Origin of the sequence: Mumia sp. Pv4-285 (genome assembly GCF_041320275.1) — a bacterium.
Classification (GTDB): Bacteria; Actinomycetota; Actinomycetes; order Propionibacteriales; family Nocardioidaceae; genus Mumia; species Mumia qirimensis.
This window is the reverse complement of sequence record NZ_CP162023.1, coordinates 1,577,882-1,633,207: the sequence shown is the minus strand read 5'-3', so window position 1 is coordinate 1,633,207 and position 55,326 is coordinate 1,577,882. Positions and strand designations below refer to the sequence as shown.

Genomic DNA, 55,326 nt, shown 5'->3' with positions numbered 1-55,326 from the left:
CGGTGCGTTGTCGAAGTACGGCCGGAACTCGTTGACCGCGTCCTGGCTGTTCTTGCGCATGAAGACCTGGCCGCCGAGGCCGACGATGGCCTGGTCGGCGCTGCCGTGGCCGTAGTGCTCGAAGCGCTGGCGGTAGAAGGCGATCATCCGCTCGGTGTGGCTGGCCGGCCAGAAGATGTGGTTCGAGAAGAACCCGTCACCGTAGTAGGCGGCCTGCTCGGCGATCTCGGGGCTGCGGATCGATCCGTGCCAGACGAACGGCGCGACGCCGTCCAGGGGCCGCGGGGTGGAGGTGAAGCCCTGGAGGGGCGTACGGAACTTGCCCTCCCAGTCGACGACGTCCTCGGTCCACAGGCGCCGCAGGAGGTGGTAGTTCTCGATCGCGAGCTCGATGCCGTCCCGGATGTCACGACCGAACCACGGGTAGACCGGGCCGGTGTTGCCGCGCCCCATCATGAGGTCGTTGCGACCGTCCGACAGGTGCTGCAGCGTGGCGTAGTCCTCCGCGATCCGGACCGGGTCGGTCGTCGTGATCAGCGTCGTCGACGTCGAGAGGATGATCCGCTCGGTCTGGGCGGCGATGTAGGCGAGCGTGGTGGTGGGGGCGGACGGGATGAAGGGCGGGTTGTGGTGCTGGCCGGTCGCGAAGACGTCCAGACCCACCTCTTCGGCCTTCTTGGCGATCTCGACGGTCGCCTTGATCCGCTCGTGCTCCGTCGGCGTACGACCCGTGGTGGGGTCGGTCGTGACGTCACCGACGGTGAAGATCCCGAACTGCATCTCTGCCTTCTCTCCGACCGCGTCTGCGATCACTGGATCAAACTAGTACACCCTTCAACTATCTGCACGGGAGGGCTATTCCCAGCGGCACCGAGCCCCGCGATGTCGGTCGCCACCCTTAACGTGGCAGCCATGAGTGTCGAACCCACCCTCGAGGCCCTCCGTTCCCTGCTGCTCGACCACGTCGACCGGATCGACGAGCTGGTCGACACCCTCACGGACGACCTGCCGACTCCGATCGGCACCTATCGGCCGGACCCGCAGTCCAACACCGTGTGCTGGTTGCTGTGGCACCAGGCTCGGGTGCTCGACGACCACGGCTCGGACCTGACCGGCGCACCGCAGGCCTGGACGGCAGGCGGGTGGTTCGACCGGCTCGGTCTTCCCTTCCCGGTCTCGGCCACCGGCTACGGCCAGTCCGCCGACGAGGCCGGCGAGGTGGTCGTCAGCGGCTCGCACCTCGCCGGCTATCACCACGACGTGACCGACCGCCTCCGCGACTACGTCCGCGGGCTCGACGTCGACGAGCTCGCCCGCGTCGTCGACACGCGCTGGGACCCGCCCGTCACGGCGTCCGTCCGGATCGTCAGCATGCTCGACGACAGCATCCAGCATCTCGGGCAGGCCTCGTACGTCCGAGGCCTCGCCGAGCGCGCTGGGCTCGGATAGTCAGGCGGTCTCGATCAGCACGATCGGGTCCGACGTCGGCTCCTCCGACCCTCCGGCCGGCTCGATGCTGATCGCTACCGCCGTGACTCCGGAGACGTCGTCCATGACGTGCGCCGCGCGGGACTCCTGCTCGTCGCGTGGCAGCACGCCTGCACTGTGCATGGTCCCGTCGCTCTGGGTCCACATCTGGTAGTCCTCGTCCTCGTCCAGCCGGGGAAGGTCCGAGACGACCATCACGGCCTTGGCGAGATCGGCAGACTGCACGACGCGGACCGTCCCGCCGCCCTCGACCGGCGACGACACCATCGCCGCGTCGGGAGCGGCCAGGACGGCGGCGATCGCCTCCTGCTGCGCTACGGACTCATCCGCCCGGTCGCGCTGCGTCACGCCGAACACCGCAGACCCCACGATGAGCGCGAGGGCCGCAGCCACCAGCAGCGCTCGCGTCATCCGACGAGCACGCGGGTGCCCGGCGAGGTCGACGACGACCGGACGCTCCTGCGGGGTGCGGGCGACGGCGTCGAGAACCGCGCGACGCAGGTGCTCGGGCACCAGCACCTCCTCGGCGGCGCCGAGACGGGCCGCCGTCGCACGGAAGCCATGGACCTCCTCGGCGCAGTCGGAGCACTCGGCGAGGTGAGCCTCGTACGCGTCACGCTCCGTCGGGTCGAGGGCGTCGAGCGCGTACGCGCCCGAGAGGTTGTGCGGATCGCTGGTCATGCCGTCACCCCCAGGCAGTCGCGGAGACGGATGAGACCGTCCCGAAGTCGTGTCTTGACCGTTGCCGGGTTCGCGCCGAGGATCGACGCCGTCTCGGCGTAGGTGTGTCCCTGGTAGTAGGCCAGGCCGACCGCCTCCCGCTGGAGCTCGGTCAAGGTCTCGAGGCAGCGTCGTACGGCCTGGTGCTCGAGGCGCACGGTGACCTCGTCGGCGACCTGGTCGTACGCCGGTCCTCCCGACCAGTCGTAGCGCTGGTCGCGGTCCGCCGCCGCCTGGTCGTGGCGTACGGCGTCGACCGCGCGGCGGTGCGCCAGCGTGAGCACCCAGGTCTTGGGACGGCCGCGTGCCGCATCGAAGCGGGGGGCTTTCTGCCAGACCTGGAGGAACACCTCCTGGGTCACCTCCTCGGCCCGGACGGGGTCGCGGACGACCCGGCGTACGAGGCCGAAGACGGTCCCGGCGAGCGCGTCGTAGACCGCGCCGAACGCCTGCTCGTCACCACGTGCGACGCGAGCCATCAGCGGCTCGAGCGCGTCCTCGATCGGCGGGCCGCCGTCGTGGGCCTCCATGCGTCGACCGCGCTCCGGACCTGGCATCGCTGCTCCTGCTCCTGGGGGATGTCACGGGTGATTCGACGCTGCGGGCGTGGTGGATGGGTCCGAGGGTCTGGTCCTCATTCTGCCGTCATCCACCCATCCGACGCCCCGCTGGTGCCGAATCAGGGGCATGGTCGAAACCACGGTTGCTCATCGAACCCTCGCTGCAGGTGCGGGAGTCCTCGCAGGACTCGCCGGCATAGCAGCGGGGTCGGCGACCGCGGTCTTCACCGGGGGACCCTCCCCCGTGATCGCGGTCGGCAACGCCGTGGTCGCACGAACGCCGGGGTTCTTGAAGGACTTCGCCGTACGCCAGTTCGGCGAGAACGACAAGGCCGTCCTTCTCGGGGGGATGGCAGTCGTTCTCGTCGCGCTGGCAGCGGTCGCCGGCTGGATCGGACTGACCCGGATCGAGGTCGCGGTCGGGCTGGTGCTGGCGCTGGGAGCCCTCGCCGCCCTCGCGACCGCCGTCGACACCTCCACCTCCGCCTCGCTCGTGGTCGCGCTGCTCGCGCCGTTGGTGACGACGGCGGTCGGGGCCACCGCGATCGTTCTCCTGCTCCGACCGTTGCGAGAGGCGCGCGAGCCCGACGCGGGAGCCGATCCGCTCGGGCGTCGTCCCGGAGACGACCTGCCGTCCGGGTTCGACCGCCGCCGCTTCCTCGTCGCCGTCCTCGGCACGGCCGCCGTCGCCACCGTCGGCGCCGGCATCAGCCGGACGCTCGGGACGTCGGGCGCGGCGACGTCGCGCGCCGCGGTGAAGATCCCCGCGCCCGCAAGCGCAGCACCGCCGCTCCCGGCCGGGACGGACCCGCTCCGCGGCATCTCCCCCTACCTGACGCCCAACCGGGACTTCTATCGCGTGGACACCGCACTGATCGTCCCCGACGTCCCCGCCGACACCTGGCGTCTGCGCATCCACGGTGACGTCGACCAGGAGCTCGAGCTGGACTTCGCCGAGCTGCTGGACCAACGTCTGATCGAACGCCGCATCACGCTGACGTGCGTCTCGAACGAGGTCGGCGGACCGTACGCCGGCAACGCCACCTGGATCGGTGTCCCGCTCACTGACCTCCTTCGTCGCGCCGGTGTCCGCGACGGCGCCGACGCGCTCAAGTGCACGAGTGCCGACGGGATGGTCATCGGCACGCCGCTGGACGTCGTAACCGACGGGCGGGACGCGATGATCGCGATCGCGATGAACGGCGAGCCGCTCCCCCTCGACCACGGGTTCCCTGCGCGCATGGTCGTCCCCGGCCTGTACGGCTACGTGTCGGCGACCAAGTGGCTGGTCGACATCGAGGTGACGAGGTTCTCCGAGTTCGAGGCGTACTGGACCGAGCGTGGCTGGGCCGAGAAGGCACCGATCAAGCTCGCGTCCCGCATCGACGTCCCTCGCTCGTTCGAGTCGTTCGCCCCCGACGCGGTACGGGTCGGCGGCGTGGCCTGGGCGCAGCACGTGGGGGTCGACAACGTCGAGGTGCGTGTCGACGACGGGCCGTGGGAACCTGCGCGCCTCGTGCCCCAGGACGGCATCGACACCTGGCGCCAGTGGACCTGGCAGTGGCAGGACGCCACTCCGGGTGACCACGAGCTCACGGTGCGCGCGACCGATGCAGACGGCAACACCCAGACCTCCGACCGGGCTCAACCGCGCCCGGACGGATCCACCGGCTGGCACAGCGTCAGGTTCTCGGTGAAGTGACCGATCCACTACAGGAAGGCACGATGATGCGTACCACCACAGGCAAGAACCGGCTCTTCGCGACGGCAGTCCTCCTCGCCTCGCTCACCCTCGTCACCTCCGCGTGCGGCGGCGACGACTCCGACGCCGGAGCGAGCGACTCGTCGAGCGCCTCTGCGTCGCCGAGCGACGACGCCACCGAGATGTCCGAAGCCTCGTCCGACCTGGTCGGACCGGGCTGCGCCGCGTACGCCGAGCAGGTGCCCGACGGCGCCGGGTCGGTCGACGGGATGGCCCAGGACCCGGTGGCGACCGCCGCCGGGAACAACCCGCTCCTCAAGACGCTCACCGCTGCGGTCAGCGGCCAGCTCAACCCCGACGTCAACCTCGTCGACACGCTGAACGGCGACGAGTTCACCGTCTTCGCACCGGTGGACGACGCGTTCGCGAAGCTCCCGAAGGAGACCGTGGCGACGCTGTCGACGCCGCCCGGCGCCGAGACGCTGACCTCGGTGCTGACGTACCACGTCGTGCCGGGCCAGCTCAGCCCGGACGAGGTCGTCGGTACGCACCCCACCGCCAACGGCGCGGAGGTCGAGGTCAAGGGCTCACCGGACGCACTGACGGTCGGAGGCGACAACGCGAAGGTCATCTGCGGCGGCGTCAAGACGGCCAACGCGACCGTCTACCTCATCGACACGGTGCTGATGCCCCCGAGCTGAGGTCTTGATCCCTCCGCCCCTCGACCAGCGGGTGACCCCGCTGGTCGAGGGTCGAGGAACGAGCCGGGACCTATCCGTCCGCCTTGGCCGCCTTCGCAGCCGCCTTCTGCTCCTTCTTGAAGGTGCGCACCTCCTGCAGCGTCGTGGCGTCGACGACGTCGGCGATGGAGCGGCGTGAGCCGTCCTCGCCGTACGCGCCCGCCGCCTCGCGCCAGCCCTGCGGCTCGATCCCCCGCTGCTTGCCGAGGAGGGCGAGGAAGATGCGGGCCTTCTGGTCGCCGTACCCGGGCAACGCCTTGAGGCGCTTGAGGACGGTCTTGCCGTCGGGGTCGCCGTCGGTCCAGATGCGGGTGGGGTCGCCGTCGTACTCCGCGACGACGAGTCGGGCGAGCTCCTGGATCCGCTTCGCCATCGCCCCGGGATAGCGGTGCACCGCCGGCGGGGTCGCGCACATCGAGGCGAACGTCTCGGGGTCCTGCTCGGCGATCGTCGCCACGTCGAGGGTCCCGAGCCGCTGCGCGAGCTTGTACGGCCCGGCGAACGCCGCCTCCATCGGGTACTGCTGGTCGAGCAGCATGCCCACGAGCAGCGCGAACGGGTCGGAGTCGAGGAGCTGGTCGGCGTCGGCGTCACCGGTGAGGTTGAGGCTCATGCGTCGATCATCCCACCGTCGTACGGTGGGGCATGCCTGTGCCCGGACGCATCGCCGCCGCCGTCGAGGCTCTCCCGCTCACGCCGTCGAGCGACGTTCTGGAGATCGGCGGTGGCCCGGGCGTAGCAGCACAGCTCGTCCTCGAGCGCCTCGGCGCCGGCGGCTCGTACCTGAGCGTCGACCGCTCGGCGGTCTCCGAGAGCCGTACGAGGCAGCGCTGCGCGGACACGGGTTCCGAGGCCCGCTGGCAGGTGCGCCGCGGAGCGATCGAGGACGTCGTGACCACGCTCCCGTCCGCTGCGCTCGACGTCGTGTTCGCCGTCAACGTGAACGCGTTCTGGACCGGCGACGCCTCCGCGCTGACAGCCGAGCTCGGTCGGGTGCTACGTCCCGGCGGAACGCTCTGGCTGTTCTTCGAGACACCGTCCGGATCGGTGGACGGACGGGTCGCGGACGGCTGCTCGAGGTCCCTCCGCGGCGGCGGTCTCGGGGGCGTGACCGGCTTCACAGCGGCGCCACGACTCGGGGGGTTCACAGCCTCTCGAGGCCGGCAGGGCATCACGAACCGATAACGAAGTTGAGACCTGCAACTTTCCTGGTCAGACGGTGAATTCCGGTCGACCGCATGGCGACGTAAGGCTCAAAACACCCCCCTGCCGTTACCTGTCGTGACCTTGACCAGGCACGATGGAGAGAGCGCGACGTACGACTGCACGGCGCGCCCGCCTCCAGCGGGACCCCGGTCACGGGCACCTTCGGTGCCGACGTCGACAACGTGAAGCAACGCTGCGCCTGACGCCCCTCGCGTCGACCCCCGACGCGGCGCGCGCAGAGACGACCGAAAGGTGGCGAGGACGTCCCGTTATGACCCCCGGCGTGAGTCAAGGACCCCCTTCTCCCGAACCCCCGACCCGTCCCCCAGCAACACCCCCGGCGACTGCCGCCCCTGATCCGACACCGACGCAACCGTCGTCACGCAGCGACGACGCACCGGTCACGCTTCGCGTGGAGAACGTGTACAAGGTGTTCGGGCCCCGCCCCTCCGAGGCCGTACGACGCCTCGAGTCCGGCGCGAGCCGTGACGAGGTCAAGGCGTACGGCACCGCCGCCGTCATCGACGCGAGCCTCGAGGTCCGCGCAGGCGAGATCTTCGTGGTGATGGGTCTGTCCGGCTCGGGCAAGTCCACCCTGATCCGCATGCTCAACGGGCTGTGGCGGCCGAGCGCGGGTCGCGTCCTCGTCGGGGACGACGACCTGAGCGCCGTAGGCGCACGCGAGCTCCGCGCGCTCAGGCAGGCGCGGGTCAGCATGGTGTTCCAGCACTTCGCCCTGCTCCCGCACCGCACGGTGCTCGACAACGCGGCGTACCCCCTCGAGATCCAAGGTGTCGGCAAGAAGGAACGGCGCGCCAAGGCCGGCGACGCGCTCGCACTGGTCGGCCTCGACGGTTGGGAGGACTCTCTGCCGTCCCAGCTGTCCGGTGGCATGCGCCAGCGTGTCGGGCTCGCGCGGGCGCTGGCCGCCGACACCGACATCCTGCTGATGGACGAGGCCTTCTCCGCGCTCGACCCGCTGATCCGGCGCGAGATGCAGGAGCAGCTGCTCGACCTGCAGCGGCGCCTCGGCAAGACGATCGTCTTCATCACGCACGACCTCAACGAGGCCATGCACATCGGCGACCGCATCGCCGTCATGCGCGACGGCCGCATCGCGCAGGTCGGGACGGCTGAGCAGATACTCTCGGACCCGGCGAACGACTACGTCGCGCAGTTCACTGCCGACGTCGACCGCAGCCGCGTTCTCACCGCCTCGGCCGTGATGGTGCGCCCGGCGGCCGTCGTCCCGCTGACCGGCGGTCCGCGACAGGCGAGCCGCACGATGCGCGACGCGCAGGTGCCCGCGGCCTACGTCGTCGACCGTCAGCGCGTGCTCCGTGGGGTCGTGCGCGACACCGCCGCCGCGGCCGCGTTGCGCGCCGGTCGCGAGACGCTCGCCGACCTGGAGCTCGACGACGTGCCCTCCGTCCGGACGACCACGCCCCTCGCGGACGTGTTCGCCCCGGCGGCCGAGCAGCCGCTCCCGGTGGCGGTGACCGACGACGACGGGCGCCTCGTCGGCGTCGTCCCGCGGGCGACACTTCTGAACGCGATGGCACCGACCGACACGACCACGGGAGGTACCGATGAATGAGGGACCGATCCCCCGCATCCCCCTCGGCGACTGGGTCGAGAACGTCGTCGACTGGGTGACCGACACCTTCGACCCTGTCTTCGACGTCGTGAAGGACATCCTCTCCGGCGCGTTCGACCTGCTCAGCGAGGCGCTGCTGGCGCCGCCGTTCTGGTTGATGGCGGGACTGCTCGTCGTGCTCGCGGTCCTGGCCGCCGGCTGGCGGACGGCCGTCGTCGCCGCGATCGGTTTCGTGGTGATCGCCGGCGTCGACCAGTGGGAGAACGCGATGAAGACGCTCGCGCTGGTGCTCGTCGCGTCGGTGATCGCGCTGGTCATCGCCATCCCGGTGGGGATCTGGGCCGCGCGCAACGACACCGTCTCCGCGGTCGTGCGGCCGGTCCTCGACTTCATGCAGACGATGCCGGCGTTCGTCTACCTGATCCCGGTCGTGGTCATCTTCCTCACCGGTGTCGTCCCGGGCATCGTCGCGACCGTCATCTTCGCGATGGCGCCGGGTGTCCGGTTCACGGAGCTGGGCATCCGGCAGGTCGACGCGGAGATCGTCGAGGCCGGGCAGGCGTTCGGTGCGCCGCCGCGCCGCATCCTGCGCCAGATCCAGCTTCCGCTGGCCCTGCCGACGATCATGGCCGGCGTCAACCAGGTGATCATGCTCGCGCTGTCCATGGTCGTCATCGCGGGCATGGTCGGCGCGGACGGACTCGGCCGCGACGTCTACTCCGCGCTCTCCAGCATCGACGTCGGCACCGGCTTCGAAGCCGGGATCGCGGTCGTGATCCTCGCGATCTACCTGGATCGCGTCACCGCGGGCCTCTCGGCCCGCGCTCCCGTCGCGAAGGCGCTGGCGACCGCCCGCACCTGACCGGCACACCCCAACCCAGGCGGGAGACCAACTCCCGTCGAAGGAAGGAACACATGTCACGCGTACGCACCCCCGGAATCCTTCGCGGCCTCACTGCCGTGGCCTCGGCGCTCGTCCTGAGCGCCGGCCTCGCGGCATGCGGCGGCGAGGACTCGGCGAGCGGCGAGGACAGCAAGAGCATCTCCATCGGGATCCCGTCCGGATGGGACGAGGGCATCGCGGTGTCCCACCTGTGGAAGTCGGTCCTCGAGGACGAGGGCTACGACGTCGAGACCGAGACCGCCGACATCGGCGTGATCTTCACCGGGCTCGCCGGTGGTGACTTCGACGTGCTCTTCGACACCTGGCTGCCGACGACGCACAAGTCCTACCTCGACAAGTACGGCGACGACCTGAGCGACCTCGGCACGTGGTACGACAACGCGAAGCTGACGATCGCCGTGAACGAGTCCTCGCCGGCGAAGACGATCGCTGACCTGAAGGCCATGGGTGACGACTACGGGAACCGGATCGTCGGCATCGAGCCGGGCGCCGGGCTCACGAAGGCCACCGAGGAGAACGTGATCCCGACCTACGGCCTCGAGGACATGGACTTCGTCACGTCCTCGACGCCCGCGATGCTGGCCGAGCTCAAGAGTGCGACCAAGAGCGGCGACAACATCGCGGTGACGCTCTGGCGCCCGCACTGGGCGTACGACGAGTTCCCCGTCCGTGACCTCGAGGACCCCGAGGGCAGGCTGGGTGGGGCCGAGGAGGTCCACACCTACGGTACGAAGGACTTCGCCGACCGGTACCCCGACCTGGCCGACCTCTTCGGCTCCTTCACGCTCACCGATGAGCAGCTGTTCTCCCTCGAGAACCTGATGTTCAACTCCGGCGACGACGTGGACCCCGAGGACGCGGTCGACCAGTGGCTCGAGGACAACCCGACCTTCGTCGACGACCTCAAGGAGAAGGCCGGCGTGAGCTGACCCATCCCGCAGCGCGAACGACGGCCGGTCCCGTGCGGGGCTGGCCGTCGTTCGTACGACCGCCCGTCACCCCTGCACGCCGACGAGTGCGACCGCCGTGAGCACGCAGGTGAGGACGAGCGTCCCGGTCACGTTGAGCGCGGCCCGCCGCACGTCGCCCGCCTGGGTGAGGCGCACGGTCTCAAGCATCGCCGTCGAGAAGGTCGTGTAACCGCCGCAGAATCCGACCGCGGCGACGGTGTAGGTGTCCGTGCCGACGACGCCCGCGAGGTGCGCGCCGGCGAGGACGCCGATCAGCAGCGACCCGCTCAGGTTGACCACGATCGTCCCCCACGGCATCGCGGTGGGCCAGCGCGAGCGCACGGCGCTGTCGACCAGGAACCGGCACCCCGCGCCTGTCCCGCCGAGCAGACCGACGAGGACCCACGTCGCCGCGCTCACCGCGACTCCCACCGTCGTCCGGCACCGAGACGGACTCCGGCCAGGCACGCCGCGAGCCCGAGGACGACCGATCCGACCGCGTACGCGAGGGCGAGCGCGAGGGCGTCCGCCCGTACGAGAGTCACCGTGTCCAGGGCGAGCCCGGAGAAGGTCGTGAAACCACCGAGCACCCCGGCGCCGAGGCCGAGCCGCAGCAGCAGCCGCGGCGGTGTCTCCTCTCCCCCCACGACCAGGCGTTCGAGCAGGAGTCCCAGGAGGAAGGCGCCGACCACGTTCGCCGTCCCGGTGGCGAGCGGCAGGGCGTCGGGGTCGTGGGGCCAGAGCTCACCGAGACCGGCGCGTCCGAGGGTCCCGGCCGCTCCGCCGAGAACGACGACGAGGAGGAAGACCGGGCGCCTCGCGGCCCCCCTCACTCGGACCGGCCCTGCGGGACGACCACCACCGGCCGCCGCTGCGTGTGCGCCAGGTGCGCCGCGACCGAGCCGCCGATCGCCGCGTCGACCCACTCGACGATCCCCGGCCGACGGGTCCCGACGACCAGGAGCTGCGCGTCGTACGTCGACGCAACCGTCGTCAGCGCCCTGACGACCTCCCCGCTGGCGCGCACCAGCCTCCACCGCGCTGCGGATCCGTCGAGCACCGACCGCACCCGCGCGAGCACCTCGGACTCCCCGTCGTCCGCGCCGACCACGTCGGGGTCGACGGGAACGCTGGACGCGTCGGTGCCGTCGCCCTCGCGCGGGAGCCGGGCCGTGTCGATCCAGACACAGACGAGGCCGGTGTCCAGACGTGCTGCGAGCGATGCCGCCTCGCGCAGGACGACGGCATCCTGGGTGGCGTTGACGCCCACCACGACGGGGCGCTGGTCCGATGCGTCGGCCACGGCATGCTCCTGTCTCGAACGGCACAGGGTCCATCAGCCGTGACGGCGGCTCAGACCGGTGGGGTCTCGGCGGGATCCATCGCCTCGCTCATCGTAGTCCCGCCGGGCACGACGACGGCGAGCCCATGCTCACCCTGGGGTCATTCGTGGATCGGCCGCGGGATGCTGCGGTTGGCGATGCGGTTCTCCGACTCGACCATCCACGCCAGCTGCTCGAGGCGCTCGAGGACCGCGTGCAGCAGGTCGGCCGTCGTCGGGTCCTCCTCGTCGACGTCGTCGTGGATGCGCCGTGCGGTCGCCGCGACCGCGTGCAGTGCGCTCGTCACGAGGTCGACCGTCTCCGCGGTGTCGACCTCGTCGGGTGGGAAGGCCGGCAGGCTGCTCCGCTCGGCGACCGTGGCGGCACGACCGTCGGGCGTGACGTACACCGCCCGCATCCGTTCCGCGACGTCGTCGCTGAACCCGCGTGCCGCTGCCACGATCTCGTCGAGCTGCAGGTGGAGGTCGCGGAAGTTCTTGCCGACGACGTTCCAGTGCGCCTGCTTGCCGACGAGGTGGAGGTCGATCAGGTCGACGTGCAGCTGCTGAAGGTGGTCGGCCATCTGCTGGGAGGCCCGGAAGGGTGCTTCGACCGTCCGGTTGGTGTCGCGCTTCGTCGTGCTGGTCATCAGGTGCTCCTCCTTCTTCGCGTGCGTGTCTTTCCTCCAGGCAACCACGGGGCTGCCGCTGTTTCCAGTGGGCTCGGTCACCCCAGCGGTGCCCGCCCGAGCACACCGTCGGGGTCGTACGCCGCCTTGACCTGGCGCAGGCGCGCCAGCGTCGCGGGTGGGAACGTCTTTGCGATCGTCTCCGGCGTGGTCACGGTCTCGAAGTTCCCGTAGACGGCGTCCACGAGCGGGTCCCACTCGCCGTCGAGGTCCTGACCCGTGGCCGCCATGACGATCACGCTGTACGCGCGGTCGCGGTGGGCGAAGGCGGTCGCGTCGACGTCCACGTCACCGGCCGCACCCGGGAAGGCGCGGACCTGGATGAGCCCGAGTCGGCCTTCGTCCATCAGTCGTCCCGCCGCCCGTACGGCGTCGTCGCCGAGGTGCGCGACCAGGGCCGAGCGGGTCGGCGGCTGGGGGTGTCCGGCTGTCGGGTCGCCGGTGGAGCGGATGATGCCCTTGTAGGGCGCGACCTGCGCCTGCTGCTGCAGGACCGGGGCGAGATGGAGGTACGGCTCGATCGAGCCGACCGCCGCCTCGGTGTCGTCGCCAGCCCAGACGAGCATGATCCGGGCGTACGTCTGGCCGTCGCCGGCCGGGAACAGCGTCGTGAACGGGGTGAGCTGGCGCGGTGTCGCCTCCGTCAGAGCGCCGAGCCGGGCGAGATAGTCGGCCGAGTCCTCGACCTGGTGCACGATCACGGCGAGCACGACGTCGGTCAGCTCCATGGCCTCGACGTCGAGGCTGGTGACCACCCCGACGTACTCGCCGCCTCCACGGAGCGCCCACAGCAGGTCCGGGTCGTGGTCGGCGTCGGTCCGGACCACCGTGCCGTCGGCGAGGACCACCTCGGCACCGACGAGGTGGTCGATGGTGAGACCGTACGAGCGGGCGAGGAGGCCGATGCCTCCCGACGTCCCCAGTCCCCCGACGCCGACGTCGCCCGAGTCTCCGGAGCTGATCGCCAGCCCGTGCGGTGCGAGGGCCTGGGCGACCTCGCGCCAGCGCAGGCCCGCGCCGAGCCGTACGAGCCGCCGTTCGCGGTCGAGCACCTCCACTGTCTTGAGCCGACCCAGGTCGATGACGATCCCTCCGTCGTTGGTCGAGACACCGCCGACGCCGTGTCCCCCGCTGCGGGCGACGAACGGCACCGGCTGACGGCGCGCGTACGCCACGGCTTCCGCGACGCCGCCCGTGTCGGCCGGCCGCAGGACCAGTCCCGGACTGCCCGGGTGGACGTAGCTGTGCCGGACCCTCGCGTACGCCGCGTCGCCCGGCTCGACGGCGTCCGAGGCCAGCGACTCGGGGACGGCGTCGTAGTCGATCCCCGCCGATCGGCGGGCGACCGCTCCCGGACCGCGCACGCGCTCGCCCGACGGCGAGGTCTCCCGCTGCGCGTCGACCGCCTCACGCAGCGCCGGGATCACGTCGTCGGCGAACTCCTGCATGGTGCGGGGATCGTCCGTGCCGAGGATGAACGTGCTGATCCCGTCCTCGATCACGTACGGGAGGAGCTGCTCGACCCAGGCCTGCGACGGCCCTCGAAGGACGTCACCGCCACCGAGGTCGCCGGCGGAGATGTTCAGCAGGCGCCGGATCTCACGCGGATCACGCCCGGCAGCCTGCGCGGCCTCGTCGATCACGGCATTGCCGGCGGTCAGGCCGCCCGGCTGGAGGTAGCTCAGGCTCGGCAGCCATCCGTCGGCCTTCTCACCGATGAGCCGCTGCATGCGCGGCTTGTAGGCGCCGAGCCAGATCGGCACGTCGTGAGCCGGCGCCGGACCCCGCTTGGCGCCGTTCGCGGAATGGAACTCGCCCTGGACGAACACGCCGCCGCGCTCGCCCGCCGCCCAGATCCCGCGGATGACGTCGAGCGCCTCGCTGAGCGCGGTCACGCTCTCTCCGGGCGTGAGTCTCGGGCCGCCCATCGCCTCGATGGCCTCCCAGAACGCTCCGGCGCCGAGCCCGAGGTCGATCCGGCCGCCGGTCAGCAGGTCGAGGCTCGCCACGGAGCGTGCGGTGACGGCAGGGTTGCGCAGCGGGAGGTTCAGGACGTTCGGGGCGAGGTGAACGCGGTCGGTCCGCGCTGCGACGTAGCTGAGGAGCGTCCACGTGTCGAGGAATGCCGGCTGGTACGGGTGGTCCTGAAAGGTGACCAGGTCGTATCCGACCTGCTCGCTCAGCTGTGCCAGAGCGACGACCTGGTCGGGCGCGGCGTTCTGGGGTGTGATGAACGTGCCGAATCTCAGGTCGTGGCCGTAGTCGGGCATGCGGTCCTCCAGGTTTGGTTGATGGATCAACCGTAGCGCGGGCTGGATGACACATCAACCTCCGAGTACGGTGGAGGACGTGACCGCGACACCGACCGACACCTCGCTCGACGCCTGGCGCGCGTACGCGGCCACGCACGAGCGCCTCGTGCGTCACCTGGCGCGTGAGATCACGCGCGAGACAGGGCTCTCGGACGCCGACTACGCGGTCCTCGAGGCACTGGTCGACGTGCCTGCCGGACGATTGCGCGCCCGCGACCTGCGGCTCGCGCTCGAGTGGGAGAAGAGTCGCCTCTCCCACCAGACCCGACGGATGGAGCAGCGCGGCCTCCTCGCCCGCGAGACGTGTGAGGCAGACGGCCGCAGCGCCGACGTCGTCGTCACGGCCGAGGGGCGGGAGGCGGCCGCCCAGGCCCGCGCCGTACGCGAGGCGTCGTTGCGGTCGCTCGTCGTCGACACCCTCGGTCCGGACCGTGTCGACGACCTGGCCGAGACCGCGACCCTCCTCGGCGCCCGGCTCGCGCGCGCCGCCGACGAGGATCCGCAGTGCCGCGCCGCGCTCGCGGAGGACTGACGGCGAGCCTGTCCGAATCAGCGCCCGGTGAGGAACCGCCCGACCGGCGACTCCGTGCTCGCTGACCGACGCCCCGCGTCGATCCAGGCGATCTGTGCGTCCACGAGCCGGAGCGCAGCCTCGCCGGAGACCGATCGCAGCGGAGGCTCCGAGTCCATCGCGCGATAGCTCACGTGTCCGTACGCCTGCAGTGGAGGCGCCCAAGGTGCAGCGAGCAGCGCACGCAGGGCGACCCACTGGTCGCGGCCCAGCGCGGAGCGCGTCCCGAAGGACAGGTCCGCTCCGAGCCGACGGACCCGCCCGGCGGGACCGAAGAACGCCATCCCGCGCCATCCACGGAACCCGGTGAACACGACGACGCGCTCGATCTCACGGAACCAGATCTCGCGACCGCCGAGCTGGATCACACCGCGCGAGAGATCCCAGCGGTGCGAGGGCGAGGCGAGGAGGGCCGCCGTCCCGAAGAGCGCCGAGACCGCGAGCGTCGTGAGCACCGGGAGCGCTGCGTCATCGGGAACCGCGCCCTGATCGATGACCGCCGCCGCGAGCGCGACGCCGACGATGCCCGGCGCCACCGCCACGATCGGGACCAGCTTCGCGCCGACACCGGACCTGAACCGCACCACGCCGGTCAGGTCAGCACGCCGAGGAGCGCCAGCAGGCCCGCCGCAGCCACGACCGCGTAGCCGAGGGCGATCAGACCCGGCGCGAAGCGGATGCTCTGCGGCGCGCCGACACCGCGGTCGCGCTGCGCGTTGCGCGAGATGCGCACTGCCCCGTAGAGCGCCGCGGCGACCGCGATGAGCAGGCCGACCAGGTCCCACGCGATGGCTCGTCCTCCGATCTCGACGACCGGCAGGATCTGACGCAACCAGCCGAAGGGCGCACGCACGGACGCGTCCTGACCGGTCAGGCTGCCGACCACGACCGCGAGGAACGCGACGAGCGCGAGGACGCCTGCCGCCTTGTCGAGCCACCACCCCCGCCGGACCATCGCCCGCTCCTGGGACCACCCCTGCTCGGTGTCGGGGAACCGCCGACGACCTGCGTACTGGCCGTCCCACCAGCCGTTGCGGCGCCAGATCGACGCCTTCACACGAGCCGGGTCGAGCGCCCTCACGGCCTTGCGGTGGGTCCTGCGCTGCGCGCGCGCCACCAGGTGGACCGCTGTGGCGTCGTAGCCGCGCTCGTGAGCCGCCTTGAGCGCGAGCGCGAGGTGGCGGTTGTCGAACATCCGTTGCAGACCGTCGGGCGGGCCGGCAGGTGGCGTCGGTTGGGGTACGGCGACCGTCTGCGGCGCCGGCGGGCTCGCCGCCGGCGGCTCTGGCACCGGACGCGGGGTCGGCGCGACGGCGGAAGCGACCCGCGTCGGGCTCGGCACCTCGGGCGTGCGGGTCGGCCGCTGCGGGGTCAGCGCGCCGGGCGCCATCCGCTGGAGCTCGGCGACGACCTCGCGCATCGGCGGGCGGGCCTCAGGGGCGACGGCCGTGGTGCGGCGTACGAGCGGGAGGAGTGCGTCGGGCACGCCCGACAGGTCGCTGCGCCCCTCGGCGACCGCGCTCATCGTCGCGGCATCGTCGCCGCGCGGGAACGGCATCGCGCCGGAGGACGCGAACGCGATGAGCAGACCGATCCCGTAAACGTCGCTCGCCGTCGTGCCCCGGTCCCCTGCGAGGCGTTCGGGTGCGGCCCACGCGACGGATCCGATCATCTCGCCGGTGGTGGTGAGGTCGTGGACGTGCTCACCCTTCGCGATGCCGACGTCGATCAGGGTTGCGCGGCGCCCGGCGAGGACGGCGTTGGCGGGCTTCACGTCGCGGTGGACGTAGCCGAGGTCGTGGAGTCGGCCGAGCGAGCGCGCGGCGTCGAGAGCCGCCGTGACCACCGTCTCCTCGGATAGCGGGCCGACGTGGCGGACGGCGTCGGCGACGGTGACCCCCTCCAGCAGCTCCATCGCGAACCAGGGCCGAGCGGCGCGAAGGTCACCGTCGAGGTAACGAGGGAACCCGGCGCCGCCGAGCCGGTGCAAGAGCTCGGCCTCCCGCGCGAAGCGCTCGCGTGCACCGTCTCCGACGTACGTCAGGAGCTTGACCGCCACGGGCTGACCGCCCGGAGCACGTCCGACGTACACCGCACCGAAGCCGCCGGAGCCGATCAAGCCCTTCAGCCGGTACGGGCCGACCGCCGCGACCTCCGCGTCCAGCGGCTGTGGCGTCGCGGTCGCGACGCGGGTCGTCGGGGCATCGCGTTCAGCCCGACGGTCGCCCACTTGGACCGTCGGGACATGGTCCTCCGCGGTTTCGCCCGCTGACATCCGGCCCCTCGTACGTCGTCGGTGCTGTCTGGGAAGCGTAGCAACGCTCCCGGCCAACGGCCGTCTCCCGGCGGCGCGTCACGCTCCGCGGACCAACGCGTACGCCACCGAGAACATCACGAGGGCGATTCCCGCGTCGACGGCCCGCCACGCCGCGGGACGCGCGAGGACCGGCCGCAGGAGGCGCGATCCGTACCCGAGCGCGGCGAACCACCCCCAGCTCGCTGTCACCGCCCCGAGCGCGAACAGCCAGCGGGAGCCACCGTACGAGGAGCCCACCGAGCCCAGCAGCAGGACCGTGTCGAGGTACACGTGCGGGTTGAGCCAGGTCAGGGCGAGCGCGGTCGAGACCACGACCCAGGTGGATGTCCGCGCGCCGCGGTCGTCCACGTCGAGCCGGCCGCCGGAGACGGCCCGGCGCGCCGCCAGCAGGCCGTAAGCCGCGAGGAAGGCCGCGCCTCCCCAGCGTGCCGCCGTGACCAGCGCCGGCACTCCGGTGATCAGCGCTCCCATGCCTGCGACGCCGGCGACGATCAGCACGGTGTCGGACAGCGCACAGACGAGGATCACGGTGCCGACGTGCTCACGACGGAGCCCCTGCCTGAGGACGAAGACGTTCTGGGCGCCGATCGCCACGATCAGCGAGAGGCCCGTGAGAAGTCCGGCCACCACGACCGACGATGTATCTGCCACGCCTTCGACGGTAGGCAGCCTGTCTCCTTCAGTCCAGCTAAACTTTCTTACCTCGATGAAGGAGCACTTAATGAAGGATCTTGCCCTCGACCAGCTTCGTACGCTGGTCGCCGTCATCGACGAAGGTAGCTTCGAGGCTGCTGCCGCAGCGTTGCGCGTGACCCCGTCGGCCGTGAGCCAGCGCGTCAAGGCGCTCGAGGCGGCGACCGGGCGCGTCCTCGTCCGCCGGACGCGGCCGGTCGTCATGACCGAGCAGGGCGCGGAGGTGCTGCGCCTCTCGCGCCAGGTCGACCTCCTCGTGCGCGAGCTCCGTCCTTCTCGTGCCGAGGACACCCCGCCCACCGTCGCCGTCGTCGTGAACGCAGACTCGCTCGCGACCTGGTTCCTTCCTTCGGTCGCGCCGGTCCTCGACCGGGTGCGCATCGACGTCCAGCGCGAGGACGAACGGCACTCCCTCGCACGGCTGCGGGACGGTTCCGCGCTCGCCGCCGTGTCGGCGGAGGCCGAGCGCGTGCCCGGCTGCTCCGTCACCGCGCTCGGGACGATGCGCTACCGCGCGATGGCGAGCCCCGCGTTCATCGACCGCTGGTTCGCCGACGGAGTGTCGCCGGCGTCGCTCGCCCGGGCTCCCTTCGTGAACTTCGATCGCGTCGACGACCTGCAGCGCCGGTTCGTCCGGAGCGTCACCCGCGACCGTACGGATCCGCCGCACCACTACGTGCCCGGGTCGGACGCGTTCCGGGAGGCGATCCGGCTCGGGATCGGGTGGGGGATGCTTCCTGCGCTCCACGCGACGGACCTTGAGGCCTCGGGCGCGGTCCGGGCGATCGCTGCCGACGCCCGCGCCGACGTGAGGCTGTTCTGGCACCAGTACCAGCTAGAGTCCCCCGCCCTCGCCGTCCTGTCGGAGGCGGTACGCGAGGGTGCGGGCCTGCACCTGCGCTGACCTCCCGCCTCTCACCGCTCGGAGGCGACCTCCCCGATCACGAAGTCGTCGATGCGCAACGCGCCGAGCAGCGGCCTGATCAGCCGCGGCGCGCGTCGCCGACCGGGGTCGTGGACCTGGTGGACCGCCGTCAGGTCGATCGAGCGCCGCCGTGTCGTCACCGTCGCACCACCGGCGGCCAGCACGTTGCGGACCCAGTCCGCCCCGGGCCCGTACACGAGCGCGATGGCCACCTCGTCGCCACGCCGGAACACCGCGACCGGGGTCCGGTAGGCACGGCCCGAGGTCCGTCCGCGGTGCGTGACCACACCGAAGCCCGGCACGAACGGCGCGACGTGCACGATCAGCCGGTTGGGCAGGGCACGGTTGAAGCGACCGACGCGGGTCGGGATCGGCATGCTCGAAGGGTCCCACGGCCGGCGGGACCGCGCCATGATGGTGTCGTGACCGACGTCATCGAGATGCTGGAGCGCTGGGAAGACGCCGGCGGGACCTGGCAAGTCGTGGCCCGGACCTCCGCGCGAGCGACCGTCGCGCTGTGCCGGTGCGACGGCGGCGAAGAGGTCGAGCGGCTGTCGTCGGAGGAGCCCACCGTCCTTGCGATGCTGGCACAGCGGTCGAGCAACGAGGACGACCCTTGGTTGCGGCCCTCCGACCCAGCAGGATGAACCCATGAGATGCCCCAACGACGAGACCACCCTCGTGATGAGCGAACGCAGCGGGATCGAGATCGACTACTGCCCGGAGTGCCGCGGCGTCTGGCTCGACCGCGGCGAGCTCGACAAGATCATCGACCGTGCCGGCACCCAGGCCCCGCCCGCAGCCGCTCCGGCCCCGGCGCCCGCGCCGACCTACCAGGAGCGCCCTCAGCAGCAGTCGTACCAGCAGCCTTCCTACCAGCAGCGTGGCTACGACGACCGCGGCTACAAGCGGAAGAAGAAGGAGAACTGGCTCTCCGACCTGTTCGACTGAGGCTCCCAGCCGCGGGTCGAGGCGCCCTCACCCCCGAGAGGGCGCCTCGACGACTCAGTGGGCCTTGCCCGCCTTCCAGTAGCCGACGAACGTGATGCTCTCCTTCGGCAGGCCGGCCTGCACCCAGTGGCGTCGCGCGCCCGTCACGAGGCCGGACTCCCCGACGACCCAGGCGTACGCCGGTTCGTCAGGGAGCTCGAGCGCCTGCACGGCAGCGAGCGCCGCCCGACCGGGCACGGCGGCGTGGTCGTCGCGGACGACCCAGGTGATGTCGATCCCGGCCGGCGCATCGAGGTCCTGGCGATCGCCGTCGGTGGGGACCTCGACCACGACGTGGCCGGCCGCGTCGACGTCGAGCGAGCCCAGGATCCCTGCCACGGCGGGCAGGCCCGTCTCGTCCGCCGCGAGCACGACGCGGGACGTCCCGGGCGGCGGGTTGAAGCACACGCCCTCGTCGAGGACGGCGACGGCGTCCCCGGGGCTGCAGGTCTGTGCCCACGATGCAGCCGGGCCTGCCGTGCCGTCCTCGGTCGAGCCGTGGACGACGAAGTCGACGTCGAGCTCCGGCCCGTCGGCGCCGTCCGCCCGGTAGGCGCGCACGGTGTAGTTGCGCAGCACCGGGCGATCGGTCTTCGAGACGGTGAGGAACTTCAGGTACGAGAGTGTGGTGAGCTTCTTCGGGACCCGCGTGAGTGAGGTGTCGGAGACCGGAAGGAAGAGCCGGAACCACTGGTCGTACCCGAGCGCGACGAAGTCGGCGACGTCCCCGCCTCCCAGGGTGACGCGCACGAAGCTCGGGGACACCTGCGTCCGCCGAAGGACGTGCAGGGTGGTCAAGCCGGGCGTGCGGGCCTCGACGTGGGTCGAGTCCAGGTTCGTGCGGGCCACAGGTCCTCCTCGGACGGATGAGTTAGGTAAACCTAACCAATCCTCCGAGGAGTTGTCGAGACCGGGTCGTCAGGCACCGTTCTCGGCGGCGCGCTTGAGGAGTTTCAGACGACGGTCCCAGGCGTCGGCGTGCCGCTGCAGGTCACGCCCGAGCCGGCTCAGCTCGGAGCCGATCGGACGGAACAGCACCTCGCGGCCGCGCCGCTGCGACTCGACGAGCCCGACGTCGCGGAGGATCTCGAGGTGCTTGAGGACGGCCTGCCGCGAGATCGGCAGCTCCGCGGCGAGAGACGAGGCCGAGGCCGGCCCGTCGCCCAGCCGGACGAGGAGCGCCCAACGGGTCTCGTCCCCCAGGGCCGCGAACGCCGGCGCGGGGGACGCGCCAGCGCTCACGCCTGCGCCGTCGCGACCGACTCGACGTACGCCCGGGCGATCGCGAGCTCGATGGTCCAGCCCTCGGTGTTGTCGGCGAGGCGCTTGCGGCGATCGTCCTCGGTCCCGCCGAGCGACGCGAAGCCGCTCTCCGCGACCCGGAGGGTCACTCCTCCGGGGCGCTCGTCGATCCAGAACTCGACGAGCGTGGACTCGGCGTCAGGCTCGGGCGCCGCATGGTCGCTGATCCATCGGAACGCGGCGTAGCGGGGGCGCTCGAGCGTCACCGTCCGGAACGCGAAGGTGCCGTGCGTGCGGTCGTGCACGAGATCGACGTCTCCACGTCGCTCGATCTCGTGCTCCTCGTACGCCGATCCGTCGTTGATGTACCAGCCCGGGACGGTGACGAGGACCCAGACCCGGTCAGCCGGGGCGTCGATGTCGATCTGCTGCTCGATCCGGTCGTCCATGTGCTCTCCTCGGTTCGGACGTGCAATAATATTGTTGCACCTTACCGCTTCCGGGTCGAGCGCCGCCCGCTACGGCGCCGGGCGCGTCCTGCAGGCGACCACGACCAGCGCCCCGACGAGGGAGAACGCCGCCGTCACCAGCGCGGCGACGTTCCACCCGTCGTAGAGGTCCTGCTGCGTCGGCCCGTGCGCGTCGACGACCACGGCCACGACGGTCACGCCGATCGCGGACCCGACGTAGCGGGCGGTGTTGTTGGCGCCGCTCCCCATCGCTTCACGACCCGCCGGGACGCTCGCCACCGCCTCACGCCCCAGCGCGGCATTGAGCACCCCGCTCGCGATGCCGGCAAGGACCAGCGCCGGCACGAATCTCCACCACGACGTGCCTGGTCCGACGCCGGCGAGCAGCGCCTGGCCGATCGACACCCCGAGCAGGCCGGCTGCGAGCTGAGCACGCCCGCTCCACCTCGCCGGGAGACGACGGGCCAGGAGCGAGGCCGCCACGCTGGTGGCGGACCACGACAGCAGCAGGACCCCCGCACCCAGGGCGCCGATGCCGAAGCCGGTGTCGAGGAAGATCGCCATGAACGAGAAAAGAGCGATCACCCCCATGCCCGTGGCGAAGGCGGCGACGCTCGCCGCCACGAACGGACGGTGCCGCAGCAGTGCCAGGTCGAGCATCGGAGCCCGACCGCGACGCTCCGCGACGACGAAACCGACCAGCAGGACCCCCGCTGCGACGAAGAGTCCGGTCGCGAGGGCTCCGCGATCGGGCTCGCGACTCTCGACCAGGCCGGCGAGGAGGCAGCTCAGTCCACCGGCGATCAGCAGGCCTCCCCAGCGGTCGAGGCGACGACGGCGCGGCGCACGCGACTCGTCGAGGTAGCGCAGCGCGAGGACCACGGTCGCGACAGCGGCCACGGCCAGCACGGCGTACGCGAGACGCCACGACACCCACACGTCGCACAGCCCGGCGACGACGGGGCCGATCGCGATGCCGGCACCGAGCGCCGCGCCCCACGTCCCGCTGGCCGCGACGCGGGCAGGACCGGGAGCGAACGCGTGCGCGAGGATGCCCAGGCTGGCCGCGGTCACCGCCGCGCCGCCGACACCCTGGACGACCCGCGCGAGCACGAAAGAGAGCGGGTCGGACACGACGGCGCACACCAGGCCGCCGACGGCCAGCACGACGAGACCGATCACGAAGGTCCGGCGTCGCCCCAGATCGTCCGCGACCGCGCCGGCCGTGAGCAGCGCAGCCGCCAGTCCGATGCTCATCGAGCTCAGGATCCACGTGCGCCCGGCCGTGTCGGCGTCGAGCGAAGCCGCGGTGGGGACGATCGTGGCGAGGGGCAGCGTGAACGCCATGATCATCAGCAGCGTCCCGGACGCGACGACGGCGAGCGTCGCGCGCGGATGCCGAGCGCCGACGCCTGACACGACCGCTGTCGAGACCGCCACTGAACTCCCCTAAGTCGTCACGACCTCGGCCCTGCGGACCGCGGCTTTCGGTTTCTCGTAACAGATTTGGTTACAATAACAGCATGAGCGCCAACAGTCGCCTGACCATCGCGGTCCACATGCTGAGCGTCCTGGAGCTCCGGCGCCGACGGGACCACGAGTGGTCGACCTCCGAGCAGGTGGCGCGCAGCGTGCGGACGAACCCCGTGGTCGTACGCCGGTTGCTGGGCGACCTCCGCGACGCAGGGCTCGTCGAGTCCCGTCGTGGCCCCGGTGCCGGTTGGCGGATGGCCCACGACGCCGCGGAGATCACGCTGGCCGACATCGATCTCGCCCTGGGCAGCGAACCCGCGTACGCGATGCACCGCAACGAGCCGAACCCCGCGTGCCCCGTGGCCCGTGGGATCCGACCGGCGCTCGAGCCCGTCTACGCGCACATCGACGACGTCGTCCGGGTCGAGCTGGCCCGGACGACCCTCGACGACGTCTTTCGTACGACGATGGCGCTGGCCGACTGAACCGGCCCCGCTGAGCCCGATCCTGCTGCGGCCGCTGCGGCGATAGCCTGACCGCACATCCCGAGCCAGGAGGAACGATGTCCGACGCCCACACCCGGATCACGCTCGACGAGTCGGAGATGCCGACCCACTGGTACAACATCGTCGCGGACCTGCCGACGCCTCCCCCGCCGCCGCTGCACCCCGGCACCCGTGAGCCGGTCGGACCGGACGACCTTGCGCCGCTCTTCCCGCCGGAGCTGATCGCGCAGGAGGTCACGACCGACCGCTACGTCGAGATCCCGGAGGCCGTCCGTGACGTCTACCGCCAGTACCGTCCCTCCCCGCTGATCCGGGCCCGCCGCTGGGAGAAGAAGCTCGGCACGTCCGCACGCATCTACTACAAGTACGAGGGCGTCTCACCGGCCGGGTCCCACAAGACCAACACCTCGGTGCCGCAGGTCTACTACAACGCGCTCAACGGAGTGACCCGCCTGACGACCGAGACCGGCGCCGGACAGTGGGGCACCGCGCTGGCCTATGCGTGCTCGCTGTTCGGCCTCGAGTGCGAGGTGTGGCAGGTCGGAGCATCGTTCGACACCAAGCCCCAGCGCCGTACGCTGATCGAGGTCTTCGGCGGGAAGGTCCACCGCTCGCCCAGCACGCTGACCGAGTTCGGCAAGGGCTTCGACAGCGATCACCCCGGCTCGCTCGGCATCGCGATCACGGAGGCCGTCGAGCTCGCCGCGCAGGACGAGTCCACCAAGTACGCCTTGGGCTCGGTGCTGAACCACGTCCTGCTGCACCAGAGCGTGATCGGCGAGGAGGCGCTCCTCCAGCTCGCCAAGGCCGGCGAGCAGGGTGCGGACGTCGTGATCGGCTGCGCCGGCGGGGGTTCCAACTTCGCGGGCCTCGCGTTCCCGTTCCTTCGCGAGAAGCTCGCCGGCCGCCAGGACGCGACGATCGTCGCCGTCGAGCCGTCCTCGTGCCCGACCCTGACCCGCGGCGAGTACCGCTACGACTTCGGCGACACGGGCGGCATGACGCCGCTGATGAAGATGTACACGCTGGGACACGACTTCGTCCCGTCCCCGATCCACGCCGGCGGGTTGCGCTACCACGCGATGGCACCGCTCGTGTCGCACGTCGCCCATGAGGGCATGATCGAGGCCGTCGCGCTGCACCAGAGCGAGTGCTTCGAGTCGGCGGTGGAGTTCGCTCGTACGGAGGGCATCGTCCCCGCGCCGGAGTCGTCCCACGCCCTCTCCCAGGCACGGCGTACGGCCCTGGCCGCGACCGAGTCCGGTGACGAGCCGGTCATCGTGATCGGCCTGTCCGGTCACGGCCTGCTCGAGCTCGGTGCGTACGACTCGTTCCTGCACGGCCGTCTCGACGACGACCCGCTGAGCGACGACGCCCTGGCCCGCTCCCTGGCGGCCGTACCCGTCCTCTGATGATCGAGGTCGCCGACGGCGTCCTCGTCGCCATTCACCCGTTCTGCACCACGACCACCACCGTGGTCGTCGGTGCGGACGGGACGGAGTGCCTCGTCGTCGACCCAGCCGTGACCGCGGCGGAGATCGATGCCCTCGCCGGAGAGCTCGCCAGGCGCGGACTGGTGGTGACGGGCGCGTTCTCGACGCACCCGCACTGGGACCACCTGCTGTGGCGCCCCGCGCTCGGCGAGGCACCGCGGTGGGCGACGGCGACCGGCGCACAGCGGGCGCTCGCCGTCGTCGACGACAACGCGCGCAAGGCCCGCGAGGCGCTCGACGGCGTCGACGTGAGCGGCATGGCCCGGGTCGACGCGCTTCCTCAGGCGGTGGAGGTGCTGCCGTGGGAGGGCCGGTCCTGCCGGGTCCTGGAGCACGCCGCGCATGCTCAGGGCCACGCGGCGCTGCTGCTGCCCGACGTCGGTGTCCTCGTCGCCGGCGACATGCTCTCCGACGTCGAGATCCCGCTGCTCGACCTCGAGGCCCGGCGACCGTGGGACGACTACGCCGAGGCGCTCGACCTGTTCGCGCAGGTCGCGCTCTCGGTGGACGTCGTGGTCCCGGGGCACGGCAGCGTGGGCGACCGCGCTGAGCTGGTGCGCCGCATCACCGCCGACCGCAACTACCTGGCGTCGCTCCTGCTCGACGACGAGCAGGACGACCCGCGACTGGCTGGGGCGGCGGAGTGGCTGCTCACCGAGCACGCGGACGCGCGTCGACGGGTCCGCGGCGACGTCGCACGCTGAGACCGGTCCGACGGGCGACGGTGTCAGTCAACCCGCCGCCCCCGGTCGCAGAACTCGTACGGCGACCCGCGGTGCCATCAGGCTCTCCGGCGGCGCGACGAGGGCGGTGACCTTGAGAAGTGCTGCAGCCACCGCGACATCGTGCCGTGCGACTCTCTGGAGCCTGTCCACGTAGCGGCTCACCACGCGATGTCCAGGCGGCGCCGCCCCGGTGACGCCCGGGATCTTCAGGTCGGCGCCGGTGACCACCGTCCACGCATGGTCGACGATGCTCGCGGCCTTGCCCGGATAGTCCTCGCGCACGGCGCGAAGCCCGGTCGCCACGGCGTCGCCCAGCGCGGCGGCCTCGAGCGCGGCGAGGCTCATCCCCTGCCCGAACGTGGGGTTGATGCTGCAGATCGCGTCCCCCACGGCGGCGTACCCCGTGGGGAGGTCGTCGACACGCTCGAACCGCCGCCGGCGGGAGTCGGGGAACCGGTAGGCATGCGAATCGTGCAGGGGCTCGCGGTCCTCGAGGAGCCCCGCCACGTCGGACGAGGTGATGCGTGCCGCAGCCCGGCGGAGCGCGTCGGTGTCGAGCGGTGGCTCTTCGTCGCCGTACGCGAAGAGCGTGAGCGTCCACGTGTCGTCCTCCTGCCGGATCGCGACCGCGCCACGCGGGACCTCGGGGGTCGCGGCGGAGATCACGAACACCCTGGTGCCGAGGTCGTCCGGGAAGGCCTCGACATGGGTGGTCACGTAGCGGATGCCGACCTCGACCCGTTCCTCTCGCGGCGCCGACGCACCGAGCGCGGGAAGCCAGCGCATGGCACGACCCGACCGCCCGGTCGCGTCGACGACCAGGTCCGCCTGGATCTCGCGCTCGGTCGGGTCGCCGCCGCGGTCACGGACCACGACCCCTGTGACGCGACCGCGATCGCCCAGCAGCCGGACGACGTCGACGCCGGATCGCACCTCGACCTCGGGGAACGCCGCCACGCGGGTGCGGAGAGTGTGCTCGAGGAGAGGCCGAGAGACGGCGACCCCGCGGAGCCCGAGGTCGCACTCGGCGACGAGGCCTCCGCCGATCCACCATCGTCCGACGCGACCCACGTCGCCGTCGGAGAGCGCACCTGCTCCGACGAGCTCCTCGGTGAAGCCGGGGAGGAGGGTCTCCATCGCCTGCCGCCCCGACGGAAGGAGCCCGTGCGTGTGGATCGCCTGGGGGGTCCCTGGGCGCGGTCCGGGGCGGGCGGGTGGGTGGTCGCGTTCGAGGACCATGACGCGATCGGCGTACGGCGCCACGGCGGCCGCCGCGAGCAGACCCGCAACGCTTCCCCCGGCGACGACCACGGTGCCGACGTGTTCTGCTGTGCTGGACATGGCTCCCCCTCGGAGCCGGAGCGCCGCGGCGCCCGTTCCGCACGTCGCACAGGGCTCGTGCCGTTCCGGCCGACGCTCATCGTCGCACGCACGGTGGTTCGCGGGAGCCGTTCTTGAGCGGGGTCAGGCGCCGAGCGAGATCCTGCGGCCGTGGTCGGCGAGGACCGCCCGGGCCGAGCCGTCCTCCATGGCGTCGACGAAGCGGACACCGGGCGTCTCGAACAGGTAGCGGCGGGCCGCGGGAGCGAACCAGCCGAGACCGAGCGGCCAGAACGTTCCCCAGTGCACCGGTACGGCCCACCGTGCGCCGACCTGCGCGACCAGGTCGGCCGCCTGCACAGGGTCCACGTGGTCCTCGCCGAGCGTCGGCCCCCATCCACCGACGGGGACGAGCGCGAGGTCGACCGGCGCGACGTGCGAGACGTCGGTGCGCGGTCCGGTGTCGCCGGGGAACCAGAACGAGCGGTCGCCCGGCCCGACGACACGGAAGCCGAGCGGCGGCGACACGCGGCGGGACCATCGGTGTCGCGACTCGGGGTGGTCGGCCTCGAGCACCTGCACCTCGACGCCGGCGAGGTGCAGGACGTCTCCGGGGGCGGCCTCGTGGACGTCGAGGTCGAGTCCCCTGAGGAGGTCGGTGCTCGCGCTGGGCACGACGATCGGTGTCCCCGCGGCGATCCGTCTCAGCGACGGCAGGTGGAAGTGGTCGAGATGGAGGTGCGAGACCAGGACGAGGTCCGCGACTGCGGCCGACGCGTCCGGCGACGGAGAGCGACGGGCGAGGTGGACGAAGCGGTCGACGAGGACGGGGTCGGTCAGCACGCGGATGCCGCCGAGCTCGATCGTGGACGTCGAGTGCCCCCACCACGTCACGGCCAGCCGGTTCACGGACGTCATCGTCGCACGCCGGCCCCCTCAGCGCGTGAGAGCGCGACAGACGAGCGGTCGGCAGCCCTCGCCCGCCCCGAAGACGGCGATCCGCGCCGCGAGGTCACGCACCCACGGCTCGCGGTGGCGCTCTGCGTAGACGTTTCGCTTCTCGAACCCGTCCTCGTACGTGTAGAGCTCCCAGGCGTGGTCCGTGGTCGTCCAGTCGTTGTCGAGGTCGAACCGCACGAGCAGGCCGCGCTCGCTGCGCACCGCGACGTAGGAGGGGATGATGTCGATCGTCCCGCCCGAGCCCTCGTCGGTGTCGACCTCGCCCGGCTGGCTCTTCGCGTAGGTGTGCTCGAAGTAGGTGTAGCGCGCTCCCCGCGCCTTCGGCCTCGACAGCGTCCGCGCGAAGCTCGTGCCGTCGCGGTAGCTCGCCGGACGCAGACCTGCGAGCTCCTCGAAGGTCGGTGCCAGGTCGATGTTCGAGACCTGCTGGTCCCTCTCCCCTGGGACCACGTCCGGGCCCACGACGATCAGCGGGACCCGGGTGTCGGAGTCGTACGGCGTGCCCTTGCCGCCGTTGAGCTGGTGCTGGCCGAGGTGGAACCCGTTGTCGGCCGTCAGCACGACGTACGTGTTCTCGCCGACCGCCGCACGGATCTCGGCGAGCAGGCGGTCGATCGACTGCACCATGCGCGCCCGGTCGCGGTAGCGCTGGAGCGCTCCGGAGTCGGTCAGCGAGATCTCGTTGGTCCGCCAGGCCGGCGCCGGGGCGGTCGTGCCGTCCCGGCGCTGGTACGTCGGTGCGTTGTCCGCGCGGTCGTCGCCGTAGCCGGCGAGGTCGTCGAGCGTGAGCTCGGCGCAGCTCTTCGTACCGCAGTTGCCGTCCACGTCTCGGTCCTCGCCGGGCAGCGCGCGGTCCGCGAACGCCGGCGGGAACTGGTAGTCGTCCTCGTACGCCTTGTTGAGGCGGCTGTGTGGCCCGTAGGTCGCGACCTCGAGGAAGTACGGGGCTCCTCCGGCAGCGGACTCCGCCTCGTGCCGCCGGACGAAGTCGAGCGCCTTGTCGCCCGCGACCGTGGTCGCGTACTGCGCATCGCGTACGGCGATCGGCTTGGAGAGCGCGGGAGCGCCGTGGAAGGTCAGCGCGAGCTTGCCGTCCTCGCCGAGGTGGCCGCTGCGGTACTTCCAGCCGTTGTAGCCGCCGCCGAAGATCGGGTCGAACTCGGTCCACCCGGGAACCGGCTCGGGCGGGGTGAAGACGCCGTCGACACTGGTCGCCTCGTAGCCGTTGAGGAACTTGCCGGTGAATCCCGTCGTGTAGCCGCTCCGCTCGAGTGCGAGGTGGAAGGTCTTCTCGACGTTGCCGTACTTCTCGTACGCCTCCCACCCACCGATGGGGTTGTCCGGATCGTTCGGGGTGTTCGTGAGCACCCCGGTGTGGTGCGGCGCCTGGCCGGTGAACAGCGACGCCCGCGACGTGCAGCACAGGGAGTCGACCACGAACGCGTTGCGGTAGGTCGCGCCGTCGGCCGACATCTGCTGTGCGTTCGGCATGGTCGCCAGCAGCTCGAGCGAGAAGTCGTCCATCAGGAGCAGCACGACGTTGGGTCGTCGCTCGCCCGGGCCCGTCCGGTCAGCCCTGTCCTCGGCTACGGCTGCGCCGCCCGCGGAGAACAGCCCCGCCACCAGGACTGCGGCCAGCAGCCCTCCCCACCCTCGACGCATGCGCGCACTCCGTCCCCGTCGACCTCACCTGACCTCCCTAGGCAACACGGATGATGAATTCCCGGCAAGGGTTTCGATCAGCGTGGCGCGAGCCAGCGCAGGCGCTCAGAATGCACGAAGGCCGGACCCTGACGGGTCCGGCCTTCGGTGTCTGTGGAGCATAGGGGATTCGAACCCCTGACCTCTTCCATGCCATGGAAGCGCGCTACCAACTGCGCCAATGCCCCGCGCTGCGAGCGGTGAACCGCTCATCGAGCCGAGGTCGATCTTAGCGGGTCGCCCCTCGGGAACCGAAATCGGGGTCCCTCCGCTCATCCTCCTCGCCGTCGCCCGACGAGGCGGCGTCGTCGCTCATCTCCGGGACGGGCAGGTTGCCGGCATTCCACTCGGTGACCTGCCACCGCGAGAACCCCTCTTGGAGGACCGCCCAGCAGCTGTTGCTGAACCCGCCGAACGACCGCCAGTGCTCCTGCGGCAGTCCGATGAACGCGCAGATACCGACGCGGATGACGGCGCCGTGGGCCACGACGACCACCGTCTGGTCGCGCTCCATCGAAGCCGCGATGTCGCTGAGCGCCGCACTGAACCGCGCACCCGCCGCGGCATGCGTCTCGCCGCCGGGCGACACGATGTCCTCGCCCTTCTTGAACCGGGCTTCGAGCTCGGGGTAGCGCTCCCGGATCTCCTGGTGCGTCAGCCCCTCGCGCTCACCGAACGCCACCTCGCGCAGCCGCGGGTCGGTCTCGACGGGGAGGTCCACGATGCGCGAGAGCGCCGCCGCGGTCGCGGACGCACGCTGGAGGTCCGAGCTGACGATCCGCGCCGGCTCGAGCACCGCGAGTCGCGACGCGGACTCCGCCGCCTGCGCTCGACCGGTCGCGTTGAGGAGCGTGTCCGTCTGGCCCTGGAGGCGCCCGCCGATGTTCCAGTCGGTCTGACCGTGACGCCAGACGATGATCCGACGGCTCATGCGTCGGCGACGGGAGGCTGTCCGGCCAGCGGCACCGACTCGGGGTCCTCCAGGTCACGCGACGCGCGTGGAGCTGGGGCACGTCCTGCCGCCTCACCGATCTCGGGCAGCGGGACTGCGGGACAGTCGCCCCAAAGCCGCTCCAGCGCGTAGAACGAGCGGTCGTCGTCGTGCTGGACGTGGACGACGATCTCCGCGTAGTCGAGGAGGACCCAGCGGCCCTCCCGCTCTCCCTCGCGGCGGACGACCTTCGCGCCCACCTTGAGCAGCTGCTCCTGGACGGCGTCGACCACCGCACGCACCTGGCGGTCGTTGTTGGCCGAGGCGATCACGAAGACGTCGGTGATGACGAGCTGCTCGGAGACGTCGAACGCGAGGATGTTGTGCGCGAGCTTGTCCGCTGCGGCCGCGGCTGCGGCGTGCGTGAGCTCCAGCGCCCTCTGGGATGCGGTCACTGCGGTCCCCCCTTTGGGTGACGGTGTGGTCGGTGCGACGTCGCTGCGACGTCGGCGTAGAGGCGGTGCTTGGCGATGTACTGGACGACCCCGTCGGGTACGAGGTACCAGACGGGCTCGTGGTTGGCGACGCGCTCTCGGCAGTCGGTCGACGAGATCGCCAGTGCGGGGATCTCGACGATCGCGACCCGGTCGGACGGGAGGCCGTCGAGCGTGTGCGTGTCGATGTCGTGCCCGGGCCGCGTGCACCCGACGAACTCGGCGAGGTCGAACATCTCCTCGGCGTTGCGCCAGGTCAGGATCTGCGCGAGCGCGTCGGCGCCGGTGATGAAGTACAGGTCGACCTCTCCCCCGTAGTGGCGCTGCAGGTCGCGGAGCGTGTCGACGGTGTAGGTCGGGCCGTCGCGGTCGATGTCGACCCGGCTGACCCAGAAGCGCGGGTTGGAGGCAGTGGCGATGACCGTCATCAGGTAGCGGTCCTCGCCTGCCGAGACCTTGCGGTCCGCCTTCTGCCACGGCTCACCCGTGGGCACGAAGACAACCTCGTCCAGGTCGTACCAGGCCTGGACCTCCGACGCCGCGACGAGGTGACCGTGGTGGATGGGATCGAACGTCCCGCCCATCACCCCCACACGGGGGCGCCGGCCTACCTCGAGCGGCAGGCTCATCAGGAGTGCTCGCGCCCCTTGCCGAACGCGAAGAGGCCGAAGAGGAGGAGGACGAAGAGAAGGAGGACCGCGCCACCCACGACGTACGGGGACAGGGCTTCCTCGTGCTCGGCGCCCTGCGCCAGCAGATCGGTGAACGACATGAGGGTCAATCTACCGTCCGAGCCCGCCGCGGGTACGAACGACCCCGGTCCTGCGGCGTCAGCGGACGTGACCGTCGCCGGTGACGACGAACGTCGTCGTGGTCATCTCGGGCAGCCCCATCGGGCCGCGTGCGTGCAGCTTCTGGGTCGAGATGCCGATCTCTGCCCCCATCCCCATCTCGCCGCCGTCGGTGAACCGGGTCGACGCGTTGATCATGATCGCCGCCGCGTCCACCGCAGCGGTGAACCGCTGAGCGGTCGCCAGGGAGCCGGTCACGATCGCCTCGGTGTGTCCTGAGGAGTACGTCCGGATGTGCGCCACCGCGTCCTCGAACGAGTCGACGACCCGAGCCGCGATGTCCAGCGAGAGGTATTCCGTGGCGTAGTCGTCCTCCGTCGCGTCGACGACGGAAGCGTCGGTCGCCGCGAAGGACGCGTCACCGTGGATCGTCACGTCGCGCTCCAGCAGCGCCGCGACGACGCGCGGGAGGAACTCGTCGGCCACGGCCTTGTGGACGAGCAGCGACTCGGCGGCGTTGCAGACGCTCGTCCGCTGCGTCTTCGCGTTGACCACGATGTCGAGGGCCATGTCGAGATCGGCGTCGGCATCGACGTACACGTGGACGTTGCCGGTGCCGGTCTCGATCACGGGGACCTGGGCCTCGCGGACGACGGTCTGGATGAGTCCCGCTCCCCCGCGCGGGATCACGAGGTCGACGAGTCCCCGCGCCTTCAGCAGCGCCGTGGAGCTCGACCGGTCGGACGGGTCGATCGCCTGGATCGCATCCTCGGGGAGGCCCGCCGAGGCGACCGCCGCACGGAGGACCGCGGTGATCGCCTCGTTGGAGCGGGCTGCCGAACCGGATCCGCGCAGCAGGACCGCGTTGCCGGCCTTGAGGCAGATCGCCGCCGCGTCCGCCGTCACGTTGGGTCGCCCCTCGTAGATCATCCCGATCACGCCGATCGGCACCCGGACCTGCCGGAGCTGGAGTCCGTTGGCCAGCGTCGAGCCCCGGACGACCTCTCCGACGGGGTCGGCGAGTGCGACCACGTCGCGGGTGCCCTGAGCCATCGCGGCGACCCGGTCGGCATCGAGGCGCAGGCGGTCGATGATGTGCTCGCCGGTCCCCGACTCGCGCGCTGCAGTGACGTCGAGTGCGTTCGCGGCGACGATCTCGTCGGTGCGGGCGATCAGCGCATCGGCCATCGCCTCGAGGGCGGCGTCCTTCGTGGCACGTGGCACCGCTCGCAGGTCGAGCGCGGCAGCGCGGGCACGACGGGCAGACTCGTGGACGTGGGACTCGAGATCGTGGCTCACGTCACCAGGATAGTGAGGTCAGAAATGGACCGGCGTCGGCATGACCGACCCGACACCACGGCTCGCCATCGCGTCGTCGCGAGAACGCAGCTCGTACGTCGCCTGGTCGAGCACCTCGAGCCCGACCACGTCCCACGGCGGTAGGCCCGCGGAGTCACGGTGCTCCGACCAGACCCGCATCGCCATCGCGGCCGCGTCGAGCATCTCCGCCGCCTGCTCCCAGTAGCAGATCTCCGCGCGGTCGGAGGCGTAGCGCAGCGAGTGCAGGAATGCGTGCTCGTCGCGCAGGCGTAGCATCGCCGTCCGCACCACGTCGTCGTCGAACGGCGTGCCGGCCACGGTGAGTGCGACGTGCCACAGCTTGTCCTGCCCGGCCACGGGGCCTCCTTGTCGGTAACGTGTCAGCGGCAACCCTAATCGGGGTCGGCGCGTTCGGTGGTGGCTTTCGTACATTGACCGCGGACGGGCCGTCCAGGGTCAGTCGAGGAGCACCATGTCGTCGCGATGGACCAGCTCTCGCTCGTACTCGGGGCCCAGCTCGGCCGCCAGGTCGTGCGTGGACCGACCGATCATCTTGGGGAGCTCGGTGCTGTCGTAGTTCACCAGTCCGCGCGCGATCACGCCGCCCGCCTCGTCGACGAGATCGACCGGGTCGCCCGCCTCGTACGGACCGACGGTCGCGATGACGCCGGCCGGCAGCAGGGAGGCGCCGCGTTCGCGGATGGCGCGAACCGCTCCGGCGTCCAGGACGATGGCGCCCTTGCCCGTGGTCGCGTGTGCCAACCACAGGAGCCGCGTCGAGCGGCGAGGACCCGTGGGATGGAAGGTGGTGCCGACCTCGCGGCCCTCGAGCGCCGCGTTCACCTGCTCGGCGCTCGTCAGCAGCACGGGGATCCCTGCGCCCGTGGCGATCCGGGCGGCCTCGACCTTGGTCACCATGCCGCCCGTGCCCACCTTGGACGCGGAGGGCGTGGCGATGTCGAGCCCGTCGAGGTCGGCGTCGCCGTGGACGTGCCGGACCAGCCGGGTGCCGGGGACCGACGGGTTGCCGTCGTACAGGCCGTCGACGTCCGACAGCAGGACCAGCCGGTCGGCGTGGACGAGGTGGGCGACGAGAGCGGCCAGGCGGTCGTTGTCGCCGAAGCGGATCTCGCCGGTGGCCACGGTGTCGTTCTCGTTGACGATGGGCACGACGCCGAGGTCGAGCAGCCGCGCCAGGGTGCGGTAGGCGTTGCGGTAGTGAGTCCGCCGGACCACGTCGTCGACGGTGAGAAGGACCTGGCCGACCACGAGGTCGTGCCGGGCGAACCGCTCGGTGTAGCGCGCGACCAGGAGGCCCTGACCGACGCTGGCGGCGGCCTGCTGCGTGGCGAGGTCGCGGGGACGGCTCGCGAGCGACAGCGGTGCCAGCCCGGTCGCGATGGCTCCGGAGCTGACCAGCACGACCTCGTCGCCGCGCTCCCGCGAGCCCGCGAGGGCGTCCACGAGGCCGTGGAGGCGCGACAGGTCGAGACCCCCTCGGGTGGAGCTCAGCGACGACGAGCCCACCTTCACGACGATCCTCACCGGCGCATCCTCACTCGTCCTCGTCGTCGTCCTCGTCGGAGAGGATCTCGTCGGTCCACAGCGTGTCCGGCGTGACGCGGCCCGTGGTCCTGGCATCGCGTGCCGTGCGCTCGAACTCGCGCTTGGCGGCGAGGTCGTCACGGCGCTGCTTGTTGGTGCGGCGATGGTTCTCGATCAGTCGGTCGTCCTCGCCGCGGCGCGAACCGAGGAGCTCCGCGCCGGTCTGGACCTGCGGGTCGAAGTCGAAGACGACCGCGTCGTCGACGCTCCCGATCACGACGTCGTCGCCGGCCTGGGCACCCATCGCCGCCAGCTTGGACTCGACGCCGAGACGGTTCAGCCGGTCGGCGAGGAAGCCCACGGCCTCGTCGTTCGTGAAGTCGGTCTGGCGCACCCAGCGCTCGGGCTTCTCGCCCCGCACGATCCACTGCCCGCCGGACTGCGTGACCGTGAAGTCATCGCGTCCGTCGGCCGAGCGGGGGCGGAGGACGATCCGCGTCGCGGGCGCCGGAGCAGCGGTCTTGCGCGACGACGCGACGACCTCCGCCATCGCGTACGACAGCTCTTTGAGGCCCTCGTGGGACGCGGCCGAGATGTCGTACACCTCGAGGCCGCGCGCCTCGAGCTCACCGCGGACGAACTCGGCGATCGTCTTGGCGTCGGGGACGTCGATCTTGTTGAGGGCGACCAGGCGGGGCCGGTCCTCCAGCCCGCCGTACGCCGCGAGCTCGGTCTCGATCACGTCGAGGTCGGTCAGCGGGTCCCGGCCAGGCTCGATCGTCGCGCAGTCGATGACGTGGACGAGCGCGGCACAGCGCTCGACGTGCCTCAGGAAGTCGTGCCCGAGCCCACGGCCCTCGGCAGCACCCTCGATGAGGCCGGGCACGTCGGCGACCGTGTAGGTGGTGTCACCGGCGACGACGACCCCGAGGTTCGGGACGAGCGTCGTGAACGGGTAGTCCGCGATCTTGGGACGGGCACGCGACAGCGACGCGATCAGGCTCGACTTGCCCGCGCTGGGGAAGCCGACGAGACCGATGTCGGCGACCACCTTGAGCTCGAGCGTGATCGTGAGCTCGTCACCGGGCTCCCCCATGAGCGCGAACCCGGGGGCCTTGCGCTTGCTGGAGGCGAGGGCGGCGTTGCCGAGCCCGCCGCGGCCGCCCGATGCCACGACGAGCTCCGTGCCGGGACCGACGAGATCGGCCAGGACCTCGCCGTCGCTGCCGCGGACCACGGTGCCCTCGGGCACGGGGAGGACGAGGTCGTCACCTTGGGAGCCGCTGCGGTTGCCACCGCTGCCGTGGCCTCCCTTGCCGCCCCGCCGGTGCGGCTCGTGGTAGTAGCCGACCAGCGTCGTGACCTCGGGCGCGACGCGCAGGATCACGTCACCGCCACGGCCGCCGTTGCCGCCGTCCGGGCCGCCGAGCGGCTTGAACTTCTCGCGGTGGACCGAGGCGATGCCGTTGCCGCCGTCGCCACCCTTGACGTGCAGGGTCACCTTGTCGACGAACGTCGGGACTGCCATCCGCGCCACCTCCTCGTTGCTACGCCGCGCTCACCGCCGCAGGAGCGGTGTCGTACGACGCGCGCGGGCGGCGTCGTACGCGGTGCTGTGTCCGGGACCGGACGGCTCAGAGCCATCTTGTCCAGAACGGCGACGAGGGGCGAGTCCGCCACTGCGGACCCGCCCCTCGTCGTCGAAGTCCGTCAGATCACTCCGCCGGGACGATGTTGACGACGCGACGCCCACGACGCGTGCCGAACTCGACCGCACCTGCGGAGAGCGCGAACAGCGTGTCGTCGCCACCACGGCCGACGTTGGTGCCCGGGTGGAAGTGCGTGCCGCGCTGGCGGACGATGATCTCGCCGGCGCTGACCTGCTGGCCGCCGAAGCGCTTCACGCCGAGGCGCTGAGAGTTGGAGTCACGGCCGTTCTTGGTAGAAGCGGCGCCCTTCTTGTGTGCCATGTGCTCAAGCCTACTTTCGCGTCACTTCGAGATGCCGGTGATCTTGACCTGGGTGTAGTGCTGGCGATGACCCTGGCGCTTCTTGTAACCGGTCTTGTTCTTGTACTTCTGGATGATGATCTTCGGGCCCTTGGTGGCGCCGACGACCTCGGCCGTCACCGACACCTTGGCGAGGGAGTCGGCGTCCGAGGTCACCGCGTCGCCGTCGACGAGCAGCACCGCGGGCAGCTCGACGGACTCGCCGACCGTGGTCTTCTTGACCTTGTCGATCTCGATGACGTCGCCGACCGCGACCTTCTGCTGCTGGCCGCCACTGCGCACGATCGCGTACACCGCCGACTCACATCCTCACTCGTTGCTGCTCCACTGTCGGAGCTGGGCTGTCCAAAACTTTGGGGTTGGTGCATCACCGGGCGCAGGCCACGGTTCGGGCACACAGACCGGCACGCACACAGGCGCGCCGACTCACTAGTCTACGGAGTCTCCCCGTCACCGGTCAAAACGGGGTCGGGGTCTCCGGCTCCCAGCGTACCGGGCGCCTCCACAGAGCCTTCGGCCGACGGCAACTCTTCGTTCGAGCCCGTGGCTGACGCCTGCGACGCGGAGCCGCTGCGGCGTCGACGCCGCTTGCGCGGCCCTGTCGACTCCGACGCCGACTCGGTCGACTCCGCAGCCTCGGAACCGTCCGGGACCTCCATGACGGCCTCGGGCGCGATGACAGCGGCCGGGGCGTCGGTGGGTGCAGGACCCTTGGCGTCGTCCTGGGGCGAGCTGTCGTCCTGGGGCGAGCTGCCGCGCTGGGACTTGCCCGAGCGCTGACCCTCTCCGGACTTCTGACCGTCGCCGCCGCGGCCGCCACGGCCGCCACGTCCACGGCGGTTCTCCTCAGCGACCTTCTTCGGCTCGACCGGGTGGTCGTGCAGGATCAGCCCGCGACCCGAGCAGTGCTCGCACGGCTCGCTGAACGCTTCCAGCAGCCCTGTGCCGATCCGCTTGCGCGTCATCTGCACGAGCCCGAGCGACGTGACCTCTGCCACCTGGTGACGCGTACGGTCGCGGCCGAGGCACTCGACCATGCGACGCAGCACGAGGTCGCGATTGCTCTCGAGCACCATGTCGATGAAGTCGACGACAATGATGCCGCCGATGTCGCGCAGGCGGAGCTGGCGGACGATCTCCTCGGCCGCCTCCAGGTTGTTCTTGGTGACCGTCTCCTCGAGGTTGCCGCCCGACCCCGTGAACTTGCCGGTGTTGACGTCGACGACGGTCATCGCCTCGGTGCGGTCGATGATCAGCGAGCCACCCGACGGGAGCCAGACCTTGCGGTCGAGCGCCTTGGCGATCTGCTCGTCGATGCGGTGGGCGGAGAAGACGTCGCCGGAGGCGGAGCCGTTCCAGAGCTCGACCCGATCCTTGAGGTCCGGTGCCACGTGGCTGACGTAGCCCTCGATCATGTCCGCAGCGTCGCTGCCCTCGACGACCAGGCGCGAGAAGTCCTCGTTGAAGAGGTCGCGGACGACCTTGATCGTCAGGTCCGGCTCGCCGTACAGCAGCTGGGGAGCGTTGCCGCTGGAGGTGGACTTCTTCTCGATGTCCTTCCAGCGGGCATCGAGCGCCTCGACGTCGCGGGTCAGCTGGTCTTCGGTCGCACCCTCGGCTGCGGTCCGGATGATGACGCCCGCGTCCTCGGGGAGGATGCCCTTCAGCAGGGACTTCAAGCGGTTGCGCTCGGTGTCGGGAAGCTTGCGGGAGATGCCGCTGGTCTGGCCGCCCGGGACGTAGACGAGGAAGCGGCCAGGAAGGCTCACCTGGCTCGTCAGGCGTGCGCCCTTGTGCCCGATCGGGTCCTTCGTCACCTGGACGAGGACGGCCTGACCGGACTTCAGGACCTCTTCGATCTTGCGTGGCTTGCCGTCGCCGAGCTTGCTCCAGTCGACCTCGCCGGCGTACAGGACGGCGTTGCGCCCCTTGCCGATGTCGACGAAGGCCGCCTCCATCGAGGGAAGCACGTTCTGGACGCGACCCAGGTAGACGTTGCCGATCATCGACGACTGGGACTCGCGTGCGACGTAGTGCTCGACCAGGACATCGTCCTCCAGCACCGCGATCTGCGTCAGGTCGTCGCGCTGGCGGATGACCATCTCACGCTTGACTGCCTCGCGACGGGCCAGGAACTCGGCCTCGGAGACGATCGGGGTACGGCGCCGGCCGGCCTCGCGACCCTCGCGGCGGCGCTGCTTCTTGGCCTCGAGACGCGTCGAGCCGGCGACGCTGGTGATCTCGTCCTCCGCGCTGCGGCGCTCGCGGACCCGTACGACGGTGTTCTCGGGGTCGTCGGCAGCGGTGTCGCTGTCCTCGCCACGCCGACGACGGCGGCGCCGGCGGCGGCTCGATCCGCTGGTCGACTCGTCGCCGGAGTCCGTGGAGTCGTCGTCCGCCGTGTCGTCGTCGACGCTCTCGGCGTCCGCGGTCTCGGAGCGCGGGGACTCGTCCTCGTCGTCGGGCTCGGCGTCGGGGTCGAGGTTCTCGGCGTCACCGCTCCCGGGACGGCGACGGCGTCGGCCTCCGCGGCGGCGGCGCCGGCGCGCTGGCATGCCGTCGTCGGCATCGTCGGACCCGTTGTCGTCCGACTCGGCGTCGACGTCGACGTCCGCGTCGGTGTCAGGCTCGTCATCAGCGCCCCGGCGAGACCGCGGCGTGCGGACCTCTTCGGGCGGACGATCGGTCTCGTCGCGCTCCTCGTCGTCGGCACGACGGCGACGACGAGGCGCAGCCGTCGGCTCCGGCGCCTGGAAGAGAGGTGCGACGAAAGGCGAGCGAGCGACGGTCGACTTCGCTTCGGGGACGGAGGTCTCCTCGGCGTCGTCATCCTCGGCGTCGTCATCGAGATCCTCGAGAGCCGGCTCGGCCGTCACGTCAGCCAGGTCGGTCTCCACCAGTTCGTCCTCGACGAGCTCGTCCTCGTCGGCGGCAGGCTCCTCGATCGCGACGACATCCTTCGCGGCAGGCGCCGGCGCAGCCGGTCCGGCGGACCGCGACGCGGTCTTGCGGGTCCGGGTGGACCGAGTGACCGTCGGCGCGGCCACCTCGGGTGTCGAAGCAGCCGGTGCCTCAGCAGCCGGCGCCTCCGCGGCGGGAGTCTCGACCGCGGGAGCGTCGGACGGGCCGGCGGTCGGCTCGGCCGGAGCGGCGGCCTTGCGCTTGCGCGTCGCCTTGACGGGCTTCGCCGGCGCGCTCGCCTCGGAGAAGACCGCCGTCGCGGGCGGTGGGCCTGCGGGCCGCGACGCCGTACGACGTCGACGGGTCACGGCGACTGCGGGATCGTTGCCCCCCGAGTCGGCGTCGTCGGAGGCCGGGGTGGGCGGGTTCTGTTCGTCGAGCATGGTGCTCCTTCGGCCCCGCGGGCAGCCGTGCTGCGCGCGAGGCGGTGTCGTCGCCGCGTGCAACGGGGTCGCACTGCGGACGCAAGCCTGCGGTCGGCCCGGGATCCCGGGCTACGGCGACGCTCTCCATTGTCTGTCGGCCTGTCACGGGCGTCCCGTCCGCCGCCGCGGTCGCCGCCGCAGGCATCGTGTGCCTACGACGCGTCGCGGTCGGGCGCGAACGGATCGCCGACCGTGCCTGACTGCGCATCAAGGGGACCCTGCGCACGACGGGTGGCCACGGGGACCGCCGACGGCGCGAGACCCGCGATGGCGCGGAGCCCGGCGAGAACATCGTCGGGTCGCACGGACGGGGTGCCGTGTCGTACGACCAGGTCCAGTATCGCACACCCGTCCTGAGAGTCAGGGGACCTCCGGACCTCGAGTCGTACGACGGCGGCGCGGCTGTCGAAGGTGCGCAGGCCCTTCTTGGTCATCCGCTCGACCAGGACCTCGGGCGCGGCGAGGAACGCGTCGACGGCCGCGGCGGCCTCGTCCGGCGACACGCCCGGCAGCTCGAGGCTCCACGAACTGGCCTCGAGGCGGTCCGCGAGCGAGCCGCTGCCCTCCCTGACGGCGACCACCTCGATGACGTCGATCCCTGGCGGCAGGGCCGTGTCGAGGGCTTCGGCGACCTCGCCCGGCTCGAGTCGGCGGACCAGTCCGATCTCGAGGTACTCGGCCTCGCTGGCGGCACCTGTCGGCGATGCGCCGGCGTACGAGATCTTGGGGTGCGGCGTGAAACCGGACGAGTGGGCGATCGGCACCCCGGCGCGGCGCACGGCGCGCTCGAAGGCACGACCGAAGTCACGGTGGCTGGTGAAGCGCAGGCGTCCCCGCTTCGCGTACCGGATCCGCAGCTTCTGGACGGTCGGGAGCTGCGGGTTCGGGGCCTCGGGATTGGCCGGGGTGCGGTCGGGGCTGGTCACCCTGCGAGCGTATCCGAGCGCCTCGGCGCGACGATCACGACGCGTGGTGGCAGCGCACGGCCACTCCGCCCAGGTCACGACGTGGGGGTACGACCTCGTGGCACGTCTGGGTCGCGACCGTGCACCGCGACGCGAACGCACAGCCCGCGTGGCGCTCGGTCGGACTGGCGGGGTCGCCGACGACGCGCGGACCGTCGACGCGCTCTCCCGGCGCGAAGGCCGGGACCGAGGCGATCAGCATCTGCGTGTAGGGGTGGCGCGGCCGCGTGACGACCTCGGCCGCCGTCCCTTCCTCGACGATCCGACCGAGGTACATCACGCCGATGCGGTCGGCGACGCTGCTGACGACGGCCAGGTCGTGCGCGATGAGGAGATAGGCGAGCCCGTGGGCTGCCTGCAGGTCGGCGAGCAGGTTGAGGACCTGAGCCTGGACCGAGACGTCGAGCGACGCGACCGGCTCGTCGAGGACCAGCAGCTTCGGCTCCAGCGCGAGCGCCCGTGCGATCACGACCCGTTGGCGCTGACCGCCGCTCAGCTCACGCGGGTAGCGCCGGCCCATGGACCGGTCGAGCCCCACGTCGTCGAGAAGGTCGGCGACCGACCGGGCACCGGCGCGTCGGCGGATCCGCAGCGGCTCGCTCACGGCCTCCTCCACGGTGAGGCGTGGGGACAGGGCAGCAGCGGGGTCCTGGAACACGAACTGGGTGTGGTCGCGCTGTGCGCGCACGGCCGACCTGCGCTCGCGCGACACCGGCTGGCCGGACCAGCTGACCTGGCCCTCGTCGGGCGTGACGAGCATCGCCGCCATCCGCGCGAGGGTGGACTTGCCGCAACCGCTCTCGCCGACGAGCGCGTACGTCTCCCCCGCGGCGATCTGAAGGCTCACGTCGTCGACGGCAGTGAGCCGGGACCCGCCGGCGATGTCGTAACCCTTCGAGAGGGACTCCAGGGCGATGACGGGACTCATGCGGCACCCTCCTCTGCCGTCGGCGCGTTGCCGCCGGACTCGCTGTCGCTCGGGTGCCAGCAGCGCGACCAGCCGTCGCTGCCGGTACGGACCGGTGGCGCCTCGGCGCACGCCTCGCTCGCCGCGTCGCACCGCGGGGCGAACGCGCAGCCCGTCGGCCACGCCCCCGGAAGCGGGGGACGGCCGACCATCGCGCCGAGTCGGCGTCGGCCGGGCGCGAGGACGGGCCGGCTCGCGAGCAGTCCACGGGTGTAGGGGTGCTGCGGGTCCCCGAACACCACGGACACCGGCCCTTCCTCGACGATCTGCCCCGCGTACATCACGGCCACCCGGTCGGCCACCTCGGCCACGAGACCCAGGTCGTGCGTCACGATCAGCGCCGAGCGTGCCTCGTCCCGCGTGGCCGACCTGATCACGTCGAGGACCTGTGCCTGCACCGTCACGTCGAGCGCGGTCGTCGGCTCGTCGGCGACGAGCAGGGCGGGGTCGTTCGCGAGCGCCATGGCGATCGCCACGCGCTGCCGCAGGCCGCCGGACAGCTCGTGCGGGTAGGCCCGTGCGCGCTCCTCCGGGGCCGGGACGCCGACCTTGGCGAGCAGCTCGACGACGCGCGCCCGGTGCGATCTGCGACGCCCGCCGCGGTGGAGCGCGATCGCCTCGGCGATCTGGTCGCCGATGCGTTGGAGCGGGTTCAAGGAGCTCAGCGGATCCTGGAAGACCGTGCCGACCACGCCACCGCGCACCCGCATCATCGTGGCTTCGTCGGCGCCCACGAGCTCCGTGCCCTGGGCACGGACGGAGCCGCGCGTGATCCGGACGCCGCGCCCGGCCAGCCCGAGGGAGGCCATGCAGGTCACCGTCTTGCCGGAGCCCGACTCGCCCACGAGTCCGACGACCGTCGCCGCATCGACGGTCAGGCTCACCCCACGGACGAGCACGAGCGGGTCCGCCGGATCACCGGCCTCGATCCACAGGTCGTCGATCTCCAGCGCCGCGGTCACGGGACCACCTCCTTGTCGATGACGCCGACGCCGGTCTGCCACCTGCTGCGCAGCGCGTTGCCGAGCGCGTTCGCGCACATCACGGTGAGGACGATCATCAACGCGGGCCAGGCGACGATCCACCACGCCGTCTCGAGGTAGGGGGTGCCGTCGGCGATGATGTTGCCCCACGACGCCGTCGGGGGCTTCACGCCCAGTCCGAGGAACGACAGCGCACCCTCGATGACCACCAGCGCACCGACGGTGAACGACCAGACCACGAGGTTCGCCGGGAGCACCTGCGGCAGGACGTGCCGGCGTACGAGGTAGAGGTCGGACGCACCGGCGCCCGCAGCGGCGACGACGTAGTCCTCGCTGCGCACGCGCAGCGCGATCGTGCGGGTGACACGGGTCGGCAGGACCCACCCGCCGAGGGTGAGGAGCACGATCAGGACCGGGATGTCGGAACCCACGACGGCGACCGCCGCCAGCGCGATCACGAGGAACGGGAAGGCCAGCCAGATGTCGGCCGCTGCCATGATCACGCGGTCGACCCACCCGCCCCAGTAGCCGGCGACGAGTCCGAGGACCAGACCGATCAGCACGGCACCGGTGGCGGCGCCGAAGCCGACCTCGAGCGAGACCTGGCCGCCCTCGAGCGTCCGGGTGAGCATGTCGCGTCCGAACCCGTCGGTGCCGAGCGGGCGGCCCTCGATCGCTCCGGGGAGCCAGGCCGGCGGCGCCAGCCGTGACCCCAGGGCCTGCTGGCCGCCCTCCGGTCCGAGGAGGCTCGGGCCCGCGAAGCACGCGAGGACCATGAGGAGGAGGACGCCGAGCGGTGCCCACAGACGCAGGTCGAAGCCGCGGCGCCTCACGCGCGGGCCCTCGCCAGCCGCGGGTCGAGCGCACGGAGCAGTCCGTCACCGACGACGTTGACCAGCACCACGAACACTCCGATCACGAAGACGGTCGCCTGGACCACCGGGTAGTCGCGCGCGAAGATCGCGTCGACGAGCTCCTTGCCGATGCCGTCGTAGGCGAAGAGGACCTCGACGACGACCGCCCCGGAGATCAGGTACGAGACTTCGACGACGAGCGCGGCCGCGACAGCCGGGAACGAGTTCGGCAGCGCGTGACGCCACAGGATCCGGCGGGGCGACGCGCCCTTGGCTGCCGCCGTACGGAGGAAGTCCTGGTCCTGCACCTGCTCGAGCTCCGCGGCGACCATCCGGGCGGTGCGCGCCACGGCGAACGCGGCCAGCGCGAGAGTCGGCATGACCAGGGTCGCCGGCGTCCCGCTGCCGAACGACGGCAGCCAGCCGAGGCGTACGGCGAAGAGGTAGATCAGGAGGATGCCGAGGACGAACGTCGGGACCGCCTGCGCGAGCGTCATCGACGAGCCGACGACCGCACGCGTCACGCGGCCGCCACGGTCGAGCAGCACGCCGCACGGGATGCCGATCGCGACCGACAGGACCATCGTCGTGGCCAGCAGGACGAGTGTCGCTGGCAGGGCGCCGAGCGCCGTGCCGAGCGCAGACTCCCCCGAGAAGACGGACGTGCCGAAGTCGAGGCGTACGACGTCGCCGAGGAATGCGGCGTACTGGACGAGCAGCGGCCGGTCCAGGCCGAGACCCGAACGCACCGCGGCCAGCTGGTCCGGCGTCGCCGACGGACCAGCGAGGACACCGGCCGGGTCGCCGCTGAGCCGGACCAGGAAGAACAGCAGCGTCAGAAGACCGAGCAGCGTGAGCAGCAGTCGAGCGGTCAGGACCCCCAGCCGGCGGGCACGACGTCGACCCTGTGTCCGCTCCGCCGGGGGCGGGGCGGTGGCGCCGGTCTCGACCGACGCCACCACTCCGTCACCCATGTCGATCACTCACTGACGGTGATCGCCTCGGCTCGCACCAGGCTGTCACCCGACAGCGGCAGGTCCGAGATCCGCGGCGAGACGGTGTAGAGGTTGTCGGTCCACGCGAGGAACAGGACGCCGGCCTCGTCGTTGAGGATCTTCGCCATCTTCTTGATGTCGGCCTCTCGCTTGGGCTCGTCGAGCTCGCCGGACTGGGTGGCGTACAGGTCCTGGTACTCGTTGGCCGGGATGTGCGCCTGCTGGCCGGGAGCGGTCGGACCGAAACGGCTGACCGACGTGATGTCGCGCAGGTCGTAGTAGTCGGTCTGCCAGTAGAGCAGCGGGTACTCGGACTTCATGAGGAGCGTCGGGATGAAGGCCGACAGGTCCTGCACGACGACCTCGCTCTTGAAGCCGACCGCGTTGAGGTAGCCGGCAACGGCCTCGGCCTGCGACTTGAAGAGCGCCGTGGTCGCGATCGGGAGCTCGAGCCCCTCGACCCCGGCCTCGGCGACGAGCGACTTCGCCTTGTCGAGGTCGAACTCGTACGACGGAAGGGTCTCGTCGTAGCCGAGGTAGCCCTCTTGGAGGAGCTGGCTGCCGTTGGGCGTGCCGAACCCTCCGAGCACCGCGTCGACGAACTCCTGGCGGTTGACGGCGAGGTTGATCGCCTCACGGACGCGCACGTCCTCGAGGGCGGGCTCGACGTCGGCGATGAGGCTCGTGATCGCCGACGACCCGGCCGGCTCGTGCACCGTGGTGAAGCCGCTGCCGTCGAGCTGCGTCGCGACGTCGGCGGGGAGGCCGAACGCCACGTCGACCTCACCCGTGCGCAGGGCACTGGAGAGCGTCGCAGGGTTGGGGATGGCCTGGATCGTCAGGTCCTTGACCGAGTCGGTCGCACGCCACGAGTCGTCGTTGCGGGTGAGCTCGATCTTGGTGCCCGCCTCGTATCCGGTGACCTCGAAGGGTCCCGTGCCGGCGGGGCGGTCGGCGTCGAAGGTCGCCGGGTCCACGATGTCGAGCAGCGTCATGCGGTTGAGCAGGATCGCGTCCGGTGTGGACGTGACGACGCGGACGACCTCGGGCGACACCGCGGTCGCTTCCTTCACGGTGGCGATGCGGCCGGCCACGGTGGCGTACGCGGGGTCTCCGGAGAGGACCCGCTCGACGTTCGCGACCACGGCGGCGGCGTCCAGCGCGGCGCCGCTGGAGAAGGTGACGTCCTTGCGCAGCGTGAAGTCGACCGTCGTGTCGTCGACGCGGTTCCACTCGGTGGCGAGGGCGGCGGTGATGTCACCCGCCTCGTCGAAGCTGACCAGCTGGTCGAACACCTGCTTCGTGTAGGTGCGACCGACCGACGACAGCGCGGCCGCCGGGTCGAGGCTGTTGCTGATCGCCGTGCTGCCGAGCGTCACCTTGGCGTCGTCCACGGTCTCGCCCTCGGCCTCGTCGCCGTTGCCGCCGCACGCGGTCAGCGCCAGCGCCAGCACGGCGATCCCCACGGCCCCCGCGCGTGCGCTGCGCCGTGCCCTGCCCTTCGAACTCGAGGGAGTCCAGCTCGAGAATGCCCGCATGCGGCTACCACCGATCCGTCCTGAGCCGTGGTGACCCACAAGGTCACCACCGCTAATCTATACGATATACGAACGCTAGCGAGCGCAGCGACGGACGGTCAATACCTCACCCGCGGAAAGAGCCGGCGTGACCCAACTGTGTCCTTCGGAGCACGTCGTGACAGATTGGCTCGGTGACGCAGCCCTCCCTCGAGTCCGCCGGGAAGCGCGCGTTCGTCCTCGTCTGCATCGTGCTTCTCGCCCTGAACCTCCGGGCGTCGGTCGGCAGCGTCGGCGTCGTGCTCACCGACATCATCGACGACCTCGGCATGTCCCCCACCACGGCGGGCATCCTGACGACGCTCCCCGTGGTCGCGTTCGCCGTCGTCGGATCGCTCGCCAACGCCGTCGTCCGCGCGATCGGGCTCCACACGACGGCGACCGTCGCGCTCGCGACGATCGCGGTGGGACTCGCCTCACGCGCCTTCGTCGACAGCAGCACCGTATTCCTCGTCGCCTCCGCGGTGTCCCTCGCCGGCTGCGCGGTCGGCAACGTCATCCTGCCGCCGCTCGTGAAGCTCCATTTCCCCGACCGCATCGCCCTCGTCTCCTCGATCGCGAGCGCCGCGGTCGTCGGCGGGGCGACGCTCTCCGCCGCGCTGACCGTGCCCATCTCGGAGGCTGCCGGCGACAACTGGCGCTGGGGACTCTTCGCGTGGTCGATCCTCGCCGCGGTGACGGTGCTGCCCTGGCTGCGGCTCCTCGGGCACGACGTCCGGTCGACCGACGGCGACACCCGGATCGCCATCGGCGAGCTCGTCCGGGCACCTCTCGCTTGGGCAATGGCCCTGTGCTTCGGCTGCCAGGCCGCCCAGGCGTACGCCCAGTTCGGCTGGTTCCCCGCGATCCTGGAGGACGCCGGCCTCGACGACGCCCACGCCGGAGCGATGCTCGCGATCCTCACCGGCATCGGCATCCCGGCGGCCCTCCTGCTGCCGGCGCTGATCGGCTGGACCGGCCGTCGGCCGTGGATCCTCCCGTGGTCCTTCGCCGTCCTCACCGTCGTGGGGTGGCTCGGGCTGCTCTGGTGGCCCGCGGAGGCACCGTGGGCCTGGGCGCTGCTCCTGGGCGTCGGCAGCACGGCCTTCCCATGGGTGCTGACGATGATCGCCAAGCGCGCGCGGACCCATGAAGGCACCGTCGCGCTGTCCGCGTTCGTGCAGGGGATCGGCTACGTGATCGCCGCACTCGGACCGTTCGGGACGGGCGTCCTGCACGATGCGACCGGAGGATGGGCCGCACCTGCCGCCATGCTCATGGCGCTCGCGGTGCTCCTCGGCATCTTCGGGACGTACGTCGCACGACCGATCATGCTCGAGGACCAGCTGCCCGGAGGCGGAGCAGCAGGTCGTGGTCCCCGGTGAACCCGCCCCGCTCGTAGAACGGGACCGACCGGGCCGTCGGGCTGAGGACGAGGCGGACCAGGCCGGCCTCGTCCGCGTACGACGTCAGCGCCGCCATGAGCATGCTCCCGACGCCGGCGTCCCGGTGCTCAGGCACCACGTAGGTGTTGGCGACGTATCCCCACCGGCTCGGCGCGGCCCCCGGCCTGGGCATCCGCTCGAACTCCGCAACGTTGACCATGCCGACCGGCGCGCCCGCGTCGGTCTCGGCGACCCAGGCGAGCCGCTGCGCCGACTCACGAGCGAACCAGGCCGAGAACCGGTCGTCGAACGTCGGGTCGTCGACCGGGCCGCGCAGCTCCTCGGTCCATCGCGCGCGCAGCGCGGCCAGCACCAATGCGTCCGCTGCGCCGGCAGCACGGACAAGCATCAGACGACGCTGAGCGGCAGCAGCGTCTTGCCCGTCGGGCCGATCTGGATCTCGGTGTCCATCTGGGGGCACACGCCGCAGTCGAAGCACGGGGTCCAGCGGCAGTCCTCGACCTCGATCGCGCCGTCGGGATCGATGGCGTCCTGCCAGTCCTCCCAGAGCCAGTCGCGGTCCAGGCCGGAGTCCAGGTGGTCCCACGGGAGCACCTCGGCGTACTCGCGCTCGCGGGTCGTGTACCAGTCGAGGTCGACGGGCTCGTCCGCGAGCGCCTCGGCGGTGCTGCGCTCCCAGCGCTCGTACGAGAAGTGCTCGCTCCAGCCGTCGAAGCGGCCCCCGTCGCGCCACACCGCCTCGATCACACGGCCGACCCGACGGTCGCCGCGCGAGAGGAGGCCTTCGATCGTGCCTGGCTTGCCGTCGTGGTAGCGGAAACCGATCGCGCGACCGAAACGCTTGTCGGACTGCACCGAGGAACGCAGCTTGCGCAGCCGGTCGTCGGTGGTCTCGTGGTCGAGCTGAGCAGCCCACTGGAACGGCGTGTGCGGCTTCGGCACGAAACCGCCGATAGACACCGTGCAGCGGATGTCCTTGCGGCCCGACACCTCGCGCCCGGTCTCGATGACCTTCTTGGCGAGCTCACCGATCTGGAGGACGTCCTCGTCGGTCTCGGTCGGCAGGCCGCACATGAAGTAGAGCTTCACCTGACGCCAGCCGTGGGAGTACGCGGCGGCGACCGTACGGATCAGGTCCTCCTCGGTGACCATCTTGTTGATCACCTTGCGGAGACGCTCGGAGCCGCCCTCGGGCGCGAACGTGAGGCCCGACCGGCGCCCGTTGCGACTGAACTCGTTGGCCAGCGTGATGTTGAAGGCGTCCACCCGGGTGCTCGGCAGCGACAACGACGTGTTGGTGCCCTCGTAGCGGTCGCCGAGCTGCTTGGCGACCTCGCCGATCTCGGTGTGGTCGGCGCTGCTCAGCGACAGGAGCCCGACCTCCTCGAAGCCCGACTTCTTGAGGCCGTTGTCGACCATCTGGCCGATCGTCTCCAGGCTCCGCTCGCGCACCGGGCGCGTGATCATGCCGGCCTGGCAGAAGCGGCAGCCACGTGTGCAGCCGCGGAAGATCTCGACCGAGTAGCGCTCGTGCACGGTCTCGGCGAGCGGGACGAGCGGGTTCTTGGGGTACGGCCACTGGTCGAGGTCCATCAGCGTGTGCTTGGTGACCCGCCACGGGACGCCGGGACGGTTCGGCGCGACGCGCTGGATGCGGCCGTCGGGGAGGTAGGTCACGTCGTAGAACTTCGGGACGTAGACGCTGCCCGACGCCGCGAGGCGCATCAGCACCTCGTCGCGGCCGCCGGGGCGCCCCTCGGCCTTCCACTCGCGGACGACCTCGCTGATCTTGAGGACGATCTCCTCGCCGTCGCCGAGCACCGCCGCATCGACGAAGTCCGCGACCGGCTCGGGGTTGAACGCCGCGTGGCCGCCGGCGAGGACGATCGGGTCGTCGTCGGTGCGGTCTGCGGCGTGCAGCGGGATGCCCGCGAGGTCGAGCGCGGTGAGCAGGTTGGTGTAGCCGAGCTCGGTGGAGAACGACACACCGAACAGGTCGAACGCGCGCACGGGACGGTGCGTGTCGACGGTGAACTGCGGGATGCCGTGCTCGCGCATCGCGGCTTCCATGTCGGGGAACACGGCGTACGTGCGCTCGGCGAGCAGCCAATCGCGCTCGTTGAGGACCTCGTACAGGATCTGGACGCCCTGGTTGGGGAGTCCCACCTCGTACGCGTCCGGATACATCAGGGCCCATCGCACGTCGACGCCGTCCCAGTCCTTGACGACCGAGTTCAGCTCACCGCCGACGTACTGGATCGGCTTGCTGATGGTCGGGAGGATCGGCTCGAGCCGGTCGAAGACCGACACGACGCTGGTGTCGAGGTGCTGCACGGACATGCTCACCAGAGTAACGAGCGGGCCCTCAGGCACCGAATCGCTCGCTTGCCCCGGGGTCGGGGGGTCGGTCTCGATCGCTTCGCGCCTCGACCAGCGGGGGTTGGGGCCGTCCTCGACCAGCGGGAGGTGGGGTCCTCGACCAGCGGGAGGTGGGGTCCTCGACCAGCGGGGGGCGGCGGTCAGCGGGAGCGGGTGACCCGGGAGCGGGCGACCACGGCCGGCGGGGTGCTGCGGCGGCTGATCGCGACGAGCAGGCCGACCGCCATCGCCGACGCGAACAACGCCGTACCGCCGTACGACACGAACGGCAGAGGGACGCCGGTCACCGGCATGATCCCCAGCGACATCCCGACGTTCTGGAACGCCTGGAAGCCGAACCAGCAGGCGATCCCCGACGCCGCGAGGCGGTCGAAGAGGTCCTCCGTACGCCGCGCGATCCGCAGGCACCGCCACACGAGCACGCCCAGCAGCGCCACGACCAGCCCCGCGCCGAGCAGCCCGAGCTCCTCCCCCGCGACCGTGAACACGAAGTCGGTGTGCTGCTCGGGCACGAAACCGGCCTGCGTCTGCGTCCCGTGGAACAGGCCCTGGCCGAGGACTCCGCCGTTGCCGATCGCGATCCGCGCCTGCACGGTGTTGTAGCCGGCGCCCCGCGGGTCCAGGTCGGGATCGGTGAAGGCCTCGAAGCGCAGGACCTGGTACTCCTCGATCAGCCCGACCGCCACCGCGCCCACGACGACCGCGACCCCGGCGGCGACCAGCCCGACCAGCCACAGCAACCGGACACCCGCGACCGCGAGGACCCCGAGCACGATCGCGACCATCACCATCAAGGTGCCGAGGTCGGGCTGGGCGAGGATCAGCGCCGCCGGCACGGCCGCGCAGCCGAGGGCCAGCAGGACGTCGGACGACCGGACCGTACGCCGCATCGCGCCCTCGGTCCGCTCGGCGAAGAGCAGCGCCATCACCAGCACGACGCCGAGCTTCGCGAGCTCGGCCGGCTGGAGCGACAGACCGCCCACCTGCAGCCACGAGCGCGAGCCGTTGACGACGGACCCGATCCCGGGCACGAAGACGAGCGCGAGACCCACCACCGCACCGCCGTAGACCACCGGCGCCCACAGCCGGATCCACCGACGGTCCGTGCACGCCATCACGGCACCGAGCCCGACGGCGATCACGACGTTGGTGGCCTGCTTGACGAGGTACGCGGTGGGGTCGCCGCCGGTCAGGTCGTCGCGCGACGCCGTCGCGGACCAGACCAGCAGCATCCCGATCACCGCGAGGCCGAGCGCGGACCCGACCAGCGGAAGGTCGACGTCACCCCACCAGGGCCGCACAGCGCTGCCGGGCCGCACCGGCGGGCGTACGGTGCCGCGGCTGCTCATCGTCCGTCCTCGTCACGCTTGCGTGCCGCCTCCGGCGCGAGGATCTTGCCGTCGTCGGCGACGCGCGGGAGTGCCTTCGGCGGCCGTGCGCCCGGCATCAGGGCCCTGTCCCGGTCGACCGTGTCGCCCTTCACTCCGTACAGGCCCTCCCAGATCGCCCGCACCGCCTCGCCGGACGAGCCGGAGCCGGTGCCGCCCTGCTCCATCATCATCACGACGACGTAGTTCTCGTCGTACGAGGCGACCCAGCCGGTGGTCTGGCGTCCGGTCACCTCCGCCGTGCCGGTCTTCGAGCGGATCTTCACCTTGTCGAGCGGGAAGCCGCCCATCTTCCAGGCCATCGTGCCGGTCCTCGTCGTGTCGAGGAGCGCATCGTCGATGTAGCGCAGGTGCTTCTTCGTCACCGGGACCCGCCCGCTCTTCTTCGGCGCGATCTTGCGCACCACCGAGCCGTCGGCCGCGAGGACCGCCTTGGCGACGCGCGGCTCGTACAAGGTCCCGCCGTTGGCGAGCGCGCCGTACGCGGTCGCGAGCTGCAGCGGCGACACCAGCGTCTCGCCCTGGCCGATCGAGAAGTTCACGGCGTCGCCGGCCCGGTAGACGTAGCCGTCCGCGCAGAACTCGCGCGCGAACAGCCGCAGGTAGGCGCTCTCGACCTTCTCCGGACGCTTCGCGATCTTGCAGTAGCGGTCCTTGTTGGCCTCCCAGTAGTCCCGTCGCCACGGGCGGTCGCCGATCCGGCCGGCAGCCTCCCCCGGGATGTCGATGCCCGTCCGGGAGCCGAACCCGAACGCGCGCGCCATCTCCACCAGCGGGTCGTGGACCCCTTCGTCGGCGTCGCTGCCGCCCTGGGCCATCCATGCGGAGTAGGCGATGCGGTAGAAGAACGTGTCGCAGGAGACGGCGAGAGCCTGGTCGAAGCCGATCGACCCGTACGAGGCAGACTCGTAGTTCTTGAACCAGCGGTTGCCGACCTGCAGCCCTGAGGAGCAGTCGAGCCGGTCTCCGGTCTCCCACCGGTCCTCCAGCGCACCGGCGGCGACGAACGGCTTCCACGTCGAGCCCGGTGCGAGCTGCGCCTGGCTGAACCGCGACAGCAGCGGCGTGCCGGAGTCGTCGGCGTACAGCGCCTCGAGCTGTCGGTCGGTGATGCCGTCGACCCAGACCTCCGGGTCGTACGACGGATAGCTGGCGGCGGCGATCACCCGGCCGTTGTCCGGGTCGAGGACGACGGCCGCGCCGGCGGATGCCTCGTAGTCGCGGCCGGTCACGTCGTCGTGGGTCGTGCGCGCCTTCTTGATCGCCTTCTCGAGCTGCGTCTCGGTCAGCGCCTGCACCCGCGCGTCGATGCTGGTGACGAGCGTGCCGCCGGCCTCGGGCTCCACGGCGGCGCCTTCCGCGATCACGCGGCCGCGGGAGTCCACGGACTTGCCGGTCGTGCCGGGTACGCCGCGAAGGTCGTCGTCGTAGCTGCGCTCGACGCCGGCGCGTCCGACGACCGAGGCGGCGTTGAGGGTGGGGTCGTCGGCCTCGCGCGCCGCGTCGTACTCGTCGGCGGTGATCGGGCTGACGTAGCCGAGCAGCTGCGCGGCGTTGACGCCCTCGGGACGCGGGTACGCCCGCACCGAGCGCTGCTCGGCGGCGACCGCGGGGAACTCCTCGGCGCGTTCCGACAGCGAGAGCGCCACGTCGCGCGGCACGTCCTGGGCGACCGGGACGGGTTCGTACGGCGAGCCGTTCCAGCACGATGGCGGTTCAGGTGCACCCTCCTCGCCGCACAGCTTGATCCGGTCGAGCAGGGCGTCGTACCTGAGGTCGACGAGCCCGGCGAGGCGTTTGAGCACGTCGGCCTGCTCCGCGGCGTCGAGACGGGTCAGCCGCGACCGGTCGACGGTCACGACCCACGTCACGCGGTTCGCGGCGAGCGGCCGGCCCATCGCGTCGACGACGAGCCCGCGCTGCGGCTGGACGACGACCTGACGGTTGGCGTTGTTCTCGGCCTGGGCCTGGTACGCGTCACCGCCGACGACCTGGACGTACCAGAGGCGAGCGAGGAGGGTGACGAACAGGGCGACGACGAGCACCTGCACGACGACGAGCCGACCCGTGCTGCGACGCATCGTCACCACCGGACCCGGGGCGCGGGTTCGGCACGGGCGAGCAGCGTCCGCACGGCGGGGACGATCGCCAGCCCGAGGACGACGTCGTAGACCACGGCAAGTCCGACCACGGGCAGCGCTGCGGCCAGCGTGACTCCCGGCTCGCCGAGCAGCAGGCCGGTGAGCGCGAAGACGGAGAGGCCGACGAACGCCGTCGCGCCGATGGTCGCTGCGTCGCTGAGCCAGGACGGGCGGCTCCCGCGGTCGACCGTGCCGGCGAGGAAGCCGGCGATCGCCATCGCCAGGGCCCACCGTCCGAGCAGGTGGTCGGCAGGTGGCGCCACGTCGAGCAGCAGGCCGCCGACGAACCCGGCCCAGGCGCCGTCGGTCGACCCGCTGCACAGTCCGACCGCCACGACCACGACGAGCACCACGTCGGGCACCACGGCCGTCGGGACGAGCGGCGCGAGGACGCTCACCTGGACGATCACGGCGGCGACCAGCACACCGACCACGAGCGCTGCGCGACGGGCGGCCACGTCAGGACCCCGAGCGCTCACCGACGACGACCGCGACGGTGTCGAGCGCCGAGAAGTCGACGTACGGCGCCACGGTGACCGCGGCGGTCTCGTCGCGCGGCGACTCGACGACCTTCTCCACGCGGCCGATCGGGACACCGGCGATGTAGGGGACCCCGTCGCGCGAGCCCCACGAGACGATCGTGTCACCGACCTTCGGCACCGCGGTGCGGTCCAGCGCCTCGAGCTGCAGACGGCCGGTGCCGGAGAGCGACCCGTCGCCGCGAAGCATGCCGAGCTCGTGCTCCGCGCCGAGACGCGCTCCGACGACCGAGTCGGCGTCGACGAGCAGCAGGACCACGGCGTTCGTGGGCGATGCGCTGATCACTCTGCCGACGAGCCCGTCCGGACCGATCACCGTCATGTCGCGCCGGACCCCGCGCGTCGTGCCCGCGTCGATCGTGACCGTACGGCGGAACGTCTGCGCCGACCCGACGCCGACGACGTGCGCGGTGACGGTCTCGATGTCGGCCGAGGTCGCGTACGAGGCCAGCGCGTCGTACTCGGCGAGGCGCGTGCGGTCGACGTCGGAGGACGCGACCATGCCACGCAGCCGGGCGTTCTCGGCCTCGAGCTGGGCATTCTTGTCCCGGAGGTCGTCCCGCGTCGCGAACGCGTCGACGCCGAACGGTGACAGCAGGCGGTTCGCACCCGACTCGAGCGGGCCGAGCGCCGCGCCGGCGACCGTACGGGCTGGCGAACCGGCGCCGGTGAGGTCGATGCTGATCAGCGCGACGGCGGCGAGCAGCAGCACGAGCAGCACCGTGCGAGGACGGCGCGGCTCGGGGTCGGGACGGGTCCTGGTCCGGGCCACCGCCTCACCTCCGGGGCTCGGAGGTGAGCACCTGCTGCAGCGCGTCGAACTCCTCGACGCACTTGCCGGCACCGAGCGCGACGGAGTGGAGCGGGTCGTCGACGACGTGCACCGGGATCTGGGTCTCGTGGCGGATACGGTCGTCGAGCCCGTGCAGGAGCGCTCCCCCACCGGTCAGGACGATGCCGCGGTCCATGATGTCGCCGGCCAGCTCCGGCGGAGTCAGGTCGAGCGTGGCGCGGACGGCGTCGACGATCGCCGCGACGGGTTCCTCGAGCGCCCGCCGGACCTCCGCGGCGGTCACCTCGACCGTACGAGGCAGGCCTCCGA

59 protein-coding genes and 1 tRNA gene (2 of these 60 only partly in view) are annotated in these 55,326 nt (G+C 71.4%); 15 read left to right on the top strand and 45 right to left on the bottom strand.

The window, feature by feature from the left end; all coding sequences use genetic code 11:
• Positions 1 to 780 carry the 5' portion of an LLM class flavin-dependent oxidoreductase gene (locus tag AB3M34_RS07915; RefSeq protein WP_370619969.1) on the bottom strand. The gene continues 381 nt to the left of window position 1, outside the view, so 780 of the gene's 1,161 nt are visible here — the first part of the coding sequence; it begins with the start codon at positions 778 to 780; its stop codon lies off the left edge, out of view.
• Between the two features lie 132 nt (positions 781 to 912).
• On the opposite strand from AB3M34_RS07915, the gene AB3M34_RS07910 reads away from it, so the two are divergent.
• A complete protein-coding gene (locus tag AB3M34_RS07910; protein WP_370618805.1) occupies positions 913 to 1,449 on the top strand; it encodes a mycothiol transferase in 537 nt (178 codons plus the stop codon).
• Here AB3M34_RS07910 and AB3M34_RS07905 read toward each other — a convergent pair whose 3' ends face one another.
• Entirely contained in the window at positions 1,450 to 2,169 is a 720-nt protein-coding gene (locus AB3M34_RS07905) for an anti-sigma factor (protein ID WP_370618803.1), read from the bottom strand.
• A complete protein-coding gene (gene sigK, locus AB3M34_RS07900; RefSeq protein WP_370618802.1) occupies positions 2,166 to 2,765 on the bottom strand; it encodes an ECF RNA polymerase sigma factor SigK in 600 nt (199 codons plus the stop codon). Before sigK ends, AB3M34_RS07905 begins: the two co-directional genes overlap by 4 nt.
• Positions 2,766 to 2,895: 130 nt before the next feature.
• Here sigK and AB3M34_RS07895 point away from each other — a divergent pair, with 130 nt between their 5' ends.
• Together AB3M34_RS07895 and AB3M34_RS07890 are read left to right on the top strand one after the other, a co-directional pair.
• Entirely contained in the window at positions 2,896 to 4,470 is a 1,575-nt protein-coding gene (locus tag AB3M34_RS07895) for a molybdopterin-dependent oxidoreductase (protein ID WP_370618801.1), read from the top strand.
• Between the two features lie 23 nt (positions 4,471 to 4,493).
• Positions 4,494 to 5,171 (top strand): fasciclin domain-containing protein, encoded by a 678-nt coding sequence (locus tag AB3M34_RS07890; RefSeq protein ID WP_370618799.1) that lies wholly within the window; start codon positions 4,494 to 4,496, stop codon positions 5,169 to 5,171.
• Positions 5,172 to 5,241: 70 nt separating this feature from the next.
• On the opposite strand, the gene AB3M34_RS07885 is transcribed toward AB3M34_RS07890, so the two are convergent.
• Positions 5,242 to 5,823 carry an HhH-GPD-type base excision DNA repair protein gene (locus AB3M34_RS07885; RefSeq protein ID WP_370618798.1) on the bottom strand — a complete coding sequence of 194 codons (582 nt, stop codon included), beginning with the start codon at positions 5,821 to 5,823 and terminating at the stop codon, positions 5,242 to 5,244.
• 32 nt (positions 5,824 to 5,855) lie between these two features.
• Between AB3M34_RS07885 and AB3M34_RS07880 the strand changes: the two genes are divergently transcribed.
• The 4 genes from AB3M34_RS07880 (at position 5,856) to AB3M34_RS07865 (ending at position 9,846) form a co-directional block, all read left to right on the top strand.
• Entirely contained in the window at positions 5,856 to 6,395 is a 540-nt protein-coding gene (locus tag AB3M34_RS07880; RefSeq protein WP_370618797.1) for a class I SAM-dependent methyltransferase, read from the top strand.
• 433 nt (positions 6,396 to 6,828) lie between these two features.
• Positions 6,829 to 8,013, top strand: coding sequence for a quaternary amine ABC transporter ATP-binding protein (locus tag AB3M34_RS07875; protein ID WP_370618795.1), 1,185 nt, complete (start codon positions 6,829 to 6,831; stop codon positions 8,011 to 8,013).
• The gene (locus AB3M34_RS07870) at positions 8,006 to 8,875 is read left to right on the top strand and encodes an ABC transporter permease (protein WP_370618793.1); all 870 of its coding nucleotides are present in this window, start codon (positions 8,006 to 8,008) and stop codon (positions 8,873 to 8,875) included. The genes AB3M34_RS07875 and AB3M34_RS07870 overlap by 8 nt, the downstream gene beginning before the upstream one ends.
• Positions 8,876 to 8,928: 53 nt before the next feature.
• The gene (locus AB3M34_RS07865; RefSeq protein ID WP_370618791.1) at positions 8,929 to 9,846 is read left to right on the top strand and encodes a glycine betaine ABC transporter substrate-binding protein; all 918 of its coding nucleotides are present in this window, start codon (positions 8,929 to 8,931) and stop codon (positions 9,844 to 9,846) included.
• A gap of 66 nt (positions 9,847 to 9,912) precedes the next feature.
• Here the strand turns inward: AB3M34_RS07865 and AB3M34_RS07860 are convergent, their stop codons facing one another.
• The 5 genes from AB3M34_RS07860 to AB3M34_RS07840 form a co-directional block, all read right to left on the bottom strand.
• Complete coding sequence (locus AB3M34_RS07860; protein ID WP_370618790.1) at positions 9,913 to 10,287, bottom strand: fluoride efflux transporter FluC; 375 nt, start codon at positions 10,285 to 10,287, stop codon at positions 9,913 to 9,915.
• Positions 10,284 to 10,700, bottom strand: a complete 417-nt coding sequence (locus AB3M34_RS07855) for a fluoride efflux transporter FluC (protein ID WP_370618788.1) — start codon at positions 10,698 to 10,700, stop codon at positions 10,284 to 10,286. Before AB3M34_RS07855 ends, AB3M34_RS07860 begins: the two co-directional genes overlap by 4 nt.
• Positions 10,697 to 11,170 carry a universal stress protein gene (locus AB3M34_RS07850; RefSeq protein ID WP_370618786.1) on the bottom strand — a complete coding sequence of 158 codons (474 nt, stop codon included), beginning with the start codon at positions 11,168 to 11,170 and terminating at the stop codon, positions 10,697 to 10,699. Before AB3M34_RS07850 ends, AB3M34_RS07855 begins: the two co-directional genes overlap by 4 nt.
• Positions 11,171 to 11,310: 140 nt before the next feature.
• Positions 11,311 to 11,838: a Dps family protein gene (locus tag AB3M34_RS07845; protein WP_370618784.1), complete on the bottom strand. Its 528-nt coding sequence runs from the start codon at positions 11,836 to 11,838 to the stop codon at positions 11,311 to 11,313.
• Positions 11,839 to 11,915: 77 nt separating this feature from the next.
• Positions 11,916 to 14,147: an LLM class flavin-dependent oxidoreductase gene (locus AB3M34_RS07840; RefSeq protein WP_370618782.1), complete on the bottom strand. Its 2,232-nt coding sequence runs from the start codon at positions 14,145 to 14,147 to the stop codon at positions 11,916 to 11,918.
• A 79-nt stretch (positions 14,148 to 14,226) separates the two neighbouring features.
• Here AB3M34_RS07840 and AB3M34_RS07835 point away from each other — a divergent pair, with 79 nt between their 5' ends.
• Positions 14,227 to 14,721 carry a MarR family winged helix-turn-helix transcriptional regulator gene (locus AB3M34_RS07835; RefSeq protein ID WP_370618780.1) on the top strand — a complete coding sequence of 165 codons (495 nt, stop codon included), beginning with the start codon at positions 14,227 to 14,229 and terminating at the stop codon, positions 14,719 to 14,721.
• 17 nt (positions 14,722 to 14,738) lie between these two features.
• On the opposite strand, the gene AB3M34_RS07830 is transcribed toward AB3M34_RS07835, so the two are convergent.
• From AB3M34_RS07830 to AB3M34_RS07820, 3 genes are all read right to left on the bottom strand, one after another.
• A complete protein-coding gene (locus AB3M34_RS07830) occupies positions 14,739 to 15,347 on the bottom strand; it encodes a hypothetical protein (protein ID WP_370618778.1) in 609 nt (202 codons plus the stop codon).
• A gap of 5 nt (positions 15,348 to 15,352) precedes the next feature.
• Positions 15,353 to 17,035 carry a serine/threonine-protein kinase gene (locus AB3M34_RS07825; RefSeq protein WP_370618776.1) on the bottom strand — a complete coding sequence of 561 codons (1,683 nt, stop codon included), beginning with the start codon at positions 17,033 to 17,035 and terminating at the stop codon, positions 15,353 to 15,355.
• 78 nt (positions 17,036 to 17,113) lie between these two features.
• Positions 17,114 to 17,728, bottom strand: coding sequence for a LysE/ArgO family amino acid transporter (locus AB3M34_RS07820; protein ID WP_370618774.1), 615 nt, complete (start codon positions 17,726 to 17,728; stop codon positions 17,114 to 17,116).
• Between the two features lie 70 nt (positions 17,729 to 17,798).
• Here AB3M34_RS07820 and AB3M34_RS07815 point away from each other — a divergent pair, with 70 nt between their 5' ends.
• Positions 17,799 to 18,674 carry a LysR family transcriptional regulator ArgP gene (locus tag AB3M34_RS07815; protein ID WP_370618772.1) on the top strand — a complete coding sequence of 292 codons (876 nt, stop codon included), beginning with the start codon at positions 17,799 to 17,801 and terminating at the stop codon, positions 18,672 to 18,674.
• Positions 18,675 to 18,685: 11 nt separating this feature from the next.
• On the opposite strand, the gene AB3M34_RS07810 is transcribed toward AB3M34_RS07815, so the two are convergent.
• On the bottom strand, positions 18,686 to 19,072 hold the full coding sequence (locus AB3M34_RS07810) for a nitroreductase family deazaflavin-dependent oxidoreductase (protein ID WP_370618770.1): 387 nt from the start codon (positions 19,070 to 19,072) through the stop codon (positions 18,686 to 18,688).
• Between the two features lie 45 nt (positions 19,073 to 19,117).
• Here AB3M34_RS07810 and AB3M34_RS07805 point away from each other — a divergent pair, with 45 nt between their 5' ends.
• Together AB3M34_RS07805 and AB3M34_RS07800 are read left to right on the top strand one after the other, a co-directional pair.
• Entirely contained in the window at positions 19,118 to 19,342 is a 225-nt protein-coding gene (locus AB3M34_RS07805; RefSeq protein ID WP_370618768.1) for a hypothetical protein, read from the top strand.
• A gap of 4 nt (positions 19,343 to 19,346) precedes the next feature.
• Positions 19,347 to 19,646 carry a zf-TFIIB domain-containing protein gene (locus AB3M34_RS07800; RefSeq protein ID WP_370618766.1) on the top strand — a complete coding sequence of 100 codons (300 nt, stop codon included), beginning with the start codon at positions 19,347 to 19,349 and terminating at the stop codon, positions 19,644 to 19,646.
• Between the two features lie 54 nt (positions 19,647 to 19,700).
• Here AB3M34_RS07800 and AB3M34_RS07795 read toward each other — a convergent pair whose 3' ends face one another.
• From AB3M34_RS07795 to AB3M34_RS07780, 4 genes are all read right to left on the bottom strand, one after another.
• Entirely contained in the window at positions 19,701 to 20,534 is an 834-nt protein-coding gene (locus AB3M34_RS07795; RefSeq protein ID WP_370618765.1) for a siderophore-interacting protein, read from the bottom strand.
• A gap of 69 nt (positions 20,535 to 20,603) precedes the next feature.
• Complete coding sequence (locus AB3M34_RS07790; protein WP_370618763.1) at positions 20,604 to 20,927, bottom strand: ArsR/SmtB family transcription factor; 324 nt, start codon at positions 20,925 to 20,927, stop codon at positions 20,604 to 20,606.
• Positions 20,924 to 21,376, bottom strand: a complete 453-nt coding sequence (locus tag AB3M34_RS07785) for an ATPase (protein WP_370618761.1) — start codon at positions 21,374 to 21,376, stop codon at positions 20,924 to 20,926. The genes AB3M34_RS07790 and AB3M34_RS07785 overlap by 4 nt, the downstream gene beginning before the upstream one ends.
• Before the next feature lie 69 nt (positions 21,377 to 21,445).
• Positions 21,446 to 22,837, bottom strand: a complete 1,392-nt coding sequence (locus AB3M34_RS07780; RefSeq protein ID WP_370618759.1) for an MFS transporter — start codon at positions 22,835 to 22,837, stop codon at positions 21,446 to 21,448.
• A gap of 83 nt (positions 22,838 to 22,920) precedes the next feature.
• Here AB3M34_RS07780 and AB3M34_RS07775 point away from each other — a divergent pair, with 83 nt between their 5' ends.
• The 3 genes from AB3M34_RS07775 to AB3M34_RS07765 all read left to right on the top strand — a co-directional run bounded on the left by AB3M34_RS07775 (position 22,921) and on the right by AB3M34_RS07765 (position 25,573).
• The gene (locus AB3M34_RS07775; RefSeq protein WP_370618757.1) at positions 22,921 to 23,355 is read left to right on the top strand and encodes an Rrf2 family transcriptional regulator; all 435 of its coding nucleotides are present in this window, start codon (positions 22,921 to 22,923) and stop codon (positions 23,353 to 23,355) included.
• A gap of 77 nt (positions 23,356 to 23,432) precedes the next feature.
• Complete coding sequence (locus tag AB3M34_RS07770; protein WP_370618755.1) at positions 23,433 to 24,788, top strand: TrpB-like pyridoxal phosphate-dependent enzyme; 1,356 nt, start codon at positions 23,433 to 23,435, stop codon at positions 24,786 to 24,788.
• Positions 24,788 to 25,573, top strand: a complete 786-nt coding sequence (locus tag AB3M34_RS07765; protein WP_370618754.1) for an MBL fold metallo-hydrolase — start codon at positions 24,788 to 24,790, stop codon at positions 25,571 to 25,573. Before AB3M34_RS07770 ends, AB3M34_RS07765 begins: the two co-directional genes overlap by 1 nt.
• A 27-nt stretch (positions 25,574 to 25,600) precedes the next feature.
• On the opposite strand, the gene AB3M34_RS07760 is transcribed toward AB3M34_RS07765, so the two are convergent.
• The 21 genes from AB3M34_RS07760 to AB3M34_RS07660 form a co-directional block, all read right to left on the bottom strand.
• Positions 25,601 to 26,935, bottom strand: a complete 1,335-nt coding sequence (locus AB3M34_RS07760; RefSeq protein ID WP_370618752.1) for an NAD(P)/FAD-dependent oxidoreductase — start codon at positions 26,933 to 26,935, stop codon at positions 25,601 to 25,603.
• 123 nt (positions 26,936 to 27,058) lie between these two features.
• Positions 27,059 to 27,823: an MBL fold metallo-hydrolase gene (locus AB3M34_RS07755; RefSeq protein ID WP_370618751.1), complete on the bottom strand. Its 765-nt coding sequence runs from the start codon at positions 27,821 to 27,823 to the stop codon at positions 27,059 to 27,061.
• A 27-nt stretch (positions 27,824 to 27,850) separates the two neighbouring features.
• Positions 27,851 to 29,536, bottom strand: a complete 1,686-nt coding sequence (locus AB3M34_RS07750; RefSeq protein WP_370618749.1) for a sulfatase-like hydrolase/transferase — start codon at positions 29,534 to 29,536, stop codon at positions 27,851 to 27,853.
• A 154-nt stretch (positions 29,537 to 29,690) separates the two neighbouring features.
• Positions 29,691 to 29,763: transfer RNA gene (locus AB3M34_RS07745), tRNA-Ala, on the bottom strand.
• Positions 29,764 to 29,804: 41 nt separating this feature from the next.
• The gene (locus AB3M34_RS07740) at positions 29,805 to 30,506 is read right to left on the bottom strand and encodes a histidine phosphatase family protein (RefSeq protein WP_370618747.1); all 702 of its coding nucleotides are present in this window, start codon (positions 30,504 to 30,506) and stop codon (positions 29,805 to 29,807) included.
• Positions 30,503 to 30,961 (bottom strand): ribosome silencing factor, encoded by a 459-nt coding sequence (rsfS, locus tag AB3M34_RS07735; protein WP_370618745.1) that lies wholly within the window; start codon positions 30,959 to 30,961, stop codon positions 30,503 to 30,505. Before rsfS ends, AB3M34_RS07740 begins: the two co-directional genes overlap by 4 nt.
• Positions 30,958 to 31,629, bottom strand: a complete 672-nt coding sequence (gene nadD / locus AB3M34_RS07730; RefSeq protein ID WP_370618743.1) for a nicotinate-nucleotide adenylyltransferase — start codon at positions 31,627 to 31,629, stop codon at positions 30,958 to 30,960. Before nadD ends, rsfS begins: the two co-directional genes overlap by 4 nt.
• Entirely contained in the window at positions 31,629 to 31,772 is a 144-nt protein-coding gene (locus AB3M34_RS07725; RefSeq protein WP_370618741.1) for a hypothetical protein, read from the bottom strand. Before AB3M34_RS07725 ends, nadD begins: the two co-directional genes overlap by 1 nt.
• A gap of 58 nt (positions 31,773 to 31,830) precedes the next feature.
• A complete protein-coding gene (locus AB3M34_RS07720; protein WP_370618739.1) occupies positions 31,831 to 33,090 on the bottom strand; it encodes a glutamate-5-semialdehyde dehydrogenase in 1,260 nt (419 codons plus the stop codon).
• Between the two features lie 18 nt (positions 33,091 to 33,108).
• Positions 33,109 to 33,468 carry a hypothetical protein gene (locus AB3M34_RS07715; RefSeq protein WP_370618738.1) on the bottom strand — a complete coding sequence of 120 codons (360 nt, stop codon included), beginning with the start codon at positions 33,466 to 33,468 and terminating at the stop codon, positions 33,109 to 33,111.
• A 99-nt stretch (positions 33,469 to 33,567) separates the two neighbouring features.
• Positions 33,568 to 34,656 carry a glutamate 5-kinase gene (gene proB, locus AB3M34_RS07710; RefSeq protein WP_370618736.1) on the bottom strand — a complete coding sequence of 363 codons (1,089 nt, stop codon included), beginning with the start codon at positions 34,654 to 34,656 and terminating at the stop codon, positions 33,568 to 33,570.
• Positions 34,657 to 34,666: 10 nt separating this feature from the next.
• Complete coding sequence (gene obgE, locus AB3M34_RS07705; RefSeq protein ID WP_370618734.1) at positions 34,667 to 36,184, bottom strand: GTPase ObgE; 1,518 nt, start codon at positions 36,182 to 36,184, stop codon at positions 34,667 to 34,669.
• 187 nt (positions 36,185 to 36,371) lie between these two features.
• Entirely contained in the window at positions 36,372 to 36,626 is a 255-nt protein-coding gene (gene rpmA, locus AB3M34_RS07700; protein ID WP_149769249.1) for a 50S ribosomal protein L27, read from the bottom strand.
• Positions 36,627 to 36,647: 21 nt separating this feature from the next.
• A complete protein-coding gene (gene rplU / locus AB3M34_RS07695; protein ID WP_370618733.1) occupies positions 36,648 to 36,959 on the bottom strand; it encodes a 50S ribosomal protein L21 in 312 nt (103 codons plus the stop codon).
• 140 nt (positions 36,960 to 37,099) lie between these two features.
• Positions 37,100 to 40,009 carry an Rne/Rng family ribonuclease gene (locus tag AB3M34_RS07690; protein ID WP_370618731.1) on the bottom strand — a complete coding sequence of 970 codons (2,910 nt, stop codon included), beginning with the start codon at positions 40,007 to 40,009 and terminating at the stop codon, positions 37,100 to 37,102.
• Positions 40,010 to 40,203: 194 nt separating this feature from the next.
• Entirely contained in the window at positions 40,204 to 40,977 is a 774-nt protein-coding gene (locus AB3M34_RS07685; RefSeq protein ID WP_370618730.1) for a TIGR03936 family radical SAM-associated protein, read from the bottom strand.
• A gap of 34 nt (positions 40,978 to 41,011) precedes the next feature.
• Positions 41,012 to 41,944, bottom strand: a complete 933-nt coding sequence (locus AB3M34_RS07680) for an oligopeptide/dipeptide ABC transporter ATP-binding protein (RefSeq protein ID WP_370618728.1) — start codon at positions 41,942 to 41,944, stop codon at positions 41,012 to 41,014.
• Complete coding sequence (locus AB3M34_RS07675) at positions 41,941 to 42,945, bottom strand: ABC transporter ATP-binding protein (RefSeq protein WP_370618726.1); 1,005 nt, start codon at positions 42,943 to 42,945, stop codon at positions 41,941 to 41,943. Before AB3M34_RS07675 ends, AB3M34_RS07680 begins: the two co-directional genes overlap by 4 nt.
• Positions 42,942 to 43,799 carry an ABC transporter permease gene (locus AB3M34_RS07670; RefSeq protein ID WP_370618724.1) on the bottom strand — a complete coding sequence of 286 codons (858 nt, stop codon included), beginning with the start codon at positions 43,797 to 43,799 and terminating at the stop codon, positions 42,942 to 42,944. Before AB3M34_RS07670 ends, AB3M34_RS07675 begins: the two co-directional genes overlap by 4 nt.
• A complete protein-coding gene (locus AB3M34_RS07665) occupies positions 43,796 to 44,794 on the bottom strand; it encodes an ABC transporter permease (protein WP_370619967.1) in 999 nt (332 codons plus the stop codon). The genes AB3M34_RS07670 and AB3M34_RS07665 overlap by 4 nt, the downstream gene beginning before the upstream one ends.
• 5 nt (positions 44,795 to 44,799) lie before the next feature.
• On the bottom strand, positions 44,800 to 46,281 hold the full coding sequence (locus AB3M34_RS07660; RefSeq protein ID WP_370618723.1) for an ABC transporter substrate-binding protein: 1,482 nt from the start codon (positions 46,279 to 46,281) through the stop codon (positions 44,800 to 44,802).
• 245 nt (positions 46,282 to 46,526) lie between these two features.
• Between AB3M34_RS07660 and AB3M34_RS07655 the strand changes: the two genes are divergently transcribed.
• Positions 46,527 to 47,756 (top strand): CynX/NimT family MFS transporter, encoded by a 1,230-nt coding sequence (locus AB3M34_RS07655; protein ID WP_370618721.1) that lies wholly within the window; start codon positions 46,527 to 46,529, stop codon positions 47,754 to 47,756.
• On the opposite strand, the gene AB3M34_RS07650 is transcribed toward AB3M34_RS07655, so the two are convergent.
• The 7 genes from AB3M34_RS07650 to AB3M34_RS07620 all read right to left on the bottom strand — a co-directional run.
• Positions 47,701 to 48,165: a GNAT family N-acetyltransferase gene (locus AB3M34_RS07650; protein WP_370618719.1), complete on the bottom strand. Its 465-nt coding sequence runs from the start codon at positions 48,163 to 48,165 to the stop codon at positions 47,701 to 47,703. The two genes, AB3M34_RS07655 and AB3M34_RS07650, sit on opposite strands and share 56 nt — an antisense overlap.
• Positions 48,165 to 50,117 (bottom strand): TIGR03960 family B12-binding radical SAM protein, encoded by a 1,953-nt coding sequence (locus AB3M34_RS07645; RefSeq protein WP_370618717.1) that lies wholly within the window; start codon positions 50,115 to 50,117, stop codon positions 48,165 to 48,167. Before AB3M34_RS07645 ends, AB3M34_RS07650 begins: the two co-directional genes overlap by 1 nt.
• A gap of 179 nt (positions 50,118 to 50,296) precedes the next feature.
• On the bottom strand, positions 50,297 to 51,505 hold the full coding sequence (gene rodA / locus AB3M34_RS07640) for a rod shape-determining protein RodA (protein WP_370618715.1): 1,209 nt from the start codon (positions 51,503 to 51,505) through the stop codon (positions 50,297 to 50,299).
• Positions 51,502 to 53,625: a penicillin-binding protein 2 gene (gene mrdA, locus AB3M34_RS07635; RefSeq protein ID WP_370618713.1), complete on the bottom strand. Its 2,124-nt coding sequence runs from the start codon at positions 53,623 to 53,625 to the stop codon at positions 51,502 to 51,504. Before mrdA ends, rodA begins: the two co-directional genes overlap by 4 nt.
• A 2-nt stretch (positions 53,626 to 53,627) precedes the next feature.
• Entirely contained in the window at positions 53,628 to 54,143 is a 516-nt protein-coding gene (gene mreD, locus AB3M34_RS07630; protein WP_370618712.1) for a rod shape-determining protein MreD, read from the bottom strand.
• Position 54,144: 1 nt separating this feature from the next.
• The gene (gene mreC / locus AB3M34_RS07625; protein WP_370618710.1) at positions 54,145 to 54,996 is read right to left on the bottom strand and encodes a rod shape-determining protein MreC; all 852 of its coding nucleotides are present in this window, start codon (positions 54,994 to 54,996) and stop codon (positions 54,145 to 54,147) included.
• A gap of 4 nt (positions 54,997 to 55,000) precedes the next feature.
• A protein-coding gene (locus AB3M34_RS07620; RefSeq protein ID WP_370618708.1) for a rod shape-determining protein crosses the window boundary here: on the bottom strand, positions 55,001 to 55,326 show its final stretch. The gene runs 709 nt beyond the window's last position; 326 of the gene's 1,035 nt are visible here — the last part of the coding sequence; its start codon lies beyond the right edge, outside the window; it ends in the stop codon at positions 55,001 to 55,003.

Excerpts from the sequence above, each read along its gene's own strand:
- AB3M34_RS07800 (WP_370618766.1), top strand. The coding sequence starts at position 19,347 with ATGAGATGCCCCAACGACGAGACCACCCTCGTGATGAGCGAACGCAGC.
- AB3M34_RS07870 (WP_370618793.1), top strand. The coding sequence starts at position 8,006 with ATGAATGAGGGACCGATCCCCCGCATCCCCCTCGGCGACTGGGTCGAG.
- nadD (WP_370618743.1), bottom strand. The coding sequence starts at position 31,629 with ATGAGCCTGCCGCTCGAGGTAGGCCGGCGCCCCCGTGTGGGGGTGATG.
- AB3M34_RS07760 (WP_370618752.1), bottom strand. The coding sequence starts at position 26,935 with ATGTCCAGCACAGCAGAACACGTCGGCACCGTGGTCGTCGCCGGGGGA.
- AB3M34_RS07785 (WP_370618761.1), bottom strand. The coding sequence starts at position 21,376 with ATGGACGACCGGATCGAGCAGCAGATCGACATCGACGCCCCGGCTGAC.
- AB3M34_RS07665 (WP_370619967.1), bottom strand. The coding sequence starts at position 44,794 with ATGGGTGACGGAGTGGTGGCGTCGGTCGAGACCGGCGCCACCGCCCCG.
- AB3M34_RS07905 (WP_370618803.1), bottom strand. The coding sequence starts at position 2,169 with ATGACCAGCGATCCGCACAACCTCTCGGGCGCGTACGCGCTCGACGCC.
- AB3M34_RS07810 (WP_370618770.1), bottom strand. The coding sequence starts at position 19,072 with ATGCCGATCCCGACCCGCGTCGGTCGCTTCAACCGTGCCCTGCCCAAC.
- AB3M34_RS07880 (WP_370618797.1), top strand. The coding sequence starts at position 5,856 with ATGCCTGTGCCCGGACGCATCGCCGCCGCCGTCGAGGCTCTCCCGCTC.
- AB3M34_RS07765 (WP_370618754.1), top strand. The coding sequence starts at position 24,788 with ATGATCGAGGTCGCCGACGGCGTCCTCGTCGCCATTCACCCGTTCTGC.
- rpmA (WP_149769249.1), bottom strand. The coding sequence starts at position 36,626 with ATGGCACACAAGAAGGGCGCCGCTTCTACCAAGAACGGCCGTGACTCC.
- AB3M34_RS07650 (WP_370618719.1), bottom strand. The coding sequence starts at position 48,165 with ATGCTTGTCCGTGCTGCCGGCGCAGCGGACGCATTGGTGCTGGCCGCG.
- sigK (WP_370618802.1), bottom strand. The coding sequence starts at position 2,765 with ATGCCAGGTCCGGAGCGCGGTCGACGCATGGAGGCCCACGACGGCGGC.
- AB3M34_RS07885 (WP_370618798.1), bottom strand. The coding sequence starts at position 5,823 with ATGAGCCTCAACCTCACCGGTGACGCCGACGCCGACCAGCTCCTCGAC.
- AB3M34_RS07645 (WP_370618717.1), bottom strand. The coding sequence starts at position 50,117 with ATGTCCGTGCAGCACCTCGACACCAGCGTCGTGTCGGTCTTCGACCGG.
- AB3M34_RS07890 (WP_370618799.1), top strand. The coding sequence starts at position 4,494 with ATGATGCGTACCACCACAGGCAAGAACCGGCTCTTCGCGACGGCAGTC.
- AB3M34_RS07740 (WP_370618747.1), bottom strand. The coding sequence starts at position 30,506 with ATGAGCCGTCGGATCATCGTCTGGCGTCACGGTCAGACCGACTGGAAC.
- AB3M34_RS07845 (WP_370618784.1), bottom strand. The coding sequence starts at position 11,838 with ATGACCAGCACGACGAAGCGCGACACCAACCGGACGGTCGAAGCACCC.
- rodA (WP_370618715.1), bottom strand. The coding sequence starts at position 51,505 with ATGAGCAGCCGCGGCACCGTACGCCCGCCGGTGCGGCCCGGCAGCGCT.
- AB3M34_RS07910 (WP_370618805.1), top strand. The coding sequence starts at position 913 with ATGAGTGTCGAACCCACCCTCGAGGCCCTCCGTTCCCTGCTGCTCGAC.
- AB3M34_RS07825 (WP_370618776.1), bottom strand. The coding sequence starts at position 17,035 with ATGTCAGCGGGCGAAACCGCGGAGGACCATGTCCCGACGGTCCAAGTG.
- AB3M34_RS07750 (WP_370618749.1), bottom strand. The coding sequence starts at position 29,536 with ATGCGTCGAGGGTGGGGAGGGCTGCTGGCCGCAGTCCTGGTGGCGGGG.
- AB3M34_RS07865 (WP_370618791.1), top strand. The coding sequence starts at position 8,929 with ATGTCACGCGTACGCACCCCCGGAATCCTTCGCGGCCTCACTGCCGTG.
- AB3M34_RS07725 (WP_370618741.1), bottom strand. The coding sequence starts at position 31,772 with ATGTCGTTCACCGATCTGCTGGCGCAGGGCGCCGAGCACGAGGAAGCC.
- AB3M34_RS07840 (WP_370618782.1), bottom strand. The coding sequence starts at position 14,147 with ATGCCCGACTACGGCCACGACCTGAGATTCGGCACGTTCATCACACCC.
- AB3M34_RS07775 (WP_370618757.1), top strand. The coding sequence starts at position 22,921 with ATGAGCGCCAACAGTCGCCTGACCATCGCGGTCCACATGCTGAGCGTC.
- AB3M34_RS07815 (WP_370618772.1), top strand. The coding sequence starts at position 17,799 with ATGAAGGATCTTGCCCTCGACCAGCTTCGTACGCTGGTCGCCGTCATC.
- obgE (WP_370618734.1), bottom strand. The coding sequence starts at position 36,184 with ATGGCAGTCCCGACGTTCGTCGACAAGGTGACCCTGCACGTCAAGGGT.
- mrdA (WP_370618713.1), bottom strand. The coding sequence starts at position 53,625 with ATGCGTCGCAGCACGGGTCGGCTCGTCGTCGTGCAGGTGCTCGTCGTC.
- AB3M34_RS07690 (WP_370618731.1), bottom strand. The coding sequence starts at position 40,009 with ATGCTCGACGAACAGAACCCGCCCACCCCGGCCTCCGACGACGCCGAC.
- AB3M34_RS07680 (WP_370618728.1), bottom strand. The coding sequence starts at position 41,944 with ATGAGTCCCGTCATCGCCCTGGAGTCCCTCTCGAAGGGTTACGACATC.
- AB3M34_RS07895 (WP_370618801.1), top strand. The coding sequence starts at position 2,896 with ATGGTCGAAACCACGGTTGCTCATCGAACCCTCGCTGCAGGTGCGGGA.
- AB3M34_RS07770 (WP_370618755.1), top strand. The coding sequence starts at position 23,433 with ATGTCCGACGCCCACACCCGGATCACGCTCGACGAGTCGGAGATGCCG.